The sequence below is a fragment of the Collinsella sp. An271 genome (genome assembly GCF_002159695.1).
Taxonomy (GTDB): Bacteria; Actinomycetota; Coriobacteriia; order Coriobacteriales; family Coriobacteriaceae; genus Collinsella; species Collinsella ihumii.
Map to the genome: position 1 here is coordinate 1 of NZ_NFJE01000009.1, position 56,496 is coordinate 56,496.

Consider the following 56,496-nt stretch of genomic DNA (forward strand, 5'->3'; position numbering starts at 1 on the left):
GCGCGCGGGCGGTCGGTCGGGTCGCCCCTCGGGGCCCCGCAAGCATACCCCAGGAGCTGGGATATGAATAAAAGCGGAGCTCCTTTGGAACGACTTAACTGTATTGGGTCAATGACACAGAATGGGCAATTTGGCACGCTAGAGGCCTCTATTAGCCCTCTTTAGCGTGCCAAATTGCCCATTCTGTGTCATTGACCCCCTGCCCCCTCTTCTCGAAAGGCGACATGTTCACCCAACGGCATCACCCGAGGGAGCGCCGACCAATCTCCATCGGTCGTTACCCGGTCCGGAAAGAAAACGGTATCACCCGGCCGGAATGCACGGGATAAGGCCTTATCCCGTGCATTCCGGCCGGGTGATACCGTTGTGGTTACAGGTTGCGGCGAGCAAAAGGAGCCTCTCGACGCCCTCCTATATCAGCCCGAGGTCCCTGCAGGCCCGCGCGATGCCGTCCTCGTCGACGTGCGGTGTAACGTGGCTCGCCGCCGCCTTCACCTCGTCCGACGCGTTACCCATGGCCACGCTCGTGCCCACGCATCGAAACATCGAGATATCGTTGCCGCCGTCGCCAAACGCGACGCACTCCTCGGGCTCGATGCCGAAATGCGATTCGTCGTATGCACCCGCCCCCGACAGCGCGGTGGCCAGGCGCCTTTAGGCGCGACCGGTCGCCTTGAGGTGGTACTGGCGCTCGTAGCGACGGGCAAAGGCCAGCAGCAACAGCACCGCCACGATGGAGAACGGCACGCCCGCCAGGCCGATCCAGTTGTAGGTCGCGCCCGTGTTCAACACCATCTGGCCCACCTGGGCGCCGATGGCATTGCCGCCGTTAAAGGCGATCTGCACGCAGGCACCTCCCAGCAGCTCGCCGCCGCCCTGACCGACCTCGACCATCAGGATCTGCTGCGGGCTGGAAACGAAGAACAGCCCGATGGAGACCACGAACATCAGCAGCGCGCACAGCGCCGAACCGCGGCCGAACAGGAAGATGAGCAGCAGGGCCACGCCGGCAAGCGACTGGCCGGCGGCCGCGGCGATGCCCGGGCTCCGACGATCGGCGGCGCGCCCGCCCAGCGTCGAGCCGACCACCATGCCGGCACCAGCCAGCACCAGCAGCATCGGCACCATGCTCTCCGCGAATCCGCCCATATGCTGCAACCAGGGAGAAACGTAGCTCCACCAGCAGAAGATGCCCGTGTTGCCCAGCAGGACCGCGGCGAGGATGAACCACGGGCCGGGGGCCTTCAGAAACGCGAACTGCCCGGCCAGGCCCGCATCGGGGATGGCGTCGAGCACCGGCACGAACCGGTGGATGAGCACCGCCGCCAGCACGGCCCACGCCGCCGCGAACACAAAGGGCGCGTGCCAGGAAAACATACCCGCCATCAGCGTGCCGGCGGGCACGCCGATCATGTTGGCGACCGTCTGGCCAAGGACCATGGTCGCCACCGCCTGGCCCTCACGGCCGGGATCGGCGAGCATCTTGGACGCGAGCGTCGCGGTGCCGAAGAACGCGCCGTGCGGCAGGCCTGCGATGAAACGGCCTGCGAGCAGCATCATCGGATCCCCCGAGATCGCGGAGAGGGCGTTGCCCGCAGCGCAGATCGCCATGAACAGGATGATGAGCCGACGGGGCGGCACACGGCGCCCGATCACGAGCATCGTCGCGCCGACGCAGACGCCCACCGCGTACGCCGTGATGAAGTTGCCCGCCCAGGCGACGGTCACGTCCACGCCCTCCGCCACGACCGGCAGGATGCCCATCATGACAAACTCGGCGAATCCGAGCACGAACGCGCCCATGGCGAGGGCGATGAGGCTCTTTTTCATAGTCGATCCGACCCTTTCTCACAGCAAGAGCCGGACTGCACAAGAGCGGTCCGGCTCGTCATGGCATGTTTGCACCAGCGGATAGTAGCACCCACGCGGGCGCACGGAAAGCGGCAACCCCGATCCCCTTCTATCTCCTTACAAACCATGTGCGAACATCATGCGGCCGTATGGAGACGAAAACCGGCGCGCTTCCGCGCATCTCAGCACCGGCGCCCGCTGCAACCCGACGCGGCGCCCGCAGCGGTCTACGCCAGGCCGACCCTCCAGCTGGCGAACGCGCACAGCGCGCCGAACACGCAGATGACCAGCGCACCGGACAGGTCGGCAAGCATGCCGCCCAATCGACGCTCCCGCTTCCACGCCGTCAGCTCGCCGTCGATGCACTTCCAGATGCGCCACAGCAGCAGCGCGCACCCGATCACACCCACGGCATTCTGGAGCATGAGCTCGCCGCAGATGAGGCCGATGAGGTTCGCTGCGGCATACCCGCCGTCTCCCGCCTGGTAGTGCTGCTTCACGAACTTGAGCAGCCACGCGACGAGCGGCTGGCACATGGCCGAGATGAACGACACCGTCAGCGTCGGGTTCTGCTCCATGGCGTCCTGCAGCGCCGAGATGGACCCGCCTCCGACCATCCACACGTATCCTATCATCGCGAGCGGGACCACGACCATGATGACCTGCACCGTCGTGAAGATCTTGGCGGTGCGCGCCTCGTACTTGGACTGGGGACGGGCCGCCTGCCTGGGCTTTTCGACGGCATCGGTGGGCCTGATCGAGCGCTCGTCGTCGAGCTTCGTTCCGCGCGCCGCCGCCTGAGCACGAGTCGTCTTTGCCATGGTGTCCCCTTTCGCGGGCGATCCTTCGTCGTCTTGGGAAGATTCCCGTTCATTCTGCCAGATGCGCACCGAACATAACGCCCATCTGGCAGGGTGAGCAGGACTCGCCCCTCGTTCAGCACGCGCCCGCAGCAGGCAAGCGCCGCGGGCGCGTAAAGAGGGTCGGAAAGGCGCCGGGGAATGCCGGTCAGGCCGCCCCTCACACGCCTTTCCGCAGATGCACCTAGTGCAGCTCGGGCCAGTAACCCTTGTTGGCCTCGATCAGGTCATCGAGGATGAGCTTGGCGACCTTGGCGGACGGCACGGTCGCAGACAGCGACAGCGCCTGCCACAGCTTCTGGTAGCTGTGCTCGACCCAGGCCTGGACGACGAGCTTCTCAACGGAGACCTGCTGCTCGAGCATGCCCTTCTGCCACTGGGGCACCTGGCCCTGGCAGATCTTCTCGTAGCCGTTCCTGCCCACGATGCAGGGGACCTCGACCATGGCGGTCGGGTCGAAATTGGACACCGCGCCGTCGTTGGGAACGATCAGCAGGAAGCGCTCCATGGTGTTCTCGGCCAGTGCGCAGGCAAGGTCCACGATGTAGGTGGCGTGCGCGTCGGCCTCGAAGCCGCAGCCCTCGGCGGTGCCCTTCTCAATCACCTCGCGGCAGGCGCCGAACACGCGCTTCTCGCGGCCGTCCATGACCTCGTTGGCGCGCGTGTAGTTGGGATCGGAGGTCTCCACCACGTAGTCCGGGAAGATGTAGTACTTGAGGTACGTGTTCGGGATGGTCTCGGGATCGAGCGCGTACACGTCCTTGGCCTTGCCGAAGGTGTGGACCCAGGACTCGTCGATGTGCTGCTCCTGGCCCGGCTCATGGCTGATGCCGTCGAGGTAGCCGTTCTTGGCCATGTGCTTCTTGATCTCCGGCATGAGGTCGTTGCCGTCCTTGTCGTAGATCCTGGTGAACCAACCGTAGTGGTTCAGGCCGTAGTAGCTGTACTGCAGCTCGCGACGGTCCTTGATGCCGCACATGACGGCCATCTTGTCCATCAGGTCGATCGGCATGTCGCAGATGTTGATGATCTTGCTGTTGGGACGAAGCACACGGCAGGCCTCGGCGACGATGGCCGCCGGGTTGGAGTAGTTGAGCATCCACGCGTCGGGGCTCCACTTCTCCATGTAGTCGAGGATCTCGATGACGCCGCCGATGGAGCGCATGCCGTAGGCGATGCCGCCAGGTCCGCAGGTCTCCTGGCCGAGGACGCCGTACTTCAGCGGGATCTTCTCGTCCTTCTCGCGCATCGCGTACTTGCCGACGCGGATGTGGGCGAGCACGAAGTCGATGCCGGTGAAGGCGGTCTCGGGATCGGTCGTGTAGTTGAACTCGATCTCGGGGGCGTTCTCGCGGAAGTAGATCTCGCAGGCCTTGGCCACGATCTCCTGGCGCTCGGCGTCGTTGTCGTAGAAGGTGATCTTGTTCACCGGGAAGCGGTCGTGCTCCTCGAGAAGCATGAGGGCGATGCCCGGCGTGAAGGTGGAGCCGCCGCCGGCGATAGTCACCGCATAGGACTTCTTGGACATGGCTGATCGTTCCTTTCCCGGTCGCAATGGGTTTGGTGAGCCTCGCGTTGCGACCACGACGCGGGGCCTTTGTTCACCTCGGGACCTCCTGGGGTGCGGGGCGACTAGCGGCGCAGTAAGTCAAGCCGCCCCGCTCGAAGGGGTTTCGCGCATCGATGCGCGGGGTAGGCGGGCTCGATCCGCTACATCAGCTTCTCGAACTCATCGCGGACCTTGGCGACCTTGAGTCCGATGATGATCTGGACCGACTTGCCCTTCTTCATGCATCCGCTCGTGCCGATGGCCTTGAAGTCCTTGTCGTCGGCGACGAGGGTCTCGTCCTTGACGTTCAGGCGCAGGCGGGTGACGCAGTTGGTCACGTCGACGATGTTGTCGGGACCACCCACGAGCTCCATGCACGCCGCGGCGGTGACAGCGTAGGGGTTCTCCTCGGCGCCGGCCTCGATGGCCGCAGCACCGCCGCCCTGCTTGGCCGCACGGTACTCGGCCTTGCTGCGGAACTTGATCTCCTCCTCGTCGTCCTCGCGACCGGGGGTCTTGAAGTCGAACTTGAGAATGAGGAAGCGGAAGACGACGAACCAGATGCCGGTGAAGACAAGGCCCACGACCAGACCGGTGAGGTAGGTCATCCAGTGGTTGGCCCACAGCGGGATGAGGTTCAGCGAGCTGATCTCGATGAGGCCGCCGGCGAAGACGCCCACGACACCCACTGCATTCATGGCCGTGGCGAGGCACGCAGCAAGCGCGCAGTGGACGATGAACAGCGCGGGAGCGATGAACAGGAACGTGAACTCGATGGGCTCCGTCACGCCGCAGAAGATGGCGGTGAGGGTGATGGGGATCAAAAGACCCAACAGCTCCTGGCGCTTCTCGGGCTTGGCGGTGGCGTAGAAGGCCAGCGCGATGCCGGGGCAGCCGAACATCTTGGACCAGGTGGAGCAGGTGAAGGCCGCGTAGGGCGCAAGCTCGGTAAGCGGGGCGGAAGAGGCCGCGATCTCGGGGAGCTGCTTGGCGAAGGCAGCGTAGATGCCGCCGTTCACCACGGCGTTGTCATAGTAGAACGGGCTGTACAGCAGGTGATGCAGGCCGAAGGGGATGAGCGCGCGCTCCAGGAAGGCGAAGATCCACACACCGGGCAGGCCGACCGTTGCCACGAAGCCCTGGAAGGCGCGGATGCCGTCCTGCACGTGCGGCCACACCAGGCAGGCGACGAGCGCGGTGGGCAGCATCACGAAGAACGCGATCATGTAGACGAACGTGGAGCCGGAGAACACGCCGAGCCACTCGGGAAGCTCGGTCTCGAAGAACTTGTTGTGCAGCGCGATGACGATGCCGGAGATGGCGAGGGCGCCGATCATGCCCATGTCGAGCGTCTTGATGCTCGCGACCATGGCGAGACCCGAGGAGCCGCCGACCTCAGCGGAGAAATCGACACCGAAGGTCGGGCCCCACTGGGACAGCATCGTGGACACGAAATAGTTGAAGGTGAGGTAGGCGACGAGCACTTCCATGCAGCAGCGCGCGTTCTGCTTGTTGGCCAGGCCGATGGGCAGCGAGACCGCGAACAGCAGCGGCAGCTGGTTGAAGACCGTCCAACCGCCCTGCAGGATCACGTTCCACACGCCGTACCACAACGTATCGGGAGCCGCCAGCGAACCGAAGATGACCTCGGTGGTGAACAGCGTGCCGAGGCCGATCACCACACCGGCGAACGCAAAGAGAAGCACCGGGGTGAACATGGCACCGCCGAACTTCTGGATCTTTTGCATCATGGGAGGCTTCCTCCTTTCTTGCTTACGTCGTCCGGACAGGCGATACCCGGACGCCAATTCTCTCGTATAACCTGCATTTCCCCTGCTCAGAAGCTTGCCGGCGTTTGCTACCCAACATGTTCGTACAAGTTATGGCTTAATTATGCGATTCTTGTTCGTACAAGTCTATCCATACCGCAGGCGGCGCGGCGAACGGTCGGAATTCACCGGTGAACGCTATTGTTGTTCGTACAAGTTAGCGAGAGCCGAGACGGGCGCGCCGACCTGGTCGTGCAAGATGCCGTGGTCATGCGCATTACATCGGTCTATACTCTGTATAGCAAGTTGTTCGAATAGGTGATGCAATGCCCAAAGCAGTGTTCCAGGATATCTATCGCGCCCTCAAGCAGAACATCGAGGACGGGATCTTCTCATACCAGTCGTTTCTCCCCTCCGAGGCGGAACTCACCGCGCGATTCGACTGCTCGCGCAGCTCCGTCCGCCGTGCGCTGCGCATGCTCGCGGAAGACGGGTACGTCCAGTCGCAGCAGGGCAAGGGCGTGCGCGTCATACGCAACCCCGCGCTTCTTGACATCAGCGGCTATAACGGGCTGGAGACGTTCAACGAGCTCGCCACGCGGCTCGACTTCACGCCGCACACCGACGCCGTGCTGCTCGAGGAGATCGTTGCCGATGACGGGCTCGCAGAGACGACGGGGTTCGCCACGGGAAGCCGCCTCACCCACATCATGCGCGCGCGCCGCGCCGACGACATACGCATCTCGACCGACGAGAGCTTCTATCTTGCCGACGAGGTGCCCGGTTTGACGCTCGAGATCATCGCGAACTCGGTCTACGCCTACCTCGAGGGCGAGCTCGGCATGAAGATCGGCACGAGCAAGCGCACCATCACCGTGGAAGCGGCGACCGAGACCGACCGGCGCTACATCGACCTCGGCGAATTCAACGCGGTGGGCGTCATGCGCTCGCACACCTTCGACGCCGACGGCGTCATGATCGAGTACACCGAATCCCGCCAGCGCCCGGGATTCTTCGCCTACCACGAGACCGCTGTCCGCTCACAGCGCTAGCGTGCAAACTGGGGACGTACCTTCCGCATGCACATTTGCAAATCCGGGGACGTACCTTCGGCGTGCATTCTGGGGCTCACATGCAAATCGGGAACGTACCTGTTGCGTAATTTTTTATGCATATCGCATATCGGGAGCGCACCCGCTGCGCCAGAATGATGCACGCAGCAGGTACGTCCCCGATTTGCAATAGTGCATGCGGAAGGTACGTCCCCGGATTTGCATTCCGGCGCGGCTACTCCGCGGTCACGCACACGCTGGGGCAGATGTCGGCGAGCGGGCACTCGCCACATAGCGGCTTGCGCGCATCGCAGATCTCGCGGCCGAGCATGATCCACTGGTGGTTGACGTCGTTCCAGTACTCGCGCGGCAAGATCTTGAGCAGGTCCTGCTCCGTTTTAAGCGGCTCTTTCTCATGGGTCTTCGGAGACAGCTTGAGCCGATGCGCGATGCGGTTCACATGCGTGTCGACCGCGATGCCCTCGACGATGCCGTACCCGACGTTCAGCACGATGTTCGCCGTCTTGCGCCCCACGCCTGGAAGCTTGACCAGCTCCTTCATATCGGCCGGAACCTGACCGCCGTAGTCGGCCACGATCATCTGCGCGCATTCGACGCAGTGCTTCGCCTTGGTCTTGTAGAAGCCGAGCGACTTGATCACCTCGGAGATCTCGGCAGGCGTCGCCCCCGCCATGGCCTCCGGCGTCGGCCAGCGGCGAAAGAGCTCCGGCGTCACCTTGTTCACCTGGGCGTCCGTGGTCTGCGCGGACAGCAGGACCGAGATGACCAGCCTGAATGGGTTCTCATGGTCCAAAAAGCACTCGACCGGACCGTAGCGCTCGTTCAGGCGCCGGCACACCTCGATGGCGCGCTCGCGCTTCGCCGCATTCGTCTCGCGTGGCATCAGGCATCGTCCCTTTCCGTCGTATCGGTTTCCCGCTCTCCGTGCGCGGCCGAGGCGGACCCCTCGTCTTCCGGCGTCTCGAAGATGACCTCGTCCGCTTCCTGCGAGCGGTCGCCTTCGTCAAACCCCAGCACGCGCAGCGCCTCCGTCTCGCTCTCGAGCGCGGTAACGCCCCTGAGTTTGCGCTCTATGGCGCGCGTGCGCGTGGTCATGAGGGTCTCGACGGTCGAGCCGGCGCGGTTGATCTGCTCGTAGGCCTTCTGCAGGGCGGCCTGGTATCGCGGAAGCTCCGCCTTGACCGCGGAGAGCACGCGCTGGATCTCGTCCGCCTGCCGCTGAAACGCAAAGCTCTGATAGCTCATCTGCAGGCTGTTGAGGATGGCCGCCATGGTCGAGGGGCCCGCGACGCTCACCTGGTAATCGCGCTGGATCGTCTCGACCAGCCCGGGCATGTCGACCACCTCGGCGTACAGGCCCTCGAACGGCAGGAACATGATGGCGAAATTCGTGGTCTCCGGCACAGACAGGTACTTGGTCGAGATGTCGCGCGCCTCGGTGCGGATGCGCAGCTCCAGCTGCTTGCGCGCCGACGCGATGCCCTCGGTATCGCCTGCATCGATCGCATCGCGCAGGTGCTCGTACGCATCGCCGGGGAATTTCGCATCGATGGGCAGCAGCACCGGCTCGGACCCCTCGACCGGGATGCGCACGGCGAACTCCACGCGCTCGACGCTGCCGGGCTTGGTCGCGACGTTTTGCACATACTGATCGGGCGCCAGGATATCGGCTAGTATCGCCCCCAGCTGCACCTCGCCCAAGATACCGCGCGTCTTCACGTTGCCGAGCACGCGCTTGAGGTCGCCCACGCCCTGCGCGATGCCCTGCATGTCGCCCAGGCCCTTGTAGACCGCCTCGAGCTGGTCGCTCACCTGCTTGAAGGACCGCGTCAGACGGTTTTCGAGCGTAGCCTGCAGCTTTTCATCCACCGTCTCGCGCATGCGCTCGAGCTGGCGCTCGTTGTCGACGCGGATGGCGCGCAGCTGGCGATCGACCGATACGCGCATCTCGCCCAAGCGGGTGTCGACGGTCTCGCGGCTCTGGCCCAGCTGCGCCTGGACCTCGCGACGCAGGTCATCGACCTTGGCGTCCATGCGGCTGAACTCGCGCGCCGTGGTGTCGAAGCGCTGCTGGTCGACCGCCGCAACCGACGCGGCATGCTGGCTCAGCCCCGAGGCCACGGCGTGCGTCTGCGCCACCACGGGACCCATCGACTCGACCGCCATCGCGCAGCGCTCCGCCGACTCTGCCGCCTGCCGCGCGACGTCGAGGGCTTGCGCCCGGGTTCGTCTCATCTGCATGACGCCGACCGCCGCCACGGCAGACAGCACGACAGCCGCGGCGGCGGCAAGCACTGCAATCATCAAGAGCTCAGTTTCCATGAACCGCCCGTCTCGTATCCGTTCATCTATCTGCCGTCATTATATCGAGGTGCGCGAGGCGGCACATGCATCGGCGCCCCGCTACCCGAATACCGTGATCCCGAGGGACCATCCTCGGACGCGCTCCCACAGATTCGCAAGGAGGCCGGCCACATCGTCAGGCGAGGCGCCGTTGATGATGCAGGTCAGAATGTATGAAACCAGAAATGCCGCCACGAGCATCAGCGGAACCAGGATGAACATCCCCACAATCCGAAGCGCGCCGTGCCGCTTGCGCCGTCGGGCGCGCTGGCGATCATATGCGCGCTCTTCGCGATACGTCTCCTGCGCGAGCGAGTACTGGTTCCACGGCTGCTGAGACGGTCCCCGCTCGGGATAGCCGGAGGCAGGCTGGGTCGAGGCCCCGTACGCAGCGGAAGCCTCCTGCGGACCCGGACCCGCAGGGCCCGCTGCCGGATATGCCACCTGGGGTGCGCCGGAAGCAACGGGTGCGCCGCCTTGCGGCATCGCCGCCTGAGGAGCGGGCGGCGGCGCATATGCCGAGGCTGTTGCAGCAGGAACCTGTCCCCCACCGAACGCGATGGGCGACCGGTCGTGAACCGGGACGTCTGCCTGGGGCGACATCGGGGCCGCAGAGGATGGCGGCGGAGGCGCTGCGCCCCCGCTCCAGCCCGAAGCCGCCGGTGGCGCACCGTATTGCCGGCGCTGCTCTCTCAGCAGCCGCTCCGCAGCCCGCTGGGGTGTTTCGAGAAATAGGTTCATGTGCAGGCCTCCAAATCGAGGCGTGCACGGGAGAGGGTCTCTCCATTGTGAGTGCCCGGGACCGCATCGTCAAGATGAAAGAGCGCCCCCGCGCATCCTCGACGGCCGCACCGGAAGCGCAGGGCGGCGCCATCTGGCTTCGGGGCGCGGGTCAAGCCGGGATGCCCCTTCGCGGGAAAGCCGGGCCATGCCCTGAAGGGGAACACCCGCCCGTCTCTTGGCCGGCCGCGCCCTCGGCTACGGGCCTTACGCCCATCCCCCGATAGTCCCCCCACCACGACCCTCCAGCACATGCACCGAGGGGCGCTTGAGAACCTGCGGACGCGCGTGCTGGAGGTCGGCACCGGAGGGGTCAGCGGAAAACTAGGTAGAGGACCTGGCAACCATCCGGCAGCGGCCAGCGTACCGGTCGGGATCGGCGGACTTGCCAGCCAGCCGCGGCGGGCAGCCTGCTATCGCGCGCTACGCGATGGGCATCTGCTCCCATGAGCCGTCGGCGCGCGGCACCTCGACCGTTCGGTAGCCCACGGCCGCCGCGTGGTCGTACGCCCTCGCGATGCCGTCGCAGATATCTTTCGGATAGTGCCCGTCAGAACCCACCGTGATGGGCACGCCGGCGCGGAAGAAGCGCTCGAGCAGGCCGCGGGCGGGATAGTAGTCGCCCACGCCCTTGCGCCAACCCGCTGTGGACAGCTCCACGCGCTTGCCCGTGTCGCGCGCGCACGCGGCCATCTCATCCCACAGCGGGGCCAGGTCGATCGTGGGCGCGAACCCCTCGTTTACGAAACGCATCGCGAGATCGGGGTGCGCCATGGTGTCGAACAGGTCGCATGCGCAGGCGCGGCACCAAGTCTCCTCGTAGCGCCGCCACACCTCGTCGGGACCGAGCTCGGTCCAGATATGCTGGTCGGTCGCGTCGTCGATCCAGGCGCCGTCCTCTTGGCTGCCCAGCCAGTGCACCGAGCCCAGGCGCACGACCGCATCCGCCGACCAGCGGCGGATGTTCTCCTCGCAGCCCTCGTACCAGTCGCACTCGAACCCATAGATATACTCGATCTCGGGGTGCGCGTCGCGCGCGGCCTCGAAGGCCGCCCGGTGCGCTGCCAGCTCATGCTCCACGACCTGGACGGCCCCCGCCGGATCCATGATGCGCGGCAGCGTGAGGTGGTCGGTCGACACGATCACGCGGCAGCCGGCCGCCGCCGCAGCGCAGGCGTTCTCCTCGAACGTGCCCACGCCGTCGGAGAAATGCGTATGGGTATGGGTGTCCACGATGGAGCGGGCGGGCAACGGGGTAGCCATGGGAACTCCCTTTCTTTCTTGAACAGCCGACGATGCGGCCCCTCGATAGCGGTATTTTCGCACGAAACGGAACGCCGTCTCCGATCGATCCCGAAACCCGTTCGAGCTTCGAGGCCTCCGCATCGCCCGGTCTCCGGGACCTTACAAAGACCCCGACGCCTCCCAAGGAATCTCATCGTCCTTCCGAAAACGCCGAGCCCTCCGCACGGTCCCTGTCGCGCAACCATGCGGAAGGCTCGGCGTCCGGTGCGGCCGCGCACGATGGGGCAGAGCGGATACCGCGCCACCCCGGACCCCGCCGCGCACCGGTCGTCAAGCGCCCCCGGCCGACAGCGAAAACCGCGCCCGCATAGGTCCCGCGCTAGCGCAGGGCGTTGGTCCAGGCGGTGCGGCCGTTCGCGCCGACGCACTCGAAGCGCAGGTAGGTCTCGGTGCCGCGCAGCGTGAACTCGGCGCGCTCCAGCAGCTCGCCCTCAGGGGCGATACGGGTCTCGCCCACGCCGATCGGGCCGCCGCAGATCAGGTTCACGCGCTCGCAGGGGCTGCACTCGATCCAGGCGCGCCCGTCGTTCACGCCGAACCCGTGCACTTCGGGACCGGAGCTCGAATAGTAGCGCCCGTCGAGCAGCGCCCGCACCACGGCGTCGCGCGTCAGCTCGGGCGCGCACACGACGACCCAGCCGCCGAACGCATCGTCGAACGTCCCGGGGTTGTGGTTGTCGTCGGCGGCGATCGCGCCCACGTGAATCCCGCGACGCAGCAGCATGTCCCAATAGACCGTATCGGCACCCAGCGCGCACTCGTTCACCGTGTCGTAGTTCCACACCTCGATGCCGAAGGCGCAGTCGAGACCCATCAGGTCCTCCGGCTCGATGCGGCTCCAGATGGGATGGTTGTACGTCACGGCGCACCCGTGCGCAGCGAGCTCGGCACCGAGCTCGCGCGCCACCGCCAGGCCGTCCCACGTGCCCACATACGCCGGCGGCTCCAACCGCTCCATGTGCGCGAAGCGCTCGGGCGCCGCCGCGACCATCTCGTCGGTGCCCAGGATGCCGTGCATGTGGTGGCAGCGCAGGCGCGCGGTATGCGACTCGTCGGCATACAGGTAGGCCGACGCCTCGATACCGGGCAGGATGATGAAATCCTCGCGGTCGAACTCCCCCGAGTAGTCCGTGAACAGGTCGTGCTCGGACAGGCAGAGGAACTGGTACCCGCGCTCACGGAACGCGGTCACCGCCTCCGCGGGCGTCAGGCACCCGTCGGAGTTGGTGGTATGGCTGTGCAGGTTGCCCTTGTAGCGAGGCATGTCCTGCAGCGACGGAAGACCCTGCTGGTCGGCAATCATGGCGGCTCCTTACATCCCCTTGTGCTCTCACCTTCGTATCCGGCGAACCGGCGGCGCGGCGCAGCCGGCCCGATTCTCCCCTCGCGCGCAAGCTCCACCCGCTGCATCGCCAAAACACCCGGCCCCGCGAGAGCGAAGCGAGGCCGGGTGCACAGGAAGGGGTGCTGGACGGCGGGCGAAAAGACACGCGCGTCCTCGCCCGACAGCGCTACGCGGCCGCCGGGATGATCAGGCAGTCGTGCTTGGGAAGGGACAGATAGACCGTCTCGCCCGTGCCGAACATGTGGAAGCTGCGGAACAGCACGTCCACGCGCAGGGTCGAGGCGCCCACGCGCACGGTGTAGCGCAGGACGTTGCCGCGCGGCATGCTGCCGGCGACCATGCCCTTGAGCACATAGACGTCATCGGCCTCGGGCTCCTCGACGGAGATGCCGATGGTCTCGGGGCGCACGGCGACCACCTGGTCGGCAGCGACGCGCTCACCGGTCAGATCGGCGAACTCGGCGGCCGTGAGCTGGTTGTAGCTGCCGATGAAGCTCGCGGCGAACTCGGAGACCGGCTTGGTGTAGACGTCGACCGGGCTGCCCGCCTGCTCGATGCGGCCGGCATGGAACAGCTGGATCACGTCGGACATGACCATGGCCTCGTCCTGGTCGTGCGTCACGAAGATCGAGGTCAGGCCCAGCTCCTGCTGGATCTCGCGGATGCGGGACTGCAGGGCGCGGCGCAGCTTGGCGTCGATGGCCGACAGCGGCTCGTCGAGCAGCAGGACCTTGGGCTCGGTCACGATGGAGCGGGCGAGCGCCACACGCTGCTGCTGACCGCCGGACAGGTTCGCGGGGTAAGTCTTCTCCTTGCCCTTGAGCTCGACCATCCCCACGGCGCGGGCAACCTTCTCGTCGATCTGGTCGGCCGGGACCTTCTGCATCTTGAGGCCGAAGGCGATGTTCTGCGCCACGTTCATGTTGGGGAACAGACTGTACTGCTGGAACACCATGCCGATGTTGCGCTTGGAGGCGGGCACGTTGGTCACGTCGACGCCGTCGAGGATGATCTTGCCCTCGGAGACCTGCTCCAGACCGGACAGGCAGCGCAGCAGGGTGGACTTGCCGCAGCCCGACGGGCCGAGCAGCGTCACGAGGTCGCCCTTCTCGATCCCGAAGTTGATGTGGTCGAGCACGGTATTGTCGCCGAAACGCTTGACGACATCGTGGAACTCAATATAAGCCATGGGTTAACTACTCCTTTACGCTCGCTTCCGGGACGCACCCTGGAGCTTAAGCACGATACCGGTGACCAGGGCCACCACCACGAAGATAACGACGACGATGGCACTCGAAAGGCCGCTGGAGACGTCCATGTTGGCCTGCAGGAACACCTGGATGTTCTGGTAGTTGGTGCCGGCAATGTTGTTGGCAAGCACGAAGTCGCCGAAGATGATGCTCTCGGCGAGCAGACTCGACACGAGGATGCCCGAGAAGATGTTGGGCAGCACGACCTGGACGTAGGCGCGGAAGCGACCGCAACCCAGCATCTCGGCGGCCTGGATGAGCATCTCGGCGTCGATGGAGTTCAGCGCGTTGCGGATGCCCTGGTAGATGTAGGGCAGCACCAAGATGGTATAGGCGCCGAACAGCATGAACATGCGGTTGGACAGGATGGTGCCCGTGCCGGTGTACAGCGAGATGATGCCGATGGACAGGATGACGCCCTGCAGCGCGTAGGGGATCATGCAGAGGAACTGCATGGCGCCCGCGAACTTGCGGTTCACGGCAACCACCACGTACATCGCCATGAGGATCAAAACGATGGTGATCAAGACGCTCACGATGCACAGGACGAGCGTGCGGCCGATAGAGCTCCAGAACGTCATGTTGCTGAACAGCTCGATGTAGTTGCGCAGCGTGAAGCCGGAGGGAAGGATGTCGGTCCACTCGACGAACAGCGAGTAGATGAAGGTGGTCACGAACGGGACCAGCAGGTAGATGGCGACGACGGCCAAAAAGATCTTGCCCGCAAGCGAGGTCTTCTTGCCGCCCGCCTGGACAGCTACGACCTTACTCATACGAGCTCCCTCCCCTTAGCGGCACGGCGCGTGAAGTAGTTGTTGACGAGGGTGCAGATGACCATCAGCGCGATGAGGACCATGGCGAGGGCACCACCGGTGGCGGCGTCGGTCTGCACGTCGCCCTTGAAGCGCGAAGTGATCTGCAGGGCGAGCAGCGCGTAGTTGTTCATCACGAGCGCGTAAGCGGTCGCATAGGCGGCAAGCGCGTTGGAGAACAGCACCGACAAGGTGCCCAGGATCGACGGCATGAGGTTGGGGATGACGATGCGGAACCAGTAGTCGAAGGTCGTGGCCTTGAGGATGGTCGCGGCCTCACGCCACTCCTTGCGGATGCCGGCGAACGCCGGGATCATCAACAGGGTCGCCAGCGGGATCTGGAAGTAGATGTACATCAGCACCAGGCCCTCGGAACCGTACAGGTTGAAGTCAGCGAGGAACGGGATGCCGAAGTTCTGGCCGATGAGCGTCAGCACGCCGGAGTTGCCCATGAGAATCATGAAGGCGAAGGCCAGCGGCACGCCGGAGAAGTTCGACATCATGTTGAGGACCATCGTGAACGCGTTCTGCACGCGCGGGCTCGCCTCGGAGCAGAAGCGCGCGGCCAAAAACGCCACGATGATGCCCACCACGGCCGAAAGGAGACTGATCCACACGCTGTTCCAGATGGACTGCTGGTAGAGCGGGGTGGTGAAGACGCGGATGAAGTTCTCGAGACCGAGCGAGCCGGACTCGCGGCCGATCACGCTGTTCAATGCCAGCTGCAGAAGCGGCATGATCTCGAACAGCGCCACGACCACAAAGAACGGAACGACCGCGAGATATCCGAGCCACGGGCGACGCTTGGCGACCTTGGTGGTCGCCTCGGCCCTGCTCACCTCCTGCCGTCCCGCCACTGCGGTTTGCTGCATTGCGCACTCCTTACCTTAATGCGGGGGCGGGCCGCATACGGCCCGCCCCCAATCGATTTCGCATCACTCGAATTAGCCGAGAATCGGGATGATGTTCTCCTGATACCAGGTGATCATGTTCTGGCTGACCTCGCTCCAGACAGTCTCGTCGACACTCTGGACCTGGTCGCCGTACTGGGAATCGTCAAGGCGCATGGCCTGGACATCCTCGGGCAGCTCGACGTCGCGGATGGGAGTCGCATAGCCGCGGGCAAGGTTGATCTGGCCCTCATCGGACAGGATGAACTCGCGAGCGAGGCAGGCCGCCGCCGGATGCGGGGCATTCTTGTTGATGATGGTGCAGTAACCCGAGCGGATGGAAGCATCGGTCGGGATGTTCACCGAGAAGGACGCGTTGGGGTTGTTCTCGAGAATCTGGGCGCGGTAGTTCAGCGCGTTGTAGTCCCAGTTGACGCAGACGTCGATCTCGCCGGACTCGATACGGGCGAGCGAGGCGTCGGAGACGTCCAGACGGCCCGCCTCGGCGAGCTGCTGCAGGAAGTCATAGCCGGGCTGCATGTCGTCGATGCTGCCGCCAAGCGCATTGGCAGCGGCGAGCACGGCGTACTGGGCCACGGCGGCAGCGGTCACGTCGCCGATGCAGACGTTGTAGTCACCATCGAGCAGATCCTGGAAGCTCGTGGGGGCCTCGGGCACGTTGGCGTCGTTGGACATGATGGAAATGGTTCCGTAGTAGCCGACGATCCAGTCGCCATCGTCGTCCTTGGCCCAGTCGGGGATCTCATCCCAGTAGCTGGTCTTGTACTTGAGGGTCAACTCCTGCTCCTCGGCCACCGGGCCCCAGGACTGGCCCACATCGCCGATGTCCTTGGTGCCGTCGGCGCCCTCCTCGCGGAACATGGAGAGCTCCTCGGCGCTGGACATATCCTGGTCGGCATGGGTGATGCCGTACTCAGACTCGATGTCCTCCCAGGTCTCAACCCAGTTGGCCCACGTATCGGGCATGCCTACGGACTGGATCTCGCCCTCCTCCTGAGCCTGGGAGATGAGATCCTCGAGCGACATCGAGTTGTAATCGACATCGGAAGCGGCAGAACCGCCATCATCGCAACCCGTCAGACCCATGCTGGCAACCGTGGCCATACCCGCCATGCCGGCGAGAATCCCAAAGAACTGCCTGCGCGACACGCCGCGCTCGATGGCGGCGCGAACGACCGTTTCCCTGTTCATCAATGCCTCCCTCATTCATTGCATTCGATTCACGGTGGAGGCTCCGGGCCGCGGATACGCACCGCGTCGGCCTGAACGTGACGCCTCGCACACAACACGTTGCACTATAGGTGCATAAAACCTTGGAACGTGGTGGCAACGGCCCTTCTTTACAGGCCCCTAACTGCCCTGTAGTCCCCGTTTTCAAACGTGAAACACGCTCTTTACAGTTTCAAGACAAACGGTGCGGGCACGCCGCCGAGACGACGGGCCGTGTCGGCCCTCAGCGAAAGGCGATGGTCTTCACCACCACGGGCACGGCGTCTCCCACCGGCCGACCGATGTCGATGTAATCCCCGCACCCGACCGAGACGCCGTCAAGCACCACCACCTGGCGCAGCCCCAGCACGGCGAGCTGCTGCCCCAGTGCCTTCGCGAAATCGCCCTCCACGAGCACGACCGCGCCGGGCGCGAGCGCCTGCCGGAGCTCCCGGGCGATCTGCACCACCTGCTGCCTGCTCGCATGCTCCGGACCGCGGAAGGACACCGCGGCGCGCCCGCCATCGTGCAGCCGGCGCCCGCGAGCGATGCAGTTGGCGAGGGTCCCGTGGTCTTCCGTCCCGCCGGAAAACACGTCGACGATCGGCAGGTTGCGCTGCGGCAGCATCCCGTCCGCCGCGAATACCGTGCTGCCCGACAGCGTCATGCTTATCGGAAGCGGCTGTTCCGGCACGGTAACCGGAGCCGTCTTGTAGCAGAACGGCACCATTGCCCGCGCGCAGAACGTCCAATCCGCGGCGGGCAGTGCGGCCGATCCGCGCCGATCCCCGATCGGCCATCTCTCCACATACATGAAAAGCCCCGGCGGGCGGTGAAACCCGTCGGGGCGAACGCGACGCGACAGCTTGCGTTTTGCGCTGGGCGGCAAGTGGGCCGGACAGCTTAGTAGTTGACCACGTGCTCCTCGAAGTAGCTCTGCGGATGGTTGCAGACCGGGCAAATCTGCGGAGCGGTGGGGCCGACATGCAGGTGGCCGCAGTTGCCGCACTTCCACACCTTGACGCCCTCGCGGGTAAAGACCTCGCCCTTCTCCACGCGCTCGGCGAGCTTGAGATAGCGCTCCTCGTGAGCCTTCTCGACGGCGCCGACGCCGCGGAACTTGGCGGCGATCTCCTTGAAGCCCTCCTCGTCAGCGGTCTTGGCGAACTCGTCGTACATGGTGGTCCACTCGTAGTTCTCGCCGGCGGCCGCATCCTTGAGGTTGGTCAGGGTGTCGGGCACAGCGCCGTCGTGCAGGTACTTGAACCACAGCTTGGCGTGCTCGGACTCGTTGAGGGCGGTCTCCATGAAGATGTTGGAGATCTGGACGTAACCGTCCTTCTTGGCCTTGGAGGCGTAGTAGCGATACTTGGTATGGGCCTGAGACTCACCTGCAAACGCGGTCTCAAGGTTCTTCTTGGTCTGGGAGTTCTCGAAGTCCATTGGTGTTCCTCCTTTGTGTAGCAAGATGTCCGATACAGGCTTTCGGACATCCTTATTGTAAATGATTCCTAATAAGGAACCACTTACCTTATTGTCCCTATACCCAACTTCACGACGGCTACACATGACGTGCAAATCGGGGGCAACCGCGGCGCAACTCTGGGGACAGTCCCTCAAATTTCACGGAGGAGGCATGTGCCTCCTCCGTGAAATTTGAGGGACTGTCCCCAGAGTTGCGCCGCGGTTGCCCCCGATTTGCACAGGACTACGCGATGCTCCAGACGTCCCCTTCTGCCCTCGCAAAGCCCTCGCGCACCAGATCGGCGAGGATGGAGGCGACTTCATCGCTGGAAACGGTATCGCGGCCGGCACCGATCTCCATGTCGTTCAAGCCCGCGCGAACCTCTTCGAGGACGAGCCCGGGGCGTCCGGACGCCTGCGCGTCGAGCAGCATGCGCACGATGTGGGCTCGCTTCTGACGGCGCGACCCCTCGAATCGCGACTGCCGCGTATAGGAGCTTGAGCGCCGCGACGGATTGGGGATCGTCTTTTTGAGATATGCGCCGTAGTCGAGCATGGCGTAATACCAGGAGCGCGGGGTGTCATCGGCGTCCTGCGGCATAGCGTACGGGCCTTCGCCCGTCTCCCCCGCACGCGCAGGGCAGGACGCCTCGGCAAGCGGCGTAAGCTCCCGGTCGGGCACGCCGGGCACATCGGGAAAGAAGTGGTGCAGCAGCACGGTGCGCACATTCGTCTCGAGGTAGACGCCCGGCAGGTCGAACGCGAACGCGCGGATTCCCTGTGCGGTTGCCGGACCGATACCCGGCAACGCCTTGAGCTGCGCGGTCTCGCGGGGAAACGCGCCGTCGTAATCGGAAACCACGGCCTCCGCTGCCGACTTGAGGGCCAGGGCGCGACGGTTGTACCCCATCCCCTGCCATGCGGCCAGCACGTCGCTCACGCTCGCCCGCGCCAGCGCCTCGACGGTCGGGAAGCACTCCAGCCACTCGCCCCACCGCGTCATGACGCGCACCACCTGCGTCTGCTGGAGCATGACCTCCGAAAGCCAGATCTCGTAGGGGTCGCGCGTGCGGCGCCAGGGAAGATCGCGATACAGGCGCGTCCCTTCGGCTCGTACAAGCGTGCGAAACGTTTCGATATCAGGCACAGGCGCTCCTTGGGACGTGAGGACGGAGCGCCCGGGCTACTGCTGGTTGAACCGCGGACAGCTCTCGCCGCACGATACGTACGTGTAAAACGCGTTGCGATCGGCAAACTTGGGATCGACCGCCGGCGTATTCTTGCCGTTGACCACGTCGTCGAGCGTGACGGAATCAAGATAGCTGAAGACCAGCGCCTGCGTACCGACCCAGATGGGATGATAGCAGCATGTGGCCTGGCGGGAGCATATCCCCTCCTCGCCCGTGCAGTCGTTCATGATGAGCGGGCCCTGAACGGCCTCGACGACCTGGCGAATCGTTATGTCAGCCGGGTCGATTTTAAGACGCATGCCGCCGTGCACGCCGCGCAGACTCTCCACGATGCCCGCCTGCACCAAGCCGTGCTGAATGGAGCGGGCGAACGAATACGGAACACCGACCTGCTCGGCGGCGGTCCTCACCGACAAGAGATTTTCCTCGTCCTTCACCAACATGGACAACATGCGGAGGGCGTAGTCGGTCTTCCTGGAGATGTCCATTTCTCCTCCTTGGACGTTTACGCGCGGTCGCCTCGTGCGCGGCGATCGCGTTCAAGAAGAATGTACAACGCGGCATCCGTCCAGACGGCCAGAGCGCCAAAACGGTGTTCACTACTATACACCCACTCTTCAGGCGGTATGTCAGTCATTTCGGAAGACGCGCTGGCTGCGGGCCGACAACAGGACGAAGAGGGCGCGGAGAAATCAGGGGCCTCAACGCAAACAGCCCACCCGGATTACCCGGATGGGCTGCATCTTTGCGATGGCGGGAAGTACGGGGCTCGAACCCGCGACCTCCGACGTGACAGGCCGGCGCTCTAACCAAACTGAGCTAACTCCCCATCACAGCTCGTCGCTGCGAGTGATAAGTATATCGGGTTCGCACGATATGACCAGAGTGCAGATGCGCTTCACAAGCAAACCACAACGTCTGCGTGCCGCAGCAGCTATGCCCTATCGATAGCAAAAAGCCCTGCGCGAAGGCAGGGCTTTGATTGCAATGGCGGGAGGTACGGGGCTCGAACCCGCGACCTCCGACGTGACAGGCCGGCGCTCTAACCAAACTGAGCTAACCCCCCATACAGTTCGCGGTACCCCGCGTGCTGCGAGAGCTAGTATACACAGAACCCAATCGGTTGCGCAAGGGCTTTTTTCAAAAACTTTTGCGCACCCAACCGGCGCGGCCGGCGCTCGGCCGACCGGGTGCGGCGCGAATCGCCCGACGCTCCCCTACAGGCTGATGATCTTCGTCGAGACGATCGTCCCGTCCATGACGAACATGCGCGCCATCGTGGGGCCCCGGTCGTCGCGAGGATAGGTGGGCGACCCGGGGTTGACGAGCGTGCATGCGCCCAGGCGCATGATCTTCGAGCGGTGCGTGTGCCCGCACACAGCCACGTCGACTCCCATGAGCTGCAGGCGCTCCTGGTAGTGGTTGACCGTAAACCTCAGCCCCTCGTACTCAAAGCGGATCGTGCGCTCGACGCCGGGACCGTAATCGTAAAAATAATCGTTGTTGCCGAGCACCGCCTTGATCGGCGCGATGGTCGCGAGCTCGAAGTAATCCGACTCCGACGTCATGTCTCCGGCATGGACGATAAGGTCGGCGCCCGCAAGCTCCTGGAGCAACCGCGAGGACAGATGCCCATGGGTATCAGAGATGATGTCGATTCGCTTGGCGTCCCGCATGTTCACGCAGATGCCCCCATGTCTTGCCGTCTGCCGTCGTTCCTACAGGTTGAGCGCCTTCTTGAGCGGCACCACGCGGCGGCGCGACACCGGGATGCGATCGTCCACACCGGTCACGCCGAGCTGGATGGCTCCCGAGGCCGCCGTCTCGACGTCCTCCACGCAGGCGAGGTTCACGATGTAGCGGCGGTGCACCCTAAAGAAGCCGAAATCGCCGAGCTTGGACTCGAACTGCGCGAGCGAGGTCGTCGACAGGTAGCGGTCGTCGTCGGTGAAGATGCATGAGTAATCGTCTTTGGCCATGATGTAGCGGATCTGATCGACCGGGATCAGGACCTTGCGCCCACCCTTCTCGACGGGGATGCGCTCGATCGGGGCCTTGCTTTCCGCCACCGGCTTGACGCGGGCCAGCACCTTGTTGATGGCCTGGTCGAGCCTCGCCTCCTCCACCGGCTTCAGCAGATAGTCGACCGCATCGACGTCAAAGGCCTCGACCGCGTGGTCGCTGTAGGCCGTCACGAACACGATCGCGGGCGGATTCTTCAGCTTATGGAGCGCCTCAGCCAGCTGGATTCCCGATGCACCCGGCATGGAGATATCCAAGAACACCACGTCGACCCGATTCTCCATGAGCATCTCGATGGCCGTGCGAACGCTCGCGGCCTCGGTGATAGCCCCCATCTTGCCGGTCTGCTCCAGCAAAAAGCGCAGCTCAGATCGTGCAGGCGCCTCATCATCGACGATCATCGCACGTAGCATAGGCGTGTAAATCCTTCCCGGTTGCTCTCCATGTGGCATCGCGGCGGCCAAAACATCCACGATGCGTGGTTTATTTTACATCTCTCTCAAACAGAATGCTGTTCTGCAAGTCGAGCCTGAACGAAACCGTTGTACCGCGACCCTGCACAGAATCGACCTTAGCACTCGAACGCGGTCCGTAAAAGTGCTCAATACGCTCAAAGATGTTGCGCATGGCCACCCCGGCGCCGCCGCCCTGCGGCGCGTCGCGCATATCGGGGCGTTCATCGCCCCCGAACAGGCGCGACGCGGTCTGCTCGTCCATGCCCACGCCGTCGTCGGACACCTCGATGCACACGATGTCCTCCTCGGGAATCGAGGCGCGCACCGAGATGTGCAGCGTCCCCTCGTCGCGCATGCCGTGGCGGACGGCGTTTTCCACCAGCGGTTGGATGATGAACGCCGGCACCGGCGTGCTGCCCGCCTCGCCGGAGATGTCGACCGTCTCCTGGATGCGGTCCTCGCCGAACCGCGCCTTCTCGAACAGCAGGTAGCGGCTCGTCTGCTCGACCTCGCGCGCAAGGGGGATGACCGATCCGGAGTTCTCGAGCGTCGCGCGGTAGAACGACGAGAACTCGCGCAGCAGCCCGCGTGCGCGCAGCGGCTCCGTGCGCGTGAGCGCGGCGATGGTGTTCAGCGTGTTGAACAGGAAGTGCGGATTGATCTGCGCCTGCAGGGCCCGCAGCTCCGCGCGCGCCGTGAGCTCGTCTTGCAGCTCGAGCTCGTGGATGGCCAGCTGCGTGGACAGAAGCTCGGCAAAGCCCGAGGCCAACGCATACTGGGTGCGGTTCACATCATGGCTGCGGCGGAAATAGAACTTGAGCGTGCCGACGGCCTTGCCGCGCACCTTGAGCGGCACGATGATGCCCGCGGGGATGGCGCGGTGCTCGGAGCGTTCGCTTTTCACGTCGACCATATGGGTGAACGACTGGGCCACGCCGTGCTCGAGCACGTAGCGCGTGGCAGGCGTGTGGATGGGCGATCCCGGCGGAAAGTCGGTCGCGAGGTCGCCGACGCAGGCCAGCACGCACTCGTCGTCGGTCACGGCGATGGCCATGGCGCGCGTCTCGGGCAGCAGGCGCCGGCAGATCTCCTCTGCGCTCTGCGCGTTCAGGCCCGACTTGGTGATCTCGAGCATCTCGGAGGCGGTGGACAGCGCCTGCTCGGTGTACTGCGAACGCAGCGAATCGGGATTCAGACACAGGTAGATGAAGGCGATCAGCGTCAGGCACAAGATGACGCTCGCCACGACCGCCGAGGCGGGATCGAGCCCCTCCACGAGCGTGTAGACGCACAGCGCCGCGAGTCCCAGGATGCATATGGTCGAGAAGACGCGAAACCCGGGCAGCACGCCCGGGCGCGATATCATCCGCTCGTTCAGGCGTTTGATGGTATTCGGCATGTGCAATCCTCCAACATCTTGGACAGTCCCTCGTCATTCCACAGGCCATCCATGATGCTGGGCCAGAAGCTTTGGAACCGGATATATTTCGATTTGTTCTCGTTGGCGTAGCGCTCCGCCTGCCCTCGACCATAGCGCCAGATATGCAGATAGCCCTCGCGCTCGCGTGTGAGCAGCGCGCGGGCGAACGCGGTCTTGCGAACACGCTCGTCCAGCTCGCTGGAGAACCACGGACCGGGGTACGGCATGAGCGAGGCGGGGGTCACGGGCACCAGGTCGTGCTGGCGCGCGGCATACGAGAGCTTGGCGCGCTCGTAGTACCAACGGTAGACGTTCTGCATGAAGCGCGGGGCGCGGTGCTCGCTCGCCGGCGGCAGGTGCTTGACCGCCCATTGGTTGTCGAACCACACGTCGAGCCCCTGCATGCGCATGTTGAACAGGTAGTCGAGGTCCTCGCCGCGCGTGATCCACGGGTCGAACGCCACGCGCGTGTAGGCGCGCGCGTGCAGCGCGAAGCAGCCGCCGCACACGTAGTTGGAACGAGAGATGCGCGTGCCGGCCAGCGCCTTGCGCATCCAGCGGTTGAACTCGATTCGCTTGGTCCACCAGCGATGCGCGAGGTCGGCCTTCGAGGTGTCGGCAAGAGGAGACCCCTCGCGATTGAAGAAGTAGCCGCTCTTGGCAAGAATGGGCAGCCCCTGGCGCGTCTGCTGGCCCAGCCCGTACAGCGCCTTCTGCATGAAGTCGGGATCGAGAACGAGCTCGTCGTCGTCGAGAAAGATCACGCTGTCATGGCCGAGAATGCTCGCCGCGGCGAGGCCCATGTTGCGGATGGCGCCGTAACCGCGCAGCGACACCGGCTCGCCCGGCGCCTTGGGAGCGATCTGGTTGACGCGCTCCTGGATGCGCGAGGCCTCACGGTTGGTGAGGATCGTGCAGACGATCTTGGGGTGCGCGCGGGCGATCTGTTCCACACGCGTGCGCGCGGCGTCGGTGGTCGCCGGCGGGCACACCACCAAGATGATGACGCGGCACAGTCCACGCACCTGCTCGAGCGAGGCGAGACAGGTGTTGAGCTCGGGCGCGGCGCTCCTGAGATCCGTGCTGTGATCATAAGCTCCCGGAGCATGGACATCCGCTGAGCCCTCGGCCCAATAGGAGGGGATAACGATCGTAGGATTCATCTGCTCCCCTTTCCCCACGCCACGCGGTTTTGCCACGCAGAAAGAGGAGGCAGACAAATCCTCTTTCCGCCCTTATCTGCTTGTACCCACCTCGGACACCTCACGCTGCATCATGTGCGTTTTGGCCAGCGAACGGTAGAGCGGGTACCCCAGAACATACATGATAACCGCTTCACCAGCGCCGGTCGTCACGAGTCCGAACAGATACATGAGCGGCCATGCGCCGTCGAGCGAGATGGACGTGAAGGGGATGGTGTAGAAACCGACGCCCGTCAGGAGTATGGGCAGGTACGCGGGGACGATCAGCGCGTTGGCGAGCACGGGGCCGGCAAGGGCGATCGCCGGATGCCTGCGCATCTTCCACGTGAACAGCGCGCCGACGCACGTCGCCAGCGAGCCGAACACCACATCGAGCAGGCCGAGCGCACCGGTGCCCGACAGCGCGATATTGGCGATGTTGGCGATGGCGCAGCCCAGCGTGAGGCCGGGCACGGCGGCGGGCGTCAGCAGCGCGAGCGCGCAGAGCGCCTCGGAGATGCGGAACTGGATGGGGCCCCAGGCCAGGTTGCCCAAAAAGAGCATGGTCACCAGCGTGCAGGCCGCATAGACGGCCGCGATGACGCCGGCACGGGCGATGTAGTTCGTTTTCATGTTCAAGGTCACCTTCTACAAAATCGGAGGGCTTTACTGGTTTGCAGCAAAGCCCTCCGACGAAGGTGCGGGTATGGGGCGGCGCGGTACCGTCTACGAGACGCCTCGCATACTGGAGAGCTTTACTAGCAGGACAAAGCCCACAACCAAGAGGATCCCGATGGAAAGCACTCCTAAAGAAGGATTCCCCGTGAGCGATGTCACGACCGATACTAGCAGAGTTCCCATGACAGAGGCGTAGCGCCCGAAAATGTCAAAAAAGCCGTAGTACTCGTTGGCGCGCTCCTTGGGGATAAGCTTGCCGAAGAAGCTGCGCGAAAGCGCCTGGATGCCGCCCTGGAACATGCCGACGGCGATGGCGAGGATCCAAAACTCCGTCGCCGTCCTGAGGAAGAACGCGGCGAACAGCACGATGCACACGTAGGCGAACACCGCAATCATGATCATGCGCAGCGTGCCGAACGTGCCGGCGAGCTTGCCGTAGGCGATGGCGGAGGGAAACGCCACGAACTGGGTGACGAGCAGTGCCAAGATCAGCTGGGTGGAATCGATGCCCAGCGAGGTCCCGTACGTGGTGGACATGGAGATGACCGTGTGCACGCCGTCGATGTAGAAGAAGAACGCGACCATGTAGATGAGCAGCGCACGGTCGGAGGCGATGCGCTTGAGCGTGGCCGCCAGACCGCGGAACGTCTTGGCGATCTCGGAGGCGGGCGTCTCGCCGGAGGCGAGCTCCTTGCCGAACCGCTGCTTGTAGGTGCGCAGCAGCGGCAGGGTGAAGATGAGCCACCAAGCGCCGGTGATGACGAACGACAGGCGCGTGGCCACCATCATATCGAGGCCCAGCACGCTCGGCCCCAGCATGATGAGGGCGATGCACACGATGAACGGGACGCAGGAGCCGATGTAGCCCCATGCGTACCCCGAGCTCGACACGCTGTCCATGCGCTCGTCGGTCGTGACATCGGGCAGCATGGCGTCGTAGAACGTCATGGACGAGTTGAGGCCGATGGTACACAGCACGTAGATGATCAGAAACGGCATGGCGCCCATGGGGATGGCCTGCGCCAGGCACAGCACCAGACCGGTGAGGAAAAATCCCAGGAAGAATTTGATCTTGTTGCCGGTAAAGTCCGCAAGCGAGCCCAGGATGGGCATGAGCAGCGCGACCACGAGCGACGCGATGGTCTGGGCGTTCGCCCACGCGGTCACGAGCTCCGCTGACGAGGCCCCGGTGTTGATGGCATCGAAATAGATGGGCACGACCGAGGTGTTGAGCAGCACGAGGGCGGAATTGCCCACGTCGTACATGACCCAGTTGCGCTCGAGCTTGGTGTATTTCATTTCGTCCCCTCCAATAGGCATCTGACCTATGGTACGGCACGAAGCGCCCGAGCTGCGTCAGGATTATGTTAAGCCCTTCGGGGAGCGGCCGATCGGCGCCTTCCATGGAGCGCCCCTGCAGCAGCAGGGGGCGGGAAGTCACTCCTCGCCGTCGTACTCCTCGTCGGCATCGAGGATGCGGCCCGAATAGTTCATGTGGCCGGTCACCGCCTCCATGTTGCCCGTCTGGAGGAACCGCTCCACCGCGAGGCGGTAGTCGTCGAGCGCGCGATCGAAGACCTCGGGGAAACTCTCGTTCGAGCCGGCATGCGTGAAGGGGTTGCTCCAGGCCCGGTGAGCGAGGTTCCCCGCGCCCGCGGGCGGCTCGTCCGTCACGCGATGGGCAAGCGAGGCGAGCAGCGAGTAATCGGTCATGAGCCCCTCGAGCCTGCCGATGATGCCCGATGCGAGCGAGCCCGCGGGTTCGACCAGGCGATAGACCAGCTGCATGTCGGCCACCGCTCCGCCGTAGTCGGCAGCGCCGACCTCGAGCCCGTACACGCTCTTGGCGACAAAGCTCATCAAGGCGCCGGCGACCTTGTTGACGCGCTCAGTCGTCACCAGCTCGTCGACCGGCGGATAATCGGCGCAGGTTGCCCCGTTGCGCTTGATCTGCACCATCAAGACGTCCAGGTCCGCCTCGATCACCGCATGGACCTTTCCGCCCGAACGGGCGAGGTCTTCGTCCATGCGCTGGATGCCCCACTGCTGGTCGTACACGAAGGGATGCGCGTTGCGGTCGAGCACGTAGTGGGACAGCAGGCCGAGCACGAACGCCCTGCCCAGGCTGGCGTCGCGATCGGGCAGATGGCCGACACCGTCGCGCAGGGCGGCAAACTGCCGCGATATGCGCGCAGCATGCATACGGCTGCCGAGCTGCATGCACGCGGACGCCCTCGTCGACCTCGCATGGAAGAAGAACGGATCGGGGCCTTGGTTGCCAATCAAAAACGCGATGCGCTCCTCTTCGGCCGTGATGACGCCTACGGGCAAACGATCGATGCTTTCTTCGCCAAACAGATGGTGGGTGATCAGCGCGGGCATAGCGACTTCCTTCCAAACGCGTAAAAGCTCTTGCCCATTATTCCCACTTTGGCGATGTCGGGACACTTTGACGGAATGGGACCGCCTTCATTTCACCGGGAGCACGACGCCTTAGGTGAGGCCGAGACGGGATTTGGCCTCCGCCGCACGGCGCCTCGACACGGGAACCACGGCATCGATGCGGCTGCAGCGCAGCTCCATCAGGCCGCTGCGCGTCACCTCGATGTCGTGCACCTCGTCCACGTTCACCAGATAGCTGCGGTGCACGCGCAAAAAGCCGTCATCGGCCAGGCGGCGCTCGAGCGAGGAGATGGATTCGTTGGCAAGATAGGTCCCCGTCGGGCAGATCACGCTCGAGTAGTCCGCCTTGGCCTCGATGTAGCAGATGTCGCTCACCGGAATGAACGCATGGTGCCCTCCGCGCTCGACAGCGAGCCGGTGGACCCGCTCGGCGGGAACGGGCGCGCAGCGGGCGCCCAGCAGCGCCGCCACCTTGTCGAGAGCGCGCGCCAGGCGCGCCTCCTCGACGGGCTTGAGCACGTAATCGACCGCGTCGAGCTCGAAGGCCTCGGCGGCGTACTCCGAAAAGGCCGTCACGAACACCACTGCCGGCGGCGTCTTGAGGTTCCTCAGCGTCTCGGCGAGCTTGATGCCGCTCGTCCCGGGCATCTGGATGTCCAAGAACAGCACGTCGGGACGGCCGGCAAGCAGCTTCTCCACCGCCTCGCTGCCGTTTGCCGCCTCGTCGATCGCGCCGATGCGGCTGTCGCGCTCCAACAGATAGCGCAGCTCGGCGCGAATCGGCGGCTCGTCGTCCACCACTAGCGCGCTCCATCCACAACGCTCCATTGCCTCTCCCCTCTTATGCATGGCTCGGCTCGCGCGGCTCGCCCACAAGCTCGACCGTCACCTTGGTGCCCACGTCCTGCTGCGACTCCACTCGGATACCCGAGTCGTCGCCGAAGAAGAACCGGATGCGCATGAGCACGTTCGACAGCGCGAGGCCGCATCCGCGCTTGACCGATCCGTCGGCCGTCAGCGTCCGAGGCTCGTCGACCGCCACCTCGTGCGGCTCGAACAGATGCGCGAGGACCTCTTCGCCCATACCGATGCCGTCGTCGGCGACCATGACCTTAAGCCCGCGGGCCGTCGCGCGCGACGACACCACGATCGACAGCGGCGCCGCCTCGCGCATGGCGTGCTTGATGCAGTTCTCGAGCAGCGGCTGCAAGATGAACGGCGGCACGCGGCACCCGAGCGTCTGCCGGTCGATATCCACGCGCACGTGCAGCCGCTCCGCCCCGTAGCGGGCCTGCATGAGGTTGATGTAGCGAATGCCCTGCTCGACCTCGTGCTCAAGCGTGGTGAGCGTGTCCGAATCCGACAGCGTCCGGCGATAGTAGTTCGAGAAGTCGATGAGCAGCGAGCGGGCCTTCTCGGGCTCGGTGCGCACGAGCGACACGATCGTGCCGATGGTGTTGAACAGAAAATGCGGGTCGACCTGGGACTGCAGCGCGCGCAGCTCCACGCGGGCCGTCACCTCATCCTGGCGCTCGAGCTCGAAGCTCGCCAGCTGGGTGGAGATGAGGTCGGCAAAACCGGTCGCAAGCGCCGTCTGGCGCATGTCGATGTTGCTGAAGCGCGGGTAGTACAGCTCGAACGTGCCCACGCACCGTCCGCGCACGGCCAGCGGCGCCGCCACGCCGGCGCGCAGGCGTGGAAAGTAGCGGCGCTCCTCGGAGGCCGAAACGTCGCGCGAGAACACGCTCATGGCGCCCGACTCGATCACCTGCTTGGTGGTGGCGAGCGATACCGGCGTGCCCGGAGGGCAGCGGTCGGACCCCTCGCCCCAGCAGGCGATCACCTGCTTGCCGTCAGTGATGCAGATCGCCGAGGCCAGCGTCTCGGGCAGGATGATCCGGCAGGCGCCGAGTGCCGCGACCGGCGTCATGCCGTGGCGCGTGTACGTGAAGATCTTGGAGGCGATGCTCAAGGTGCGGTCGGTCGCGCTCGACGTCAGGTCATCGGGGACCACGAACACGTACGAGAAGAAGAAGCACAGGAGCACGAGACCGGCGATGGACACCACGGCGGGAACGGGATGCGGATTGTCCATCAGGTCCCACACGAGCAGGATCAGCAGCAGCGGCACGCAAAGGCCCAGCAGGACGGTCATGATCACCTGGCTCGACCGCATCACCTTCGTGGGATTCAACCGGCGAGACCATCGAATAGGATGTGGAACCCTGACCACAATCGCCCCCTCTGCCCTCAACGCGAAAAAGGGACATCGCCCCAAACGTCGTCCATACTACCTTGTGGCGCCCTCACCTACCAGGGGTTCACTAATAGGCTGAGCAGCTGCATACCCCGCTACCTGCGCAAAGCGCGGGCCCGGCCGCGCGTCCCCCGTACGGACGCGCAGGCCGGGTCACTGAAAGGAGAGGTTGTATCCTCTAGGCGGAATACTTGTTGCGCTCGCCGAAGGTGCCGGAATCGACGATCCAGCCGTCCTTCATGATGACGTCCATGTTCTCGGGCGTGAGGTCATGGATGTTCTTGGCCGGATCGCCGTTCACGATCAGCAGGTCGGCGCACTTGCCCACCTCGAGCGAACCGGTCTCATCGTCGCAATGGGCCATCTTGGCGCCGTTGATGGTGGCGCAGGTGATGGTCTCGAGCGGGGAGATGCCGACCTTGTCGACGAAGTCGTACATCTCGTCGATGGTGACGTAGCCGTAAGGCGTCACGAAGCTGAAGGAGTCCGAACCGATGGTGAAGATGACGCCGCGCTTCTTGGCCTCGCGCAGGCAGTCATAGTTGCGCTGGAGCTCCTTCTCGACGAGCGTGCCCTCGTACTTGTCGTGAATCGCGGGCACGTAGACCGGCGGATAGGTGGAGTACCAGGTGGGCAGAAAGCCGATGGTGGGCGTGAAGAACGTGCCCTGCTCGGCCATGAGGTCCATGGTGCGCTCGTCGATGTCGAAGCCGTGGATCAGCTGCTCGCAGCCGAAGCGGACCGAATCGTAGGCGGCGGAGTGAGAGTTGTAGCAGTGGCTCCACACGGGGATCCCCACCATCTTTGCCTCATCGACCACGGCCTTGATCTCCTCGGCGCAGTAATGCTGGTCGCGGCCGGAATCCCAGCGCCAGATGCCGCCGCCGGTCGCCCAGATCTTGATGGCGTCGGGGTTCTCGCGCAGACGACGGCGCACCGCCTTGCGCAGATCCCAGGGGCCGTCGACCTGGTCGCCCCAGGGGTGGGACTCTTTGTTCTCGAGCTGGCTGCAGTGATGCGAGTCGCCATGGCCGGCGGTGCGGCAGAAGCCCAGGCCGGTCGCATAGACGCGCGGGCCCTTGAAGACGCCGTTGTTGATGCAGTCGCGCACGTGGATGCCGAAGCGGCCGATCTCGCAGACGGTGGTCAGACCGTGGGTCAGGCAGTCATATGCCTGCTTGACGGCCACGGCCTGCTTCTCCAGAAGCGGCTGCATGACCCAATCGGTATCGTCGTCGGTCAGGTTGCCGGAGAAGTGCAGGTGGGTGTCGATCAGGCCGGGCATGACGGTCTTGCCGGCGGCGTCGATGACCTCAAAGCCCTCGGGCGCGTCCTGGTAGGAGCCGGCATAGGTGATCTTGCCGTCCTCGACGAGCACGAGCGAATCCTCGACCGGGGCGCCGCCCAGGCCGTCGACGAGCTTGCCGTGTACGATTGCGTAGTTCTTGCTCATTGTTTCCTCCTTGTATAGGAAGTTACGGACGAATGCGATGGGAGGTCGGGCGGCCGCGCATGATGCCGGGGCCGCCCCATCCCTTATGCCTTCTTGGCCCTGGTGACGACCATGAGGACGATGCCGACCACGAGCCAGCCCAGCACGATCGACCACTCGACGAGGTTGAGCGACGCGGGGCTGAAGGGCAGCACGAGCAGGCCGATGATGATGCAGCCGGCCAGGCAGGCGAGCACGATGCCGAACTTGCCACCGGGCACCTTGTAGGGGCGCGGCAGGTCGGGCTCGGTGTAGCGCATGCGCAGGCATGCAAAGGCGACCATGGTGCACGAGAAGATGAAGGCGAGGGCGCTCACGTTGGTCAGCGGGATGAGCATGTTCTTGCCCAGGAACGGACCGACCACGGTGATGATCGCAAGCACGACGCAGGCAAGACGGGGAGCGCCGGACTGCGGATCGACCTCGGCGAACTTGTCGGGCAGCTGACCCTTGCGACCCATGGCGAGCATGATGCGGCTCGTGGCGCCGTAGAAGGAGTTCATGGGACCCATGGGGCCGAGCGTCGCGATGCACAGCATGATGACGTACAGGATCATGTTGATGTTCTTCAGGCACGCCAGCGCGGGCACGGGGCTCTCGACGAACTCATGCCACGGGAGAATCGTGCCGAAGGAGTAGATGCACACGATGTAGAAGCCGCCGGCGGCAAGCAGGGCAAGGGAGATGATCTTGCCGAACTTGTTCCAGTTGAGGCCCTCGGCGGCCTCCTCGGCCTGCTGGGGGATCGTGTCGAAGCCCGCGTAGAAGAACGGGGTCAGCACGAGCACGGAGACGATGCCGGCGAACAGGTTGCCGGCAGAGGTCGCGGACTCGCTGCCGCCGGCATTCGTGACCTGCGAGAACACGGGCATGGCGTTATCGGGCGAACCGGTGAAGATCGAGATGCCCATGGCGAGCAGCATGCCGCACAGCAGCGCCTTGGTGAGAAACGCCTGCAGCTTTGCCGCTGACTGGGCGCCGCGGAAGTTGAGGTAGATCACGTACGCGGCGAAACCGAGCGCGATGACGGTCGGGATGAGGTACACGTCGGCGCCCAGGATGGTGTAGAGCTTGACCGCGCGCAGCCACTCGAGGCCGGGCAGGCTGCCGAACATGTCGGACACCAGCGTAGAGATGGCGATGGCCTCCCACGGGCACAGGATGCCGTTGCCAAGCGCCAAGAACCAACCGGTGATGTAGGACGGTATGCGCCCGAAACTGCGGTCCACGTACTCGACGATGCCGCCCGAGATAGGGATGGCAGCCGTAAGCTCGCCAAACACCGCTCCGATGGGAACCAGGAATATGGCACCCAGAAGGAACGCGATCATCGCGGGAACGGGACCGCCGCCGACGACCATCCAGTCGCCCACCTGCAGCACCCAGCCGGTGCCGATGATGGCACCGAATCCGATGGTAAAGAAGTTCCACAGCGAAAGGGTCTTCTTCATACCGCCCTGGTCGGCAGCCGCGACAGCTTTCGTATCCGCCATATCGTCCCTCCTTTCTTGTATAGAACACGCATCGGCAACTCCGATGCTTCCCTCAAGGCACCAGCCCTGCGCGCGAGGCGGCGCCTTCCATGCCTCACACCTTACGGGCGAATCGAGGCGGTCCCGCGTTCAATCCGATTGAGGGAGCGACGCGAAAACGAGCGGATGCATATCGCCGACGAGCGGTCGAAGGCGGCCCGCACGGCAGGTGCTTTACGTGGTCCGGGGCTTCCGGGCGCGTGAGGAGAAGTCGCTGTATCCACCCGTGTGCAAAATCGCACCTTGGTAAAAGGTTTCACCAAGGTGCGCGGGTGCCTTGTTCTGAATTTGGTATCAAAACTTGGGCAAGAAGGGCCGCTTGGGGGCGGATCGAGGGCCCCTCCCGGGGTCACCGGAATCAGCTGACCAAGGAAACCGCAGGTCACAGGCCTGTCAGATATGGCCGTTTACCATTCGTACTTCCCGACTTGATACCAAATTCATTTTCATGAAACATTGACCCCCTCAATCCTGCGCTTTTGCGGTGCGGTTTGCCCACCGCGCGCATACGGGACCGAAATCTGCCCGTCACGTGGCGTCGCGCCCGACGCTCCTCACACGCTGGGCGCTCCCTGGAAACGCTGGTGCATGTCTCGATATGCTCCGAGCCATCGAAAAACCACGGGATTACCCGCTAAAGGGGCCCCGTAACTGTACCCCGAACTGCGGGAGAGGGCCCCTCGAGGGGCCCTCTCCCGCAGTTCGGGGTACAGTTACGGGGCCCCTTTAGCGGGTAGCCAGGTAGATGCGGTAGTTGGGCGGACACCGGCCGCTGCGATTGCGCCCAAGACGGGCTCTTGGCAGCGTCGCGCGGCTTGCATCCGACTCAATAAGGGCGGACGGCGTGCGCCATTCGCCTGAGCCAGCGGTCGATACAGCGGATGCGCGATATCTCTCAACAGGACCGCGCGGTACTATAGGAAAAGCTGCACCTTTATTCATATACAGGACGCAAGGAGGGATAGCATGGACGACTATCGTTCGCAACGTCGCGGTTCCGTCCGGCTCGCATCCTCCCGACAGGTGCCGCAGCCCCCACCCCAGCCGGAGAAGCGCGCACAGCGCGCGCCCTCACGGCGCTCAGGCGCCCCGGCGCGCAAAGAGCCGTTCATCGTGACGCTCGCCTCCTCCGTCATCGCCGCGATCTCCGACCGCGTGCATCCGCCAACCACGCGGGCGCGCACCCGTCGCCCGTCCTCGCGAGGCGGCCGCGGAGACCAGCATCTGCACAACACGTTCAGGTCGGGATCGGCCGCCCCCACGTCGAACTCGATTCATTCGCGGGGCGCCTCATACGGCCTTGGACGGGCTCCGAGCACACGAGGTAGAACGGCCCGCACCTCCTCGGTCATCGGCCAGCCGCTTTCCGCATCGCAGCGCGGCGGCAGACCTGCCGGCATCGGCAGCGCCAGCAGGCGCGGGCGTTCCGGTTACGGCCGCGTCGAGGCCGCCCCTATCCGCGTGCACTCGATCCTGCTGCGCGGCGCCGTCATCGGCCTCGTCCTGTTCCTCGTCAGCAGCTTCATTTCCAAGCCGCAGGCAGGCATCGCCCCGGAAACGGAATCGCTGATGTTCGATTTGCCCGAACTCACCCCGACCGAGTTTCCCGTCTCGACGCCGGTCTCCGCATGGCGCCAAGGCGAGATGCCCCATCTCTACCAGACCGATGCGCAGTGGGCCACCCTCCCCTACGGCGGAGGCACCGTGGCCAAAAACGCCTGCGGTCCGACCGCGCTCACCATGATCTATGTCTATTTCACGGGCAGCACCGACATGGACCCCGGCACTATGGCGCAGTGGGCCGACTACAACAACTACGCGCCCACCGGAGCGACCGAATGGTCGTTTATGACCGAAGGGGCGGCGGCGTTCGGGTTCTACGGCGAGATGATCAACCCCACGCGCGCCAATATCGAGAGCTCCCTACAAAACGGGCATCCCGTCATCTGCGTGGTCGATCCGGGCGACTTCACCGACGTCGGCCACTACATCGTGCTGAAAAGCATCGACGAGCGAGCCATGGTCGAGGTGTACGACCCCAACAGCCCCGAGCACAGCGCGCGCAAGTGGGACATCGTCCGCATCATCAACCAGACCGACGTCGCCTGGAGCTATTCGAGCTATTAGCGCCCAGCAATTGCCTTTATGCCAGGCGCCCAGCATAGGGGCGCCGGCGCGGACAGCGTTGCCCGGCGGCGCCCCTCCTTCTTAATACGCGAGATGCATGCCAGGGGCCTTGAGCTCCTTCAGGCGCTTTTCGTAGGCCGCGCGCGCCTCCTCCTCAAAGGCAAGCGTCACGTCGTCCGTGCCGCACACCTGCGAAAGCAGCCAGGCGGTAAACGGCGGATTGAGCGGCAGCAACGGGCCGATGATCCAGGTCGCGATGAGATTGTTCACGCGGAAGCCCTCGAGCACGCTCTTCTCGTCCAAGCCCCAGCCCGCGCTGTCTTTGATGAAGAACGTCGAGCTGTTGTCGCCCTTCATCTGCGTGAACTGGATCTTGAAGCCAACGACCTCCAGAGGGGCGGCACCCGGCCCCGGCACGAACTCGCCCACCTGAACGCACAGGTAGCGCGAGGCCATGTTGCGCACGACCTCCACGTCGAGCAGCCCGAGGCCCTCGATCGAATCGCCGTCGACATCGCGGATCACGCGGGAGAGCACCTCGGGCGCGTTGCCCGTGAACAGCATGTGCACGCCGTCGTCGACCAGCTCGGCCAGACGGTCGCGATAGGGGCGCAGGCGCTCGATCACCGTCTTCTGCTGGCGCTCGGTCATGCCGCACATGATGATCAGGTCGGGGCGAGCGGTGGCGAAGTAGGGCTCGGCGCCGTGCGACGTCTCGATGAACGTGGCGTTCGGCAGGCAGGCGCGCAGATACATGACGTTGCCGTTATCGCCCGCCTGATTGCCGTACTCGGGGAACAGCACCTCGATCACCGGGGCGCCGCCGCGGTTCTTCTGCATGCTATCGGACATCGGAGCCCTCCTCGATTCGCTTGATGAGCCGCTCGCGGCTCCGCTCGACGTCGTCGCCGTTGAAGATGTCGTACGCCCAGAACACCGTATCGGAAAGCGTCAGGTCGATAGCGTCCGCCGCCTCTTCCGGCGTCTCGACCATGACGAGGCGCTCCTCGTCGATGCCCGCAAGGCGCAGACGGAGCAGCAGGTCCTCGTTGGTCACGCCCTGCACGACGATCTGCTTGAACGTCGGATCGGTGAGATACTCGAAATCGGCCTGGTAGTACCAACCGATGTACTCGGTCGTGACGGGGCTTTCGGCCTTATGCGCGTCGGCGAGCATGAGCACGACGATCTTGTCGCCGGGCTCGCGCCGAATGGTGTCGAGCGCCACCGAGGTCGCCGTACTGTTCTCGCCCTTGGACGCCAGGGCGACCAGGCGCTTGCCGCCGACCTCCTGCTCCGCATAGCGCGCGGCGGTCACGTTGATGCCGCGCTCGAGCGAGGCCGCGATGGCGTCGGGCGAGATGCCCATCTCGCGCGCCACGACCGTCGCCGCGAACAGGTTGTACAGGTTGGTGAGCGAATACACGCCGAACCTGTAGGTGTAGGTCGGCTCACCAGGCGCCGCGTGCTCGCACACGGTGAACGTGTGCGCCGCGCGATCGACCGCAACGACCTCGTACGTCGGGTCGGGATTGGTGAATCCGCAGGATGCGCAGCGGGCATGACCGAGGTGGCGCAGGTGGCAGTAGTCGTACTCCAGCTTGCCGCCGCACTCCGGGCACGCTGTGAGGTCGCAGGCGATGCCCTGCGGCTCCGGCGTGTCCTCGGCCAGCGGGCCCATCGAGAAGTAGACGCGGTTGCGGTTCTGCGGCGCCAGGCGGCAGCTGATCAGGTCGTCCGCGTTCAGGATGAGGCGTGTGCTCGCCGGAATGTGCTCGCTCATCACCGAGAAGATGAAATCGGGGTTGGCGTTGCGCGAGAACGAGTCGCGGTACAAGTTCGTGACGAGCAAAAACTGCGGCGTCACATGCGGCAGCACGCGACGGAACGACAGCTCGTCGAGCTCCATGACGGCGGTCTGCACGCGCTGGCGGCCCGAAAGCCCCGCGTTTTTGACCAGCGTGCTCTCGACGCCGGTCAAGATGTTTCCGCCGGCGCGATTGTCGACCAGGTCGACGCCGTTATCCCTCAACAGATCGTTGAGCAGGTTGTTCGTGGTGGTTTTGCCGTTCGTGCCCGACACGAACACGATGCGCTCGGGCTTATCGATATGCGTGATGAACGCCGGATCGAGCTTCTCGGCGATCACGCCCGGCAACTGGCCCGCATTGCGATGCAGGAGCTTGAGGCCGGAGGCGGCAGCTTTCGAGGCCGCCATGGCAAGGTAGAATCGGGGCCCACGACGGCCCTGAACAGCAGTGCTCACTGTTGGCATCCCTTCCCCATCAGTTATGGCATTGCGACAGGACATTATACGGCACGCACGAGGTCGCCAAATACCCTCCACCAGCACAGCAGGCCCTCATCACAAGCCGTCGGGGCGGCGAGCGGCCCTTCGCCTGTCCGGGGAGCGCCGTGCGCGCGTTTCCGGGGACCGTTGATCACTTGGTTTTGCGACGGGCGGAGCCATGGCGAGACGGATGCGGACGACGGCGCCCGCCGAAGTGGAGCCACCCGCGCCGATGGAAGCACACGATCTCCGCCACGGCGATCACCAGGCACACGCCGACCACCAGCGGATAGCCCCATGGCTCCTGCAGCATGGCCATTGTCGGAAAGTTCATGCCGTACCAGCCCGTGATGAACGTCAGCGGCATAAAGATCGTGGCGATAACGGTCAGCCATTGCATCACGCTGTTCTGGCGTATGTCGATCTCCTCCTGATAGAGGCCGTTGAGCTGCAGACTATAATCCTGAAGCGACTCAAGCCGCGTGGACAGACGATCGAGCATTCGCGCGAGCGAATGAAACCGCAGCCGATCGCCTTGCGCGACCAGCTCGTCTGAGCCCTCGGACAGCTCGGACGCGATATCGGACATTCCCTGGTACAGTGCGTCGAACCCCATGAGGCGGCGTGCATCCGCCATCATCTTGCCGCGATCGACACGGCGGTGCCCCTCGAGCAGCCGTTCTTCCAGCACCTCGAAATCCCGGCGAACCGCGGACAGGAGCACGGGATGATCGCGCACGGCGTAGCGCATGACGCCGCACAGCGCGCCCGCGGCCCCCGCCATCGGCACGCGTTCCTGTGCGAGAAACGTCAGGGCCTCGCCGCAGGCCTCCATCTGCCCGATCAGGCGCAGGCGGGTCGACTCGAGAACGACGCCCACGTTCACCGGAGGCGCACCGTTCGAGGCGTCTGCCGGCAGCGCAATCACACCTGCCGCCATACCGGGAGCGAACTCGATAAACGGCACATAGGCGTGAGGCATCTGCGCGACCGCCTCGCGCAGGACATGGCCGGCACCCTCCATATCGAGCTCTCGCTCGTCGAGCGCCTCTATGCGCCCACGGCTCCCCGTGCCATCGGATGCGCTTCCTTCGACCAAGCGCCCATCCTCGATATGCCAGACCCGCATACCGCTCGCCTCCCTGCATGATGCGCCGCGCCCTATCAACGCTGTTGTACCCACGAGGGCGGCACGAGAGCGCGGGGGGCCTTCAACGCGACGCCCCCCTATGCCGGGTCGCGCCGACCGAACAAGGAAACAAGCGAGAGGCTGCAGACAATCCGACCCGTCACCCCGCGCTCAGCAGCGCCGCGGCGGTACCGGGGTCGTACCCGTATTTCTCCATCTGCTGCACCACGACGCGCTGACGGGCCTGCGCGGCCTCGGGGTCGGCCGCAAACCAGCTCGGAGCGTTCGGCAGCCCCGCCATAAGGGCGCACTCCTCATCGGTCATCTCTGCGGGCGCGTGCCCCAGATAGCCCCATGACGCCTGCCCGATTCCGGTGTACCCTTCGCCAAAATAGGAGGAGTTCACGTAGAGCTCCAGGATCTCGCGCTTGTCGAACATCGCCTCGAGGTCGAACGCCATGAACACCTCCGCTACCTTGCGCTCGAAGCGCTTCTCCTGCGTGAAGAACAGGTTCTTAGCGACCTGCTGCGTGATGGTGCTCCCGCCCTCTGCGAGACTCATGGTGCGGATATCGTTGACGACGGCACGCCCGATAGCGATCACATCGATGCCGCCGTGGTCGTAAAACCGGTGATCCTCGACGGCGACCACGGCGTCAAGGTAGCGCTGGGGCAGCTCATCGATGCCGGTGTACCCATCTTGGGCGCGCAGCCGCTCGACCGCCTGCTCGATGCTCCGCTCCGCCAGGGCATCGCGATACATCCCGTATCCGCGCCACGTCACGAACGCGCACAAGGCAACCGCCGCGATCACAACGACGACAAGCAGCCGCTTCACGATACGCGCCAGCATCTTCATAGAGCACCTCCTTGCCGGTATTGTCCCCAAAAAGAGCCCGCGGCCCGTGAAGATGCTCTTGAAGTTCGCTAACAGTTTTGCAATGTTGCGCCGCGCGTGCGCCGCTCATGGCCGCGCGTGAAGCTCAGCTACTTCCACATCCATGCGAGCGATGAGATCGCATCGCGACCGATGCGCCTCACGACAACGTTGAACAGATCGCCGAGCGCGTCGCGAATTACATCGCTCGATTCCTGATCGAGGTTGCGCGAGGCTTCGATCAGCTGGTGAAGCCATTGCGGGCCGCTCGCCAGCACGTCACGAATGTCCTTGGCACCGCTCGCCTCAACGGCGGCCCATATCGCATCGACGATGCGCGCCGCCCGTGCCTCGCCCACGTGGGCGAGGCATTCAGCCGAAATATCGCGAAGCGCACAGGACATATCGCTCAGCGAGTCGCGATAGGCAAAATCATCTCCGTCGATTTCCCACGAGAAGATGCTGTGCTGGTCAATGCCGACAGCGGTACTGGAAACAACGTGCGGTTCAACAGGGCAATCCAGCAGCATCCCGATGATGGAATCCTGCGGCACCGTCCGATGGACGCGCCCTTCGAGCAAGGCGTAGTCAACCTCCGAGAACACACCGGATTTGAACCCTGGAGCATCGTGGCTCCAGACGCGCTCGATACGCCTTCTCGTTGCATCCGAGCAGGTCAGCGCCGCATAGAGCGCAAGATTGCCTCCTTTTGAGTGGCCGCCGATATGCAGGCGGCGCGGAAGGTAGGGCGCCACTTCCTCCAGATATGCCCTCGCGAGATTCTGCGCGGCGACCTGGGGCCGATACGCCATGTCGAGGTTCTCGCGCCAACCGGTAAACGAAATGTCGGTGCCCCGAAAGCCGACATAGGCAAACGCATCGCGCCACACGAACGTGCACGCGGCAAACTGCGTGTGGGAGGATTCATCGAACACGCTGCGGTAATAGCGCAGCTCAAGCCCGCCGAAGCGGCGGCTGGTACCCCCGACAACAAGACAGCGCCTGATGTCTTCGGGAACAAGGCCCGTGACCTTATCATCGCGATCCGCCACATGGGCCGCATCGCCGAGCCGCACCGGCGATGCGGCGGGCAGCAGCACGGACGTCAAACGGCGAAGGACACCGCTCGAGGGAGTCGGTGGAGGAGCCACGACGTCACCGAAATCGACCATGCTCAGCTGGGAAAGCGCTGCAGAATCGAGCGGTCCGAACGGCTTTTCGTCGAAGGTCGCTTGCTCCGTTTCCAGATAGTCGAACAGTGTAGGCATACCTCTCCCCCACAGACTCGCACTACCCGCCTTGTACCCCAATCGGGAAGCTGGGGAACCACCGATCCATTGCTTTCGCGTGCCGAGAGAGGCCCCTGCGATGGGTTGTTTGGGGACGGGTTCGTTTCAACCCATTGCGGCCGAAACGACACGACCGTTCACCCTGAGGTCCTGCGCCTTGCCCGAATCCATGGGTTGAAACGAACCCGTCCCCAAACAACACATCGCAGGGGCCCGAACGAAAAAAGGGTTCCATTTCTGGAACCCTTAACATTCAATGGTGCGGGCGAAAGGACTTGCGCGTCGCGTGCGCGACGCAATCGCTGCGGCGCCTTCGGCGCCTTGCGCGCTCCGCGGCCAACGGCTCGCGCCGTTGGCTCCGCTCCGCGCCTTCCCAGGTTCAAGTCCCTGCAAGGTGCCCGAACGAAAAAAGGGTTCCATTGCTGGAACCCTTAACAATCAATGGTGCGGGCGAAAGGACTTGAACCTTCATGGGGTTGCCCCCATATGGACCTGAACCATACGCGTCTGCCAATTCCGCCACGCCCGCGTGCCGTTTTATCTTAGCAAAACTCACGACGAGTGCAAGAGGTTTTTTCGAAATCTCTTGTCCCGCGCGAACGGCCCTACTTATCGGACGTCAGGTGAATGGCGAAACCGCCGATTTCCTGCTTGAAGTACACCAGGCGCGTCGAGCCGTCCGGGTTGAGCGCACGCGAATCCTCATTCAGCTCGAACCCGCGATCGGAAAACCACTTCTCGGCCGCCGGCATATCGTTCACATGGAAACCGATGTGCCCCTTGGTGCCGCGACCGTTCTGCTTCATGACCTCGACCAGCGTATCGGCGAACAGGGACACGGGGGTGTCGTACTCCGTGAAGCCCATGAGCCTGCCGAACTCGCTGGAGATGGCCTTCGCGTCATCGGGGTCCGTCGCGTTGATGCCCACGTGGGCGACGTACATGTCAAACAGCTCTACCGGGTTCTCGTTTACCTCTGCCATGGTTTGCTCCTCTCCTCGCTCCGCACGCCAAAGGCGCTACGCGCCCATGAGGTCCAGAATCTGTTTCTCGGTGTCGGCGCGGCCCTTGCCGGTCAGCACGGGAACGCCACTGATATAGTCACAGGTTATACCCTTGGGGGCAATGGTCGTTGCAACCAAAACGTCCGCGTTTTCGCACTGATCGGGGGCCTCCGCCATGGAACAGCGCACGATTTCGTAGTGGCCTGCGTACCCATGGGCGTCCAGCAGGTCACCGATATATCCCGCGACGATGGCCGATGTCACGATTCCCGTACCGCACGCTACGACGATTTTCTTCATGCGCCCTCCCTATCGCTCACGTTCAAAGCCCATGGTACGCAACAAGGCGGGCGGCACCTGGAGAACTTCTCCCACTGTACACCGTGCATCGGTTTGCGGGATAATACCCTCTACACTTCACCGCGACGGGCCCGCACGGCCGGCGCGCAATCTCTGGAGGACCCTATGGACCCGTTGCAGATCTTCACGATCATCACCATCGTGATGTTCGTCGTTTTGGCCATCATCACGCTGTTCATCTCCATCAACAAGCGCACCCTGTTCGCCAAGCTCGAGGGGCTGATCGAGCAGGGCAAGTTCGACGAGTTCTTCAAGCGCATCGATTCGCCGATGACCCGCCTGGTCTATCCGGACTACAACCGCACCTACTTCAAGCTCAACGCGTACATGATGAAGGGTGACTACAAGGCGGCGAACACCGTCCTCGACGACCTGCTGTCGCGCAAGACCAGCTCCGAGCAGCGCGCCGATCTCGTCGTCAAGGCGTTCAACATCTACATCAGCCTCAACAAGGCCAAGAAGGCAAAGGCCATGCTCGACGAGATCGATCAGCTCGAAGACGCCAAGTACAGCAGCGCCAAAGAGGATTGCCGCATGATGTACGACATCGCCATTCTCAAGAAGAGCAACTACATCGACCAGATGGAACGCGCCCTGGACAAGATGTCCGGCCCGGCGCGCGGCCGCCTGGAGTACCTGCTCGCGCTGCAATACCAGAACCGCGGCGACATGGCGAAGCGCAACGAGTACCTCAACCGCTCCTCGCGTGCCATGCGCGAGGCCATGGGCGGAGATGCCGAAGCGAAGTAACCTATCACCATACGTGGTTCATAAGCCCTATCGAGGCTGCGGCGGTCCCATGTTCTCGCCGCAGCCTTTTTTGTTTTCATGCAGAAAACCTGTTCGTACCGATAGGGGCGGTGGGACTCGCGTCCGCCTGCGGCGTCCGCGGCTCCGGGCGGCTGCGCCGCCCTCGCGCGCTCGCTGGGAAACGCTCGCGCGTTTCCTCAGTCTCGCGACCTCCCGGTTCGAGTCCCCGCACCGGGCACGAAACCAAAAGGGCCCCATCGACGGGGCCCTGTTCATGCTGGTAGGGGCGGTGGGACTCGCGTCCGCCTGCGGCGTCCGCGGCTCCGGGCGGCTGCGCCGCCCTCGCGCGCTCGCTGGGAAACGCTCGCGCGTTTCCTCAGTCTCGCGACCTCCCGGTTCGAGTCCCCGCACCGGGCACGAAACCAAAAGGGCCCCATCGACGGGGCCCTGTTCATGCTGGTAGGGGCGGTGGGACTCGAACCCACAATCCTTTCGGCCGAAGATTTTAAGTCTCCTGCGTATGCCAATTCCGCCACGCCCCCGTAAGGGAAGAGTGTATCACGACAGCTCAGGCGTCCAGCCGATTGCGGGAACTTCGCCCGACAAAACCTCTGCCACCGTCGTCGCCATACCCACCAGCAGGCTGTTCTCGCTGACCGTCAGCGATCGATAGCCTCCCGCTCGCAGCACCTCGCGGATGATAAGGGCGCCGCCCAGCATCACCGGAGCGCGCTTGGGCTGGATGCCCGGCAGCTGGGCGATCTCTTCAACCGTGCGCACGCGCATCAGGTCGATGCATGCATCGACGTCCGCCGTCGTCAGCTCATGGAGATGCACGAACGCCGAATCGTACACCGCGAGCTCGTGCGCCATCGCCACGAGCGTCGTCACCGTTCCGCCGACGGCAACAAGGCAGTCGGGCCGCTCGCCGACCTCGTCCCAATACGAGGAGAACTGCTGGGCCGCCCATGCGCTCGCTTCTTCGAGCTGGGAGGACGCAGGAGGGTCGCCCGCCAAGAACCGATCGGTGATGCGACGGCATCCGATGTTGAGCGATTGCACCCGCTCGAGTTCAAGCGGACGTCCCGGCACATAGCTTCCCACGGCGAGCTCGGTGGAACCGCCGCCGGAGTCGGCGACCGCGATTCGGCGCTCGGGAAAATCATGCGCCACGCCGTAAAACGTCAGGCGCGCCTCGATCTCCCCGGGAATCACCTGAGGATGCAGGCCAAGGCCGCGAAGGCCCTCGATGAGGACGTCGCCGTTTTGCGCATCGCGCGCGGCGCTCGTCAGCGTCGTGCAGACGGCATCGGGCGAAAACGCGCCGATCTCGCGCACGAACCCGGAGCACGCATCGATCACGCGCTGCATGGCGGCATCGCTCAGGCACCCGGTCGCGTCGACCCCCTGCCCCAAATCCGTGATCTGCGTAAGCTTCGTCGATTCGACGATACGGCCGTCCTCAACATGCGCCAGCAGCAATCGAGAGGAAACGGTACCGAGATCAACTGCCGCAACGCGCATGGAAGCCCCCTATTCTCCGCCTGCCGAGGTGACCGTCTGCCCCTCGACGCCCTCATAGAAGAATATCGTATCGAGCATCTCGATGTACCACGGCGCCTGCTCGGCAACAGCGGCCTCCGCCTTCTCCGCCTCGGCGGACGTGGAGGGCACGTCCTGGGACGCATCGCCTGTCGACTGCCCATCCGAGGAATCCTGATCGGCGCCGTCGCCGGTCGCGGCATCGGCATCGGACGAGTCGCCGTCCTGATCCGCGCCGCCGTCGGTGCCGGTCAGCTCGATGCGCGTCTCGCCGGGCAGCACCATGCCCAGCTCGGAGCGGGCAGCCTCCTCGATACCTTCTTGGGACAGATAGCGGTCGACGTTTTCCTGCAGCCCCTCGTTGTACGAGTCGCGCAGCGCGACCTGCTGGCTCAATATCTCGCCCGTGCGCCATGCCGTGTAGTAATCGCGAATGGGAAAGTACAGGCCGACCGCCACGGCCACGGCGACCACGGCGATGAAGACGGGCCTGAGCGAGCCGGACGTCACCGTGTGGATGGCCTGAACCGCCCTGCTGTCCGCAGCGTACTTCATGAAGTTCGTGGACCGGTTGGGAGATCCGCTGCCCCCGCGCTCGCCTGCAGCCTGCGCACGGCGTCTATCCGCCCCCTGGCCACCCGGGACACCTCGTCCCGATGATTCGGAGCGCGGCCGGTCGGCCTGCTGCATGCGATGCGTGTAGACGCGACGGGCTCCCTCTTCGGCCCCCTGCGACATGCGCGGGCCAGATGACGAGCCGGCGAGCGCCACCCTGCCGCGCGGGGAGGGACCCGCAAAGACGGCTCGATCGGGCGACACGGCCCGCTGACGGGTCGACGCAAGAGACACAGGATTGTTGCGGTAATCGTTCATAGAGCGCCTTGTGTGGTTGAAGTGCGTGTGCGCGAGTGCTCTAGTTATACCACGCGCCCCCGTTTCAGTTGTGCAGGGATTGGGCTTTCAACCGCTCGCAGAATCCGCCCGGAAAGGACGACGCGAACAGAACGCAAGAGACGGCGCCGGGCTCCACTGCCCGACGCCGCCCCGTTCATCGCGCGACGCGCACGCGGCTATGCCGCCCTCAAGCGTCTTCCTAACGCTTCTTGATGTTGTAGAACGCGTCCCTGCCGGCGTACTGCGCGCTCGTATACAGCTCGTCCTCGATGCGGATGAGCTGGTTGTACTTGGCAATACGGTCGGAACGGCACGGGGCGCCCGTCTTGATCTGACCGGCGTTGGTCGCCACGGCCAGATCGGCGATGGTGGAGTCCTCGGTCTCACCGGAACGATGGGACACGATGCACGCATAGCCTGCCTTCTTGGCCATCTCGATCGCCTCGAGAGACTCGGTCAGCGAGCCGATCTGGTTCACCTTGACCAGGATGGCGTTGGCGGCGCCCATCTCGATGCCCTTCTTGAGGCGCTCGGTGTTGGTGACGAACAGGTCGTCGCCCACCAGCTGGACCTTGTCGCCGATACGCTGCGTGAGCTTGACCCAGCCGTCCCAGTCCTCCTCTGCGAGGCCGTCCTCGATGGAGATGATGGGGTACTTCTCCACGAGCTGGGCCCAGTAGTCGATCATCTCGTCGGTCGTGAGCTCGCGGCCCTCGCCCGCCAGGACGTACACGCCGCGCTCGGCGTCGTAGCACTCGGTCGTGGCGGGATCCATCGCGATCATGAAGTCATCGCCCGGCTTGTACCCGGCGGCCTCGATGGCCTTGACGATATACTGCAGGGGCTCCTCGTTGTTGGCCAGATCGGGGGCGAAACCGCCCTCGTCGCCCACGCCGGTGCTGTGGCCGGACTCCTTGAGGACGTTCTTTAGCGTGTGGTACACCTCGGCGCACCAACGCAGGCCCTCGGTAAACGTGGGGGCGCCGACCGGCATGATCATGAATTCCTGGAAGTCGACGTTGTTGTCGGCATGCACACCGCCGTTCAGGATGTTCATCATGGGAGTCGGCAGCAGGTGCCCGTTCACGCCGCCCAGGTACTGGTAGAGCTCAAGGCCCGTGGACTGCGCCGCCGCGCGAGCAACCGCCAGCGAAACGCCGAGGATGGCGTTCGCGCCGAGATTGCCCTTGTTGGAGGTGCCGTCCGCCTCAATCAGCGCGGCGTCGAGGGCGCGCTGATCGAACGCGTCCATGCCGATTGCCGCGTCGGCGAGCTCCTTGTTCACATGGTCGACGGCCTTGGTGACGCCCTTGCCCATGTAGCGGTCCTTATCGCCGTCGCGCAGCTCGACGGCCTCGAAGGCGCCCGTCGAGGCGCCGGAGGGCACCATGGCGCGGCCAAACGATCCGTCCTCGAGCACCACCTCGACCTCGACAGTGGGGTTACCGCGGGAATCGAGCACTTCGCGACCGTAGACATCCAGAATTTCGCTCATGTTGCGTCCTTTCGCTGTGAGCCAAACATCTCTTGCCCGGAAAAGGTTATCCAAAGCAAACTTTATACAGTATGCCCGTTTTTCATGCCTGGAATCATGTGAATTTCCGAAACACGGCCTCTACATCGCGTGCTTGACGTCGTCCCACAGATCGTTGAGCTCTGCGGTCGAGAGCCCTTCGAGCTGCACGCCCCGCTCGTAGGCGACATGCTCCATGGCCTCCCAGCGACGGCGGAACTTGGCCGTGCTGGCGCGCAGCGCGCTCTCGGCGTCGATGCCCTCTTTGCGCGCCACGTTCACGAGGGCGAACAGGATGTCGCCGAACTCCATCTCACGCTCAGGGGTGCCGGGCTTCTCGCGGTCGAACTCCTTGCCCTCCTCGACCACCTTCTCCCACACCTCGGCGGTGGTGTCCCAGTCGAAGCCCACGGCTGCCGCCTTGCGCGACACCTTCTGCGCCTGCATGAGTGCGGGCAGCGAGGAGGGAACGCCGTCGAGCAGCCCCGCCGGGCGCTCGTCTGCCGCCTCGGCGTCGGCGTCGCGCGCCTCTTTCTCCTTGAGCTTCACGGAGTCCCAGATATCGAGCACCTCGTCGGCGCTGCTCGCCGTCTCGTGATCTCCGAACACATGGGGATGGCGGCGGATGAGCTTGGCGTCGATGTCGCGCGCCACGTCGGCCATGGTGAACTCGCCGGCGTCGGCCGCGATCTGCGCATGGAGCACGACCTGCATGAGCACGTCGCCGAGCTCTTCGCGCAGATGGGCCACGTCTTCGCTCTCGATGCAGTCGACGGCCTCATAGGCCTCCTCGATCATGTTCTTGGCGATGCTCGCATGGGTCTGCTTGCGGTCCCATGGGCAGCCGTCGGGCTGGCGAAGGCGCCAGATGGTCTCCACCAGCGCCTGGAACGCGTCGCGCGCGTCGCACAGCGTCGACGTGTCGCGCGGCGCCGCCTCGGGCTGAACCGGAGCCGAGGCAGGTGCCGCATCCTCCGGCTTGCGCATCCTGCCGCCACCGAATCGATCGAGCATGTCCTACTCCTCCTCGAGCACGACGTGGCGGAACGCGCCGTCCTCATAGATGCCGTAGCTGTGGGTCCCGTCCTTGGGGATGGAGACGCTGCCGGGGTTGAACGCCCAGATGCCCGGATGGCCCGGCACCTCTTCGTTCACCTTCACATGCGTGTGGCCGTACAGGATAGCCGAGCCCTCAGGCAGCGACGGGAGGTTGTCAACGCTGTTGTGGAAGCCCGCGCCGAACACGTGGCCGTGCGTGCAGAACAGCTGACGGCCGTCCGTGTCGAACACGATCGCGCTGTCGGCCATGCAGGGGAACTCGAGGACCATCTGGTCGACCTCCGCCTCGCAGTTGCCGCGCACGGCGATGACCCTGCCCGTCGCGGCGATGCCGTTCAGCAGGGGGATCACGCGCTTGGGGGCGTAATCGCGCGGCAGGTCGTTGCGCGGGCCGTGGTAGAGCAGATCCCCCAGCAAGATGATGCGGTCGGGCGCCTCCGCCTCGATCGCCTCCATGAGGCGCTCGGCCCAATATGCCGAGCCGTGGATGTCGGAAGCGATAAGAAACTTCATGGATATCCTTTCTGGAAACGATGCGTCAACAGGCTACCGCAGCGCCTCGAAGCGCACGGCGCGCGAATAGTAAAGATACGCGATCATGATCACCGCGTTCACGATCGACGGCACGACGAAGCCGCCGATGAACACGTAGATGACCACCGCCACCACGTTCAGCACGACCGCGAGCCAGGTGAACCCGACGTAGTAGACGCCCAGCCCTCGGACGGGCTTGTTCGCCACCCCGATGCCCATCCCGCCGAGCAGCAGATCGAACAGCGCCGCCACGAGCGAGCAGATGGCAAGCAGCAGGCCGGGTGACGTGTTGGCGAACATAAGCGACATCCCCGTCCAGGCTGCCATCGCGATGGCAGCAATCACCGCGATGAAGCTCATGATCTTGAGCATCTTTTGATTCGATGACATACGCGCTCCTTCCCGCACGTCGCACACCGCGTTGTACTGTCGAGAGGGTTTATACCCAGCGCGAACGCGCAATGCGGGTGGAATCGGAAACGGTCGGCGCAACCTGGATGGCAGCGTACCCGGCACGGAGCCGACCGATGCGGAATGAATTGGTCAGCGGTTCCCAGGGAAGCACTGATCAATTGCTTTCGCGGCGGTCGGTCCCGTGGCGAGGCGGATGCGGGCGAAGACGAGGAAGGCGCAGTGTGCCTGCGCCGACGCAGCCTGAACCCGCAGGCGCCCGGCACGGGGCCGGCCGGTGCGGAATGAATTTGTCAGTGGTTCCCTAGCTCGCGCTTGACCTGATGAGCCATGTAGGCGAACGCGATCACGATGACGAGGTTGATGATCGGAGAAGGGACCAGGTCGCCGTTGAGTACGAACAGGAACACGTCGCAGAAGTTCGCCCAAAGGGCAAGCAGCGTGATGATGAACAGCTTGGACACCTTCGCAGGCTTATTGGACACGATAACGCCCATGATGCCCATGGCGAGCGAGAACGCGACCGAGAGCACGATGGACAGCAGATGAAGCGGCTCGAAGGTGATCTCCGCCGACGTGAACAGCACGCGCACCGTGATGCTCAGGTCCACGGCGCCGACAATCGCCAGAAAACCGAGAACCTTGAGCGCCTTCTGCTTGATTGACATCGCTACCTCCCTTGCGCGGGCCGCCCCGTGCGCACCCAGGATGCATTGTACCGTCGGCACGTGGCGCGCAGAAGGCCTCGACCCGCCCCGCAGCAATGGTTTTCGACGCCGGAACGGTATGATTTCGCCATCGTGGTCAATTTGGCCATCGAACCGGGCCCTGAGGACGCGGGCGGCACGGCAATGCGCTTGAACGATAACGTGAAATATTGCGAACTTGGGCGCCGCGTGCGACCAGATGGGTCCCCTAGGCCGACAAGGCCCGCAAATCCTGCCATCTGCCAGGTGATACGCCGCCTCGGACCGCCGAAAATCCCGGTTCGATGGGCAAATTGACCACGCAGCCGAACACATAGCGAAAGGCTCCCGCGCGATCGCGAGCAGCGACGGAGCGAGAGCCCTTCTTGACACAGATAGCGGGCCAGCCCTGTTCAAAACGGAATCGATCAGCCCATCTCTTTGGCGGGGCGAGCAGCGCGCACGGTGTCCATCACCTGCTGCAGCGGCACATCGTGCTCGCGAGCGATGCGGGCGCAGTCCTCGTACTCGGGGGCGACCCGGTCGCTTCCGTCGGGAAGCGCAACGTGTTTGAGGCGCGCCGGGCCCCACGGCGTGTCAACCGTCTGCAACGTGCGGGGCAGCACCGTTCGATCCCATGCGCTGCGACGGACGCCGATCGTCGAGGTCTCTCGGAAGATGATCCGCTCCATGCGCTCGACATCTTCGGGCGCCGCGATGACCTGCAGCTGATAAGCGGGGCGCCCCTTCTTGGTAAAGACCGGGATCCAGTGGACCTCACGTGCACCGGCGGACCGCAGCTGATCGGCGGCATAGGCGAGCACCTCGGACGTGCTGTCGTCGATGTCGCACTCGAGCTTGACGATGCGATCATGCAGGGCGTCGGACGACGGCTCGATGATCATGGCGCGCAGCAGGCTCGGCCGCGAATACGCGCGCTTGCCGGCTCCAAGGCCCACGCGCTTGACGTGGAACCGCTCGGGCAGGCGGCGATCGGCGCACAACGCCGCAACAGCGGCGGCCCCGGTCGGCGTGACCAGCTCGCCCTCCACCTCGCAGATGGAAAGCGGCAGATCATGCTCCGTCACCACGTTCAGCGTCGCGGGAACGGGAACAGGAATGATGCCGTGCTGGCAGCGGATGGTCCCGTGGCCGTCGACGAGCTCGGGCACGATGACCCGATCGACATCGAGGTCATCGATGCACACCGCGATAGAAACGATGTCGACGATGGAGTCGACCGCCCCCACCTCGTGGAAATGCACCCGATCGAGCGGGACCGCATGCGCCTTGGCCTCGGCGTGCGCGAGCACGTCGACCATGCGATGGGCGAGGTCCCGAGCGCGCGGGGCGAGCTGGGCGGCGTCGATGATGCGGTCGATGTCCGCCGGCCCACGGTGCTCGTGGTGGTGGCGACCGTGGTCGTGATCATGATGGTGGCCGCAGCCGTGCTCGTGCTCGTGCTCGTGCTCGTGCTCGTGCTCGTGCTCGTGCTCGTGCTCGTGCTCGTGCTCGTGCTCGTGCTCGTGCTCGTGCTCGTGCTCGTGAGCAGCGTACGCCTCCCCGTGCAGGTACGCCATATCGTGGTCGTGGTTTTCATGCGCCGCGTCGAGCACCACGTCGAAGTCGCAGCAGTCGATGCCGGCCTTCTTCACGCGGCTCACGCGGATGTCGAAGCCGGAAACCGGCAGCGTTGCCAGTGTGTCGCGCAGACGCGCCTCGTTGGCGCCCGCATCGAGCAGCGCCGCGACAAGCATGTCGCCGCTGATGCCGTTCGTGCAATCAAGATAGAGCGTTTTGCCCATGGTTCCCCCTCGCAAGCAGGCGTGCGCCCGCATAGATCAATCGTTTGCCGGACCGGGTAGATGGTTGATGAGCGACGCCTGGTACGCAGCGCCGAAGCCGTTGTCGATGTTCACGACGGACACCCCGCTCGCACAGCTGTTGACCATGGCAAGCAGCGTGGTGAGGCCGCCGAGGTTCGCGCCGTAGCCCACGCTCGTGGGAACGGCGATAACCGGACATGCGGCAAGACCGCCCACGACGCTGGGAAGCGCGCCCTCCATGCCGGCGATGGCAATAATCACCTGAGCCCGGGCGATCTGCTCGCCATGCGACAGCAGGCGATGGATGCCGGCCACGCCGGCATCGTTTACGCACTCGACCTCGTTTCCCAAAAAGCGCGCCGTCAGCGCGGCCTCCTGCGCGACGCCGACATCGGACGTCCCCGCGGTTACGACCAGGATCGTGCCGTTGCCGTCCGGCTCGGGCAGATCTCCCACCACGCCCGCTCGCGCATCGCGATGATAGGTATATGGGCAGCCGAGTTCAGAGAGCCTCGCGGCCTTCTTTTCACCAAGGCGCGTGATCAGCACGCGTTGCTGGCCCGCCGCGCGCATCGCGTCGACGATGCCCGCAATCTGCTCGGCCGTCTTCCCCGCTCCGTAGATGACCTCGGATACCCCGGTCCGCACGCCGCGCTCGGTATCGATCTGCGCGTATCCCAGATCCGTCACCGTGTCGAGCCGCGCGCGCTCCACCAGCTGCTCGGGCGTCATGTCGCCCGCAGCGACCGCGCGGGCGAGCGCCGTCAATTCGGCTGCGTCCATACCGGTCCACCTTTCATTGCGAATGATCCCCGTCGCTCGGCACGCGAGCGACGGATGTCCCTCAAGACGCTACCACATGGAGCGTGCTCCAAGTCACAGTATGAGCAACCGAATTCACAGGGGGTACGCATGTCCTTAAGGACAAACTGCTATCCTTGCCCTTCAGCATACCGAACGCATCTCGGCACGGCAGCACTTCAAGCGAAGGGAGGGCCCATGTCCCATTCGACACCAACGTCTAACCGTTCCGCCGACACAAACGGCACCAAGCCCCAGCGCCCTATGAGCAGCACCGAAGAGGGCTCCCTCATGGGTGGCGACTTCTCGGGCAACGCCGCGAACGCGCCCTCGACCACCACGAGCCCCGCGCTGTCGATCGCGTCCGCTGCAGCCGGCGTGATCGGCGTGGTTTTGGCGCTTTTCGTAAGCTGGCTGCTCAGCGTCATCGTCGGCGTCGCCGCCATCCTGCTGGGACGCGCAGCAACCCGCCGCGAGGCGCCCTATCCCAAACTTGCGCTCGTCGGAAAGATCCTCGGCTTCATCTGCGTCGTCGCCAACACAGCGCTCATGGTCCTCTACATTTACCAGCTCATGAGCCTGGGCTTGCTCTAGTGAAGCTCTGATCGACGGCACCCGGGGCCCCATTGCACCGAAGGCCCCGGGTGCCACGCCCTCCCCTGGACGAAAGTGGCTAGAAATTTCTATTTTGCTGTAGGCCTGCCCGGATGAAGGCGCCGTTCTGACCGTAATGTCCGTAATGGCCGCCTATGATGCGGATGCCATGGCCTCAAACACCTCGAATAGGGGCCATGCAGGGGGAGGAGCGGTGCCGACGGCGGGTTTTGAGCCCGATCGTGCGACACCGCAACAGCATAATAGAAATATCTAGCCACTTTTTCTCAGGAGAGGGAGCGGCCGGAACGGCGCGGAGCGCCTGGGCATGCAAATCAGCGGTTCCCTAAGCGCGACCCGACGCCTGTAGGCAAAAACGCCCGCGGGCGGTCCTCCCAAAAGACCGCCCGCGGGCGCAATGTGCCGTCAGAAGCACCTATGGCAGCAGCGTCTGCTCCCACTCCGCCTCGCGAAAGCCGACGAGCACGGCATCGTCCGTGACCACGATGGGACGCTTGACCAGCATGCCGTCGGTCGCAAGCAGGGCGAAGGCGTCCTCGTCGCTCATTCCCGCATCCAACTTGGCCTTGACGCCGAGCTCGCGGTAGCGCATGCCGCTCGTGTTGAAGAAACGGCGAACAGGCAAGCCGGAGCGCTCGCGCCAGCTAGCGAGCTCGTCTGCTGTCGGATTGTCCTCGACGATATGGCGATCGACGTACTCGATCGCGTGGTCATCCAGCCACTTCTTGGCTTTCTTGCAGGTCGAGCACTTAGGATATTCCACGAACAGCACCGGCATACGGCAACCACCTCTCAGATCGCGTGGGTCGTTGCGGCGATTGTAGCACGAGCATCCGCCCTACTCTTCCGATGCCGTCCTCCTCAACAGCTCGAGCGCGTCCTCTTTCGTGGCGACGCCGAGCTTCTCGTACGCGCGCGTGCAATACGTACCGACCGTCGACCTCGAGAGGTACATCTCGTCGGCGAGCTGTGCCTGGGTCTTGCCACGGTAGACGCCGATCAGGATGTCGCGCTCCCGATCGGTGAGATTGTGCTCGGCGAGCAAGCGGTCGATGCGGATGCGCTCCTCGTCGCTGGAGGCCGGCGCCGCATCGGCCTGCGCCTGGTTGGAGGCTGGTACGACAGGTGCGGCAGGGGCTGCCGGCGCTTCCGGAACCACGTTCGCCCGCGCCGCGTCGCGCTTACTGAACCTGCGCACCAAGAACACGACGAGCACGGCGACCAGCACGATGGGCAGCACGTAGTTGATCAGCGCTACGACGATTATGACCACCCACTCGAATCCTTTGGGCAACATCGTCGGCCTCCTCACCTTGTAGACAGTCCGCCTTCAAGACGAATTATTCCCGCTCGACACGCCTGCGTCTGTCATGCACCCTGTTGATTTTTGACAACGATTCCGCAGGTCAATCGTGTCGTGCAAAAATGTCTACACGCGCCGGAGCGCCCTTTGGCCTCAGCGGTGGCGCGCGTCGAGCTCCCCGGCGAGCTCGTCGAGCGTGACGCCGTAGCGCTCGAGCGTGACGAGCAGATGGTAGATGAGATCTCCCGCCTCGTAGCGGATGTGGTCGTGATCGTTATCCTTGCACGCCATGATGACCTCGCTCGCCTCCTCGGCAAGCTTCTTGAGCAAGCTGTCGGCCTCGCCCTGCAGCAGCTTGGCCGTATAGGACGTATCCGGCGTCGCGCCACGGCGCTCGTGGATAACCGCAGCGAGGCCCGTCAGCGTCTCGCCGATGTTGCCGTCCTGTACATGCTCGGTGCGAACTCCCATAGTCCAGCCTTTCTAACGTGCGTCGTCCAAGGTGCGGAAAAAACAGCTTCGGTTGCCGGTGTGACACGCGGGGCCCGGCGAATCGACCAGCGCGAGCAGGGTGTCCGCATCGCAGTCGACTTTGAGCTCATGCAGCTGCTGCATGTTGCCGCTCGTCGCTCCCTTGTTCCACAGCTCTTGACGGCTGCGGCTCCAAAACCACGTCGTGCCCGTCTCAAGCGTCAGCCCCACCGACTCAGCGTTCATCCACGCCACCATGAGCACCTCGCCCGTGTCGTACTGCTGCACCACGCACGGGATGAGCCCCTGCGCATCGAACTTCAGCTCGCTGATATCCATTGCCGCCCTTTCTGACGAGACCTGCGAAAAAGCACCGACCGATCATTAAAAATCGAGGCGGACGGGGATGCCCTGCGATGCCATGTACTCCTTGACCTGCCGAATGCTGTAGGTGCCGAAGTGGAACACGCTCGCTGCCAGCACGGCGTCGGCCTCGCCCTCGATAACCCCCTCGGCAAAGTGCTCGAGCGTGCCCACGCCGCCGCTCGCGATGACGGGGATGGGGACCGCGCGGGCCACCGCGCGGGTCAGCGCCAGATCGAAACCCTCTTTGGTTCCGTCGCGGTCCATGCTTGTCAGCAGAATCTCGCCCGCACCGCGTCGCGCCGCCTCCTGCGCCCAGGCGACCGCGTCGATACCCGTCGACGTGCGCCCGCCGGCAAGATAGACTTCCCACTTGTCAGCGCCCGGCGCCCCGGGCACGCCGACGCGCTTGGCGTCGATGGCGACGATGACCGCCTGGCTGCCGAACGCCGCGGCGGCCTCGGTGATGAGCTCGGGCCGGCGCACGGCGGCCGAGTTGATCGACACCTTGTCCGCTCCTGCAGCGACCATCTGGCGCATGCCGGCAAGATCGCGAAACCCGCCGCCCACGGTATAGGGAATCGATAGCTCGCAGGCGGCGTGCGCCGCCATGTCGATCGTCGTCGCGCGATCGTCGCTCGTCGCCGTGATGTCGAGGAACACCACCTCGTCGGCGCCCTCGCGATCATAGGCGGCCGCGAGCTCGATGGGGTCTCCCGCATCGCGCAGCGACACGAAGTTCACGCCCTTGACCACACGCCCGTCCTTCACGTCCAGGCATGGGATGATCCGCTTGGTCAGCATGTCGCCTCCTTCGCCGCGGCGAGCGCCTCGGCCAACGTGAAGTTCTTCTCGTACAGGGCGCGTCCGATGATGCAGCCCTCGATGATGCTCGCATCGGCGGCAGCGCACGCGCGAATGTCGTCCAGCGTGGAGATGCCGCCCGATGCCACCACGGGAAAGCCCGCGTATCCGGCGACGCGGCGGTAGGCATCCACGTCGATGCCGGTCTGCATGCCGTCGCGCGCGATATCCGTGAACACCAGGTGCTTGAAGCCAAGGCCCGACAGCTCCCCTACCACGTCCTCGACGCTGCGGGAGATGCCCTTGCGCCAGCCGTTTATCTTGACCTGGCCGTCGCGGGCGGCAACATCCGCTGCGAGTAGGTCGCCGAACCCGCGCGCCGCGATCTCGGCAAACCCGGGTTCGGTCACGAGCACCGTGCCGAGCGCGATGCGCCGGGCCCCATAAGCCGCCAGCTCGTCGATGCGGGCAAGCGACCGCACGCCGCCGCCCACGTCGACAGACAGGCCGTCGATCCGGCAGATCGCCTCGATGGCAGCGGAATTGGCCGCGCGGGCGTCATCGTCCTCCTCGAGCGCTGCCGAGAGGTCGACCACGTGCACCCACGTGGCCCCCTGCTCCAAAAACTCGTGCGCCTGGGCGACCGGGTCGTCGGAATACACCTTCATATGCGCGCGGTCACCGCGCTCCAGGCGCA

At 64.4% G+C, this 56,496-nt stretch carries 55 protein-coding genes and 4 tRNA genes (1 of these 59 only partly in view); 4 read left to right on the forward strand and 55 right to left on the reverse strand.

What is annotated here, in order from left to right; all coding sequences use genetic code 11:
* Positions 1–411: 411 nt before the first annotated feature.
* From B5F74_RS08510 to B5F74_RS08530, 5 genes are all read right to left on the reverse strand, one after another.
* Complete coding sequence (locus B5F74_RS08510) at positions 412–648, reverse strand: HAD hydrolase family protein (RefSeq protein WP_087201643.1); 237 nt, start codon at positions 646–648, stop codon at positions 412–414.
* 6 nt (positions 649–654) lie between these two features.
* Positions 655–1,830 carry an MFS transporter gene (locus B5F74_RS08515; RefSeq protein WP_087201644.1) on the reverse strand — a complete coding sequence of 392 codons (1,176 nt, stop codon included), beginning with the start codon at positions 1,828–1,830 and terminating at the stop codon, positions 655–657.
* A 248-nt stretch (positions 1,831–2,078) separates the two neighbouring features.
* Positions 2,079–2,672 (reverse strand): hypothetical protein, encoded by a 594-nt coding sequence (locus tag B5F74_RS08520; protein WP_087201646.1) that lies wholly within the window; start codon positions 2,670–2,672, stop codon positions 2,079–2,081.
* 223 nt (positions 2,673–2,895) lie between these two features.
* Positions 2,896–4,239: a 6-phospho-alpha-glucosidase gene (locus B5F74_RS08525; protein WP_087201648.1), complete on the reverse strand. Its 1,344-nt coding sequence runs from the start codon at positions 4,237–4,239 to the stop codon at positions 2,896–2,898.
* Between the two features lie 182 nt (positions 4,240–4,421).
* Positions 4,422–6,011: an alpha-glucoside-specific PTS transporter subunit IIBC gene (locus tag B5F74_RS08530; protein ID WP_087201650.1), complete on the reverse strand. Its 1,590-nt coding sequence runs from the start codon at positions 6,009–6,011 to the stop codon at positions 4,422–4,424.
* 344 nt (positions 6,012–6,355) lie between these two features.
* On the opposite strand from B5F74_RS08530, the gene B5F74_RS08535 reads away from it, so the two are divergent.
* A complete protein-coding gene (locus B5F74_RS08535) occupies positions 6,356–7,081 on the forward strand; it encodes a UTRA domain-containing protein (protein ID WP_087201652.1) in 726 nt (241 codons plus the stop codon).
* A gap of 235 nt (positions 7,082–7,316) precedes the next feature.
* Here B5F74_RS08535 and nth read toward each other — a convergent pair whose 3' ends face one another.
* The 26 genes from nth to B5F74_RS08665 form a co-directional block, all read right to left on the reverse strand.
* Positions 7,317–7,985, reverse strand: coding sequence for an endonuclease III (nth, locus tag B5F74_RS08540; RefSeq protein ID WP_087201654.1), 669 nt, complete (start codon positions 7,983–7,985; stop codon positions 7,317–7,319).
* Positions 7,985–9,424, reverse strand: a complete 1,440-nt coding sequence (rmuC, locus tag B5F74_RS08545) for a DNA recombination protein RmuC (RefSeq protein WP_087201656.1) — start codon at positions 9,422–9,424, stop codon at positions 7,985–7,987. The genes nth and rmuC overlap by 1 nt, the downstream gene beginning before the upstream one ends.
* A gap of 81 nt (positions 9,425–9,505) precedes the next feature.
* A complete protein-coding gene (locus B5F74_RS08550; RefSeq protein ID WP_143753833.1) occupies positions 9,506–9,889 on the reverse strand; it encodes a hypothetical protein in 384 nt (127 codons plus the stop codon).
* A 759-nt stretch (positions 9,890–10,648) separates the two neighbouring features.
* Positions 10,649–11,488 (reverse strand): PHP domain-containing protein, encoded by an 840-nt coding sequence (locus B5F74_RS08555; RefSeq protein ID WP_087201660.1) that lies wholly within the window; start codon positions 11,486–11,488, stop codon positions 10,649–10,651.
* A gap of 361 nt (positions 11,489–11,849) precedes the next feature.
* A complete protein-coding gene (locus B5F74_RS08560) occupies positions 11,850–12,833 on the reverse strand; it encodes a histidinol-phosphatase (protein ID WP_066831694.1) in 984 nt (327 codons plus the stop codon).
* Positions 12,834–13,041: 208 nt separating this feature from the next.
* Positions 13,042–14,064: an ABC transporter ATP-binding protein gene (locus B5F74_RS08565; protein ID WP_087201662.1), complete on the reverse strand. Its 1,023-nt coding sequence runs from the start codon at positions 14,062–14,064 to the stop codon at positions 13,042–13,044.
* A 15-nt stretch (positions 14,065–14,079) separates the two neighbouring features.
* Complete coding sequence (locus tag B5F74_RS08570) at positions 14,080–14,898, reverse strand: ABC transporter permease subunit (protein WP_087201664.1); 819 nt, start codon at positions 14,896–14,898, stop codon at positions 14,080–14,082.
* The gene (locus B5F74_RS08575) at positions 14,895–15,809 is read right to left on the reverse strand and encodes an ABC transporter permease subunit (RefSeq protein ID WP_087201666.1); all 915 of its coding nucleotides are present in this window, start codon (positions 15,807–15,809) and stop codon (positions 14,895–14,897) included. The genes B5F74_RS08570 and B5F74_RS08575 overlap by 4 nt, the downstream gene beginning before the upstream one ends.
* Positions 15,810–15,881: 72 nt before the next feature.
* A complete protein-coding gene (locus B5F74_RS08580; protein ID WP_239283430.1) occupies positions 15,882–17,039 on the reverse strand; it encodes an ABC transporter substrate-binding protein in 1,158 nt (385 codons plus the stop codon).
* A 262-nt stretch (positions 17,040–17,301) separates the two neighbouring features.
* Entirely contained in the window at positions 17,302–17,871 is a 570-nt protein-coding gene (locus B5F74_RS08585; protein ID WP_143753834.1) for an ethanolamine ammonia-lyase reactivating factor EutA, read from the reverse strand.
* Between the two features lie 89 nt (positions 17,872–17,960).
* Positions 17,961–18,500, reverse strand: a complete 540-nt coding sequence (gene rbr / locus B5F74_RS08590) for a rubrerythrin (protein WP_087201670.1) — start codon at positions 18,498–18,500, stop codon at positions 17,961–17,963.
* Positions 18,501–18,765: 265 nt separating this feature from the next.
* Positions 18,766–19,668 carry an adenine glycosylase gene (locus B5F74_RS08595; protein ID WP_087201672.1) on the reverse strand — a complete coding sequence of 301 codons (903 nt, stop codon included), beginning with the start codon at positions 19,666–19,668 and terminating at the stop codon, positions 18,766–18,768.
* A 36-nt stretch (positions 19,669–19,704) separates the two neighbouring features.
* Positions 19,705–20,199 (reverse strand): Rrf2 family transcriptional regulator, encoded by a 495-nt coding sequence (locus B5F74_RS08600; RefSeq protein WP_066831680.1) that lies wholly within the window; start codon positions 20,197–20,199, stop codon positions 19,705–19,707.
* A 263-nt stretch (positions 20,200–20,462) separates the two neighbouring features.
* Positions 20,463–20,540, reverse strand: a tRNA-Asp gene (locus B5F74_RS08605).
* Positions 20,541–20,699: 159 nt separating this feature from the next.
* Positions 20,700–20,777: transfer RNA gene (locus tag B5F74_RS08610), tRNA-Asp, on the reverse strand.
* 151 nt (positions 20,778–20,928) lie between these two features.
* Positions 20,929–21,387: a metallophosphoesterase family protein gene (locus tag B5F74_RS08615; protein ID WP_087201807.1), complete on the reverse strand. Its 459-nt coding sequence runs from the start codon at positions 21,385–21,387 to the stop codon at positions 20,929–20,931.
* Between the two features lie 42 nt (positions 21,388–21,429).
* Positions 21,430–22,146, reverse strand: coding sequence for a LytTR family DNA-binding domain-containing protein (locus tag B5F74_RS08620; protein WP_087201674.1), 717 nt, complete (start codon positions 22,144–22,146; stop codon positions 21,430–21,432).
* Between the two features lie 70 nt (positions 22,147–22,216).
* Positions 22,217–23,587, reverse strand: coding sequence for a histidine kinase (locus tag B5F74_RS08625; RefSeq protein WP_239283431.1), 1,371 nt, complete (start codon positions 23,585–23,587; stop codon positions 22,217–22,219).
* The gene (locus tag B5F74_RS08630; protein WP_066831670.1) at positions 23,563–24,771 is read right to left on the reverse strand and encodes a glycosyltransferase; all 1,209 of its coding nucleotides are present in this window, start codon (positions 24,769–24,771) and stop codon (positions 23,563–23,565) included. The genes B5F74_RS08625 and B5F74_RS08630 overlap by 25 nt, the downstream gene beginning before the upstream one ends.
* Before the next feature lie 72 nt (positions 24,772–24,843).
* Positions 24,844–25,422: a QueT transporter family protein gene (locus tag B5F74_RS08635; RefSeq protein WP_204212525.1), complete on the reverse strand. Its 579-nt coding sequence runs from the start codon at positions 25,420–25,422 to the stop codon at positions 24,844–24,846.
* A gap of 93 nt (positions 25,423–25,515) precedes the next feature.
* Positions 25,516–26,766 carry an MFS transporter gene (locus B5F74_RS08640; protein WP_087201678.1) on the reverse strand — a complete coding sequence of 417 codons (1,251 nt, stop codon included), beginning with the start codon at positions 26,764–26,766 and terminating at the stop codon, positions 25,516–25,518.
* 138 nt (positions 26,767–26,904) lie between these two features.
* Positions 26,905–27,849 (reverse strand): zinc dependent phospholipase C family protein, encoded by a 945-nt coding sequence (locus tag B5F74_RS08645; protein WP_066831661.1) that lies wholly within the window; start codon positions 27,847–27,849, stop codon positions 26,905–26,907.
* Between the two features lie 111 nt (positions 27,850–27,960).
* A complete protein-coding gene (locus B5F74_RS08650) occupies positions 27,961–28,698 on the reverse strand; it encodes a response regulator (RefSeq protein ID WP_066831657.1) in 738 nt (245 codons plus the stop codon).
* 13 nt (positions 28,699–28,711) lie between these two features.
* Entirely contained in the window at positions 28,712–30,064 is a 1,353-nt protein-coding gene (locus B5F74_RS08655; protein WP_239283432.1) for a histidine kinase, read from the reverse strand.
* Between the two features lie 241 nt (positions 30,065–30,305).
* Entirely contained in the window at positions 30,306–31,580 is a 1,275-nt protein-coding gene (locus B5F74_RS08660) for an amidohydrolase family protein (RefSeq protein ID WP_066831648.1), read from the reverse strand.
* Positions 31,581–31,663: 83 nt separating this feature from the next.
* Complete coding sequence (locus B5F74_RS08665) at positions 31,664–33,112, reverse strand: APC family permease (protein ID WP_066831645.1); 1,449 nt, start codon at positions 33,110–33,112, stop codon at positions 31,664–31,666.
* A gap of 1,005 nt (positions 33,113–34,117) precedes the next feature.
* Between B5F74_RS08665 and B5F74_RS12670 the strand changes: the two genes are divergently transcribed.
* Positions 34,118–35,278, forward strand: a complete 1,161-nt coding sequence (locus tag B5F74_RS12670; RefSeq protein WP_239283433.1) for a C39 family peptidase — start codon at positions 34,118–34,120, stop codon at positions 35,276–35,278.
* Between the two features lie 81 nt (positions 35,279–35,359).
* Here the strand turns inward: B5F74_RS12670 and B5F74_RS08675 are convergent, their stop codons facing one another.
* From B5F74_RS08675 to B5F74_RS08710, 8 genes are all read right to left on the reverse strand, one after another.
* Positions 35,360–36,130, reverse strand: a complete 771-nt coding sequence (locus B5F74_RS08675; RefSeq protein WP_239283434.1) for a glutamine amidotransferase — start codon at positions 36,128–36,130, stop codon at positions 35,360–35,362.
* Positions 36,120–37,544, reverse strand: coding sequence for a MurT ligase domain-containing protein (locus B5F74_RS08680; RefSeq protein ID WP_087201682.1), 1,425 nt, complete (start codon positions 37,542–37,544; stop codon positions 36,120–36,122). The genes B5F74_RS08675 and B5F74_RS08680 overlap by 11 nt, the downstream gene beginning before the upstream one ends.
* Before the next feature lie 175 nt (positions 37,545–37,719).
* Complete coding sequence (locus B5F74_RS08685; RefSeq protein WP_087201684.1) at positions 37,720–38,697, reverse strand: CorA family divalent cation transporter; 978 nt, start codon at positions 38,695–38,697, stop codon at positions 37,720–37,722.
* A gap of 160 nt (positions 38,698–38,857) precedes the next feature.
* Complete coding sequence (locus tag B5F74_RS08690) at positions 38,858–39,556, reverse strand: biosynthetic peptidoglycan transglycosylase (protein WP_239283435.1); 699 nt, start codon at positions 39,554–39,556, stop codon at positions 38,858–38,860.
* 128 nt (positions 39,557–39,684) lie between these two features.
* Positions 39,685–40,884 carry an Mbeg1-like protein gene (locus tag B5F74_RS08695; protein WP_239283436.1) on the reverse strand — a complete coding sequence of 400 codons (1,200 nt, stop codon included), beginning with the start codon at positions 40,882–40,884 and terminating at the stop codon, positions 39,685–39,687.
* Positions 40,885–41,305: 421 nt separating this feature from the next.
* Positions 41,306–41,392: transfer RNA gene (locus B5F74_RS08700), tRNA-Leu, on the reverse strand.
* Between the two features lie 76 nt (positions 41,393–41,468).
* On the reverse strand, positions 41,469–41,846 hold the full coding sequence (locus B5F74_RS08705) for a 2-dehydro-3-deoxyphosphogluconate aldolase (protein ID WP_066831625.1): 378 nt from the start codon (positions 41,844–41,846) through the stop codon (positions 41,469–41,471).
* A gap of 36 nt (positions 41,847–41,882) precedes the next feature.
* A complete protein-coding gene (locus B5F74_RS08710; RefSeq protein WP_066831623.1) occupies positions 41,883–42,167 on the reverse strand; it encodes a PTS sugar transporter subunit IIB in 285 nt (94 codons plus the stop codon).
* 165 nt (positions 42,168–42,332) lie between these two features.
* Here B5F74_RS08710 and B5F74_RS08715 point away from each other — a divergent pair, with 165 nt between their 5' ends.
* A complete protein-coding gene (locus B5F74_RS08715) occupies positions 42,333–42,977 on the forward strand; it encodes a hypothetical protein (RefSeq protein ID WP_087201689.1) in 645 nt (214 codons plus the stop codon).
* Between the two features lie 457 nt (positions 42,978–43,434).
* Here B5F74_RS08715 and B5F74_RS08720 read toward each other — a convergent pair.
* From B5F74_RS08720 to larB, 10 genes are all read right to left on the reverse strand, one after another.
* A tRNA-Leu gene (locus tag B5F74_RS08720) sits at positions 43,435–43,519 on the reverse strand.
* A gap of 16 nt (positions 43,520–43,535) precedes the next feature.
* Positions 43,536–44,501 (reverse strand): hypothetical protein, encoded by a 966-nt coding sequence (locus B5F74_RS08725; RefSeq protein ID WP_087201691.1) that lies wholly within the window; start codon positions 44,499–44,501, stop codon positions 43,536–43,538.
* Between the two features lie 9 nt (positions 44,502–44,510).
* Positions 44,511–45,392 (reverse strand): hypothetical protein, encoded by an 882-nt coding sequence (locus B5F74_RS12675; protein WP_239283438.1) that lies wholly within the window; start codon positions 45,390–45,392, stop codon positions 44,511–44,513.
* Between the two features lie 220 nt (positions 45,393–45,612).
* Complete coding sequence (gene eno, locus B5F74_RS08735; RefSeq protein ID WP_087201695.1) at positions 45,613–46,908, reverse strand: phosphopyruvate hydratase; 1,296 nt, start codon at positions 46,906–46,908, stop codon at positions 45,613–45,615.
* Between the two features lie 120 nt (positions 46,909–47,028).
* Positions 47,029–47,913 (reverse strand): nucleoside triphosphate pyrophosphohydrolase, encoded by an 885-nt coding sequence (mazG, locus tag B5F74_RS08740; RefSeq protein WP_087201816.1) that lies wholly within the window; start codon positions 47,911–47,913, stop codon positions 47,029–47,031.
* A 30-nt stretch (positions 47,914–47,943) separates the two neighbouring features.
* Positions 47,944–48,498, reverse strand: coding sequence for a phosphodiesterase (gene yfcE, locus B5F74_RS08745; RefSeq protein WP_087201697.1), 555 nt, complete (start codon positions 48,496–48,498; stop codon positions 47,944–47,946).
* Positions 48,499–48,531: 33 nt separating this feature from the next.
* Positions 48,532–48,909 (reverse strand): hypothetical protein, encoded by a 378-nt coding sequence (locus B5F74_RS08750; RefSeq protein ID WP_087201699.1) that lies wholly within the window; start codon positions 48,907–48,909, stop codon positions 48,532–48,534.
* 314 nt (positions 48,910–49,223) lie between these two features.
* The gene (locus B5F74_RS08755; protein ID WP_087201701.1) at positions 49,224–49,598 is read right to left on the reverse strand and encodes a hypothetical protein; all 375 of its coding nucleotides are present in this window, start codon (positions 49,596–49,598) and stop codon (positions 49,224–49,226) included.
* Between the two features lie 446 nt (positions 49,599–50,044).
* Entirely contained in the window at positions 50,045–51,421 is a 1,377-nt protein-coding gene (gene larC / locus B5F74_RS08760; RefSeq protein WP_087201703.1) for a nickel pincer cofactor biosynthesis protein LarC, read from the reverse strand.
* A gap of 36 nt (positions 51,422–51,457) precedes the next feature.
* Entirely contained in the window at positions 51,458–52,225 is a 768-nt protein-coding gene (larB, locus tag B5F74_RS08765) for a nickel pincer cofactor biosynthesis protein LarB (protein WP_087201705.1), read from the reverse strand.
* A gap of 216 nt (positions 52,226–52,441) precedes the next feature.
* Between larB and B5F74_RS08770 the strand changes: the two genes are divergently transcribed.
* Complete coding sequence (locus B5F74_RS08770; RefSeq protein ID WP_143753835.1) at positions 52,442–52,837, forward strand: hypothetical protein; 396 nt, start codon at positions 52,442–52,444, stop codon at positions 52,835–52,837.
* 436 nt (positions 52,838–53,273) lie between these two features.
* Here B5F74_RS08770 and B5F74_RS08775 read toward each other — a convergent pair whose 3' ends face one another.
* The 6 genes from B5F74_RS08775 to B5F74_RS08800 form a co-directional block, all read right to left on the reverse strand.
* Positions 53,274–53,636: an arsenate reductase family protein gene (locus B5F74_RS08775; protein WP_087201709.1), complete on the reverse strand. Its 363-nt coding sequence runs from the start codon at positions 53,634–53,636 to the stop codon at positions 53,274–53,276.
* Positions 53,637–53,696: 60 nt separating this feature from the next.
* A complete protein-coding gene (locus B5F74_RS08780; protein WP_087201711.1) occupies positions 53,697–54,155 on the reverse strand; it encodes a helix-turn-helix transcriptional regulator in 459 nt (152 codons plus the stop codon).
* A 159-nt stretch (positions 54,156–54,314) separates the two neighbouring features.
* Positions 54,315–54,632: a phosphoribosyl-ATP diphosphatase gene (gene hisE / locus B5F74_RS08785; RefSeq protein WP_066831582.1), complete on the reverse strand. Its 318-nt coding sequence runs from the start codon at positions 54,630–54,632 to the stop codon at positions 54,315–54,317.
* 12 nt (positions 54,633–54,644) lie between these two features.
* Positions 54,645–54,971 carry a phosphoribosyl-AMP cyclohydrolase gene (gene hisI / locus B5F74_RS08790; protein ID WP_087201713.1) on the reverse strand — a complete coding sequence of 109 codons (327 nt, stop codon included), beginning with the start codon at positions 54,969–54,971 and terminating at the stop codon, positions 54,645–54,647.
* A 45-nt stretch (positions 54,972–55,016) separates the two neighbouring features.
* On the reverse strand, positions 55,017–55,799 hold the full coding sequence (hisF, locus tag B5F74_RS08795; protein ID WP_087201715.1) for an imidazole glycerol phosphate synthase subunit HisF: 783 nt from the start codon (positions 55,797–55,799) through the stop codon (positions 55,017–55,019).
* Positions 55,793–56,496, reverse strand: partial view of a HisA/HisF-related TIM barrel protein gene (locus tag B5F74_RS08800; protein WP_087201717.1) — the 3' portion only. It continues 43 nt past the right edge of the window; only the last 704 of its 747 coding nucleotides appear in the window; its start codon lies beyond the right edge, outside the window — the gene reads right to left on this strand; it ends in the stop codon at positions 55,793–55,795. Before B5F74_RS08800 ends, hisF begins: the two co-directional genes overlap by 7 nt.

What these genes read in the sequence shown, in the direction of transcription:
- B5F74_RS08645 (WP_066831661.1), bottom strand. Translation starts at nt 27,849, where the DNA reads ATGCCCGCGCTGATCACCCACCATCTGTTTGGCGAAGAAAGCATCGAT.
- larC (WP_087201703.1), bottom strand. Translation starts at nt 51,421, where the DNA reads ATGGGCAAAACGCTCTATCTTGATTGCACGAACGGCATCAGCGGCGAC.
- B5F74_RS08710 (WP_066831623.1), bottom strand. Translation starts at nt 42,167, where the DNA reads ATGAAGAAAATCGTCGTAGCGTGCGGTACGGGAATCGTGACATCGGCC.
- eno (WP_087201695.1), bottom strand. Translation starts at nt 46,908, where the DNA reads ATGAGCGAAATTCTGGATGTCTACGGTCGCGAAGTGCTCGATTCCCGC.
- B5F74_RS08515 (WP_087201644.1), bottom strand. Translation starts at nt 1,830, where the DNA reads ATGAAAAAGAGCCTCATCGCCCTCGCCATGGGCGCGTTCGTGCTCGGA.
- B5F74_RS08640 (WP_087201678.1), bottom strand. Translation starts at nt 26,766, where the DNA reads ATGAAATACACCAAGCTCGAGCGCAACTGGGTCATGTACGACGTGGGC.
- B5F74_RS08660 (WP_066831648.1), bottom strand. Translation starts at nt 31,580, where the DNA reads ATGAGCAAGAACTACGCAATCGTACACGGCAAGCTCGTCGACGGCCTG.
- B5F74_RS08560 (WP_066831694.1), bottom strand. Translation starts at nt 12,833, where the DNA reads ATGATTGCCGACCAGCAGGGTCTTCCGTCGCTGCAGGACATGCCTCGC.
- hisE (WP_066831582.1), bottom strand. Translation starts at nt 54,632, where the DNA reads ATGGGAGTTCGCACCGAGCATGTACAGGACGGCAACATCGGCGAGACG.
- B5F74_RS08525 (WP_087201648.1), bottom strand. Translation starts at nt 4,239, where the DNA reads ATGTCCAAGAAGTCCTATGCGGTGACTATCGCCGGCGGCGGCTCCACC.
- B5F74_RS08620 (WP_087201674.1), bottom strand. Translation starts at nt 22,146, where the DNA reads ATGCTACGTGCGATGATCGTCGATGATGAGGCGCCTGCACGATCTGAG.
- mazG (WP_087201816.1), bottom strand. Translation starts at nt 47,913, where the DNA reads ATGCGCAAGCCGGAGGATGCGGCACCTGCCTCGGCTCCGGTTCAGCCC.
- B5F74_RS08705 (WP_066831625.1), bottom strand. Translation starts at nt 41,846, where the DNA reads ATGGCAGAGGTAAACGAGAACCCGGTAGAGCTGTTTGACATGTACGTC.
- B5F74_RS08600 (WP_066831680.1), bottom strand. Translation starts at nt 20,199, where the DNA reads ATGGACATCTCCAGGAAGACCGACTACGCCCTCCGCATGTTGTCCATG.
- B5F74_RS08685 (WP_087201684.1), bottom strand. Translation starts at nt 38,697, where the DNA reads ATGCGGGTCTGGCATATCGAGGATGGGCGCTTGGTCGAAGGAAGCGCA.
- B5F74_RS08580 (WP_239283430.1), bottom strand. Translation starts at nt 17,039, where the DNA reads ATGAACAGGGAAACGGTCGTTCGCGCCGCCATCGAGCGCGGCGTGTCG.
- B5F74_RS08635 (WP_204212525.1), bottom strand. Translation starts at nt 25,422, where the DNA reads ATGAAAACGAACTACATCGCCCGTGCCGGCGTCATCGCGGCCGTCTAT.
- yfcE (WP_087201697.1), bottom strand. Translation starts at nt 48,498, where the DNA reads ATGAAGTTTCTTATCGCTTCCGACATCCACGGCTCGGCATATTGGGCC.
- rmuC (WP_087201656.1), bottom strand. Translation starts at nt 9,424, where the DNA reads ATGGAAACTGAGCTCTTGATGATTGCAGTGCTTGCCGCCGCCGCGGCT.
- B5F74_RS08555 (WP_087201660.1), bottom strand. Translation starts at nt 11,488, where the DNA reads ATGGCTACCCCGTTGCCCGCCCGCTCCATCGTGGACACCCATACCCAT.
- B5F74_RS08625 (WP_239283431.1), bottom strand. Translation starts at nt 23,587, where the DNA reads ATGCCGAATACCATCAAACGCCTGAACGAGCGGATGATATCGCGCCCG.
- hisF (WP_087201715.1), bottom strand. Translation starts at nt 55,799, where the DNA reads ATGCTGACCAAGCGGATCATCCCATGCCTGGACGTGAAGGACGGGCGT.
- B5F74_RS08530 (WP_087201650.1), bottom strand. Translation starts at nt 6,011, where the DNA reads ATGATGCAAAAGATCCAGAAGTTCGGCGGTGCCATGTTCACCCCGGTG.
- B5F74_RS12675 (WP_239283438.1), bottom strand. Translation starts at nt 45,392, where the DNA reads ATGAACGATTACCGCAACAATCCTGTGTCTCTTGCGTCGACCCGTCAG.
- nth (WP_087201654.1), bottom strand. Translation starts at nt 7,985, where the DNA reads ATGCCACGCGAGACGAATGCGGCGAAGCGCGAGCGCGCCATCGAGGTG.
- hisI (WP_087201713.1), bottom strand. Translation starts at nt 54,971, where the DNA reads ATGGATATCAGCGAGCTGAAGTTCGATGCGCAGGGGCTCATCCCGTGC.
- B5F74_RS12670 (WP_239283433.1), top strand. Translation starts at nt 34,118, where the DNA reads ATGGACGACTATCGTTCGCAACGTCGCGGTTCCGTCCGGCTCGCATCC.
- B5F74_RS08725 (WP_087201691.1), bottom strand. Translation starts at nt 44,501, where the DNA reads ATGCGCGTTGCGGCAGTTGATCTCGGTACCGTTTCCTCTCGATTGCTG.
- B5F74_RS08715 (WP_087201689.1), top strand. Translation starts at nt 42,333, where the DNA reads ATGGACCCGTTGCAGATCTTCACGATCATCACCATCGTGATGTTCGTC.
- B5F74_RS08750 (WP_087201699.1), bottom strand. Translation starts at nt 48,909, where the DNA reads ATGTCATCGAATCAAAAGATGCTCAAGATCATGAGCTTCATCGCGGTG.
- B5F74_RS08565 (WP_087201662.1), bottom strand. Translation starts at nt 14,064, where the DNA reads ATGGCTTATATTGAGTTCCACGATGTCGTCAAGCGTTTCGGCGACAAT.
- B5F74_RS08780 (WP_087201711.1), bottom strand. Translation starts at nt 54,155, where the DNA reads ATGTTGCCCAAAGGATTCGAGTGGGTGGTCATAATCGTCGTAGCGCTG.
- B5F74_RS08770 (WP_143753835.1), top strand. Translation starts at nt 52,442, where the DNA reads ATGTCCCATTCGACACCAACGTCTAACCGTTCCGCCGACACAAACGGC.
- B5F74_RS08675 (WP_239283434.1), bottom strand. Translation starts at nt 36,130, where the DNA reads ATGTCCGATAGCATGCAGAAGAACCGCGGCGGCGCCCCGGTGATCGAG.
- B5F74_RS08575 (WP_087201666.1), bottom strand. Translation starts at nt 15,809, where the DNA reads ATGCAGCAAACCGCAGTGGCGGGACGGCAGGAGGTGAGCAGGGCCGAG.
- B5F74_RS08570 (WP_087201664.1), bottom strand. Translation starts at nt 14,898, where the DNA reads ATGAGTAAGGTCGTAGCTGTCCAGGCGGGCGGCAAGAAGACCTCGCTT.
- B5F74_RS08755 (WP_087201701.1), bottom strand. Translation starts at nt 49,598, where the DNA reads ATGTCAATCAAGCAGAAGGCGCTCAAGGTTCTCGGTTTTCTGGCGATT.
- B5F74_RS08520 (WP_087201646.1), bottom strand. Translation starts at nt 2,672, where the DNA reads ATGGCAAAGACGACTCGTGCTCAGGCGGCGGCGCGCGGAACGAAGCTC.
- B5F74_RS08775 (WP_087201709.1), bottom strand. Translation starts at nt 53,636, where the DNA reads ATGCCGGTGCTGTTCGTGGAATATCCTAAGTGCTCGACCTGCAAGAAA.
- B5F74_RS08665 (WP_066831645.1), bottom strand. Translation starts at nt 33,112, where the DNA reads ATGGCGGATACGAAAGCTGTCGCGGCTGCCGACCAGGGCGGTATGAAG.
- B5F74_RS08690 (WP_239283435.1), bottom strand. Translation starts at nt 39,556, where the DNA reads ATGAAGATGCTGGCGCGTATCGTGAAGCGGCTGCTTGTCGTCGTTGTG.
- B5F74_RS08650 (WP_066831657.1), bottom strand. Translation starts at nt 28,698, where the DNA reads ATGGAGCGTTGTGGATGGAGCGCGCTAGTGGTGGACGACGAGCCGCCG.
- B5F74_RS08630 (WP_066831670.1), bottom strand. Translation starts at nt 24,771, where the DNA reads ATGAATCCTACGATCGTTATCCCCTCCTATTGGGCCGAGGGCTCAGCG.
- B5F74_RS08615 (WP_087201807.1), bottom strand. Translation starts at nt 21,387, where the DNA reads ATGCGGGACGCCAAGCGAATCGACATCATCTCTGATACCCATGGGCAT.
- B5F74_RS08535 (WP_087201652.1), top strand. Translation starts at nt 6,356, where the DNA reads ATGCCCAAAGCAGTGTTCCAGGATATCTATCGCGCCCTCAAGCAGAAC.
- larB (WP_087201705.1), bottom strand. Translation starts at nt 52,225, where the DNA reads ATGGACGCAGCCGAATTGACGGCGCTCGCCCGCGCGGTCGCTGCGGGC.
- B5F74_RS08585 (WP_143753834.1), bottom strand. Translation starts at nt 17,871, where the DNA reads ATGTATGTGGAGAGATGGCCGATCGGGGATCGGCGCGGATCGGCCGCA.
- rbr (WP_087201670.1), bottom strand. Translation starts at nt 18,500, where the DNA reads ATGGACTTCGAGAACTCCCAGACCAAGAAGAACCTTGAGACCGCGTTT.